The organism is Microbacterium karelineae, assembly GCF_009745985.1.
GTDB lineage: Bacteria > Actinomycetota > Actinomycetes > Actinomycetales > Microbacteriaceae > Microbacterium > Microbacterium karelineae.
The window spans coordinates 1-57,671 of the sequence record NZ_WFIX01000183.1; the positions used below are offsets into that span (position 1 = coordinate 1).

Annotated in this window: 41 protein-coding genes and 3 tRNA genes (1 of these 44 running past the window's edge); 27 read left to right on the forward strand and 17 right to left on the reverse strand. The window is 70.9% G+C overall.

All coding sequences use genetic code 11. The features are described from left to right. From GB932_RS10950 to GB932_RS10960, 3 genes are all read left to right on the forward strand, one after another. Positions 1 to 1,477: DEAD/DEAH box helicase (locus GB932_RS10950; RefSeq protein ID WP_156760742.1), on the forward strand; the 1,477-nt coding region annotated here is incomplete at its 5' end. A 141-nt stretch (positions 1,478 to 1,618) separates the two neighbouring features. Then, on the forward strand, positions 1,619 to 2,551 hold the full coding sequence (locus GB932_RS10955) for an aldose 1-epimerase family protein (RefSeq protein WP_156760743.1): 933 nt from the start codon (positions 1,619 to 1,621) through the stop codon (positions 2,549 to 2,551). Between the two features lie 44 nt (positions 2,552 to 2,595). Continuing rightward, positions 2,596 to 3,636 (forward strand): M15 family metallopeptidase, encoded by a 1,041-nt coding sequence (locus GB932_RS10960; RefSeq protein WP_156760744.1) that lies wholly within the window; start codon positions 2,596 to 2,598, stop codon positions 3,634 to 3,636. Between the two features lie 28 nt (positions 3,637 to 3,664). Here GB932_RS10960 and GB932_RS10965 read toward each other — a convergent pair whose 3' ends face one another. Beyond that, positions 3,665 to 4,651 carry a LacI family DNA-binding transcriptional regulator gene (locus tag GB932_RS10965; protein WP_156760745.1) on the reverse strand — a complete coding sequence of 329 codons (987 nt, stop codon included), beginning with the start codon at positions 4,649 to 4,651 and terminating at the stop codon, positions 3,665 to 3,667. A gap of 261 nt (positions 4,652 to 4,912) precedes the next feature. Between GB932_RS10965 and GB932_RS10970 the strand changes: the two genes are divergently transcribed. The 5 genes from GB932_RS10970 (at position 4,913) to GB932_RS10990 (ending at position 11,832) form a co-directional block, all read left to right on the forward strand. Next, a complete protein-coding gene (locus tag GB932_RS10970) occupies positions 4,913 to 6,112 on the forward strand; it encodes an ABC transporter substrate-binding protein (RefSeq protein WP_156760746.1) in 1,200 nt (399 codons plus the stop codon). 68 nt (positions 6,113 to 6,180) lie between these two features. Further along, positions 6,181 to 7,071, forward strand: coding sequence for a carbohydrate ABC transporter permease (locus GB932_RS10975; protein WP_156760747.1), 891 nt, complete (start codon positions 6,181 to 6,183; stop codon positions 7,069 to 7,071). Further along, positions 7,068 to 7,898: a carbohydrate ABC transporter permease gene (locus tag GB932_RS10980; protein WP_156760748.1), complete on the forward strand. Its 831-nt coding sequence runs from the start codon at positions 7,068 to 7,070 to the stop codon at positions 7,896 to 7,898. Before GB932_RS10975 ends, GB932_RS10980 begins: the two co-directional genes overlap by 4 nt. 23 nt (positions 7,899 to 7,921) lie before the next feature. Then, on the forward strand, positions 7,922 to 9,574 hold the full coding sequence (locus tag GB932_RS10985) for a glycoside hydrolase family 13 protein (protein WP_231916136.1): 1,653 nt from the start codon (positions 7,922 to 7,924) through the stop codon (positions 9,572 to 9,574). Further along, complete coding sequence (locus GB932_RS10990; protein ID WP_231916137.1) at positions 9,571 to 11,832, forward strand: glycoside hydrolase family 3 C-terminal domain-containing protein; 2,262 nt, start codon at positions 9,571 to 9,573, stop codon at positions 11,830 to 11,832. Before GB932_RS10985 ends, GB932_RS10990 begins: the two co-directional genes overlap by 4 nt. Before the next feature lie 84 nt (positions 11,833 to 11,916). Here the strand turns inward: GB932_RS10990 and GB932_RS10995 are convergent, their stop codons facing one another. Both GB932_RS10995 and GB932_RS11000 read right to left on the reverse strand, forming a co-directional pair. Further along, positions 11,917 to 14,142: an ATP-binding cassette domain-containing protein gene (locus GB932_RS10995; RefSeq protein WP_156760750.1), complete on the reverse strand. Its 2,226-nt coding sequence runs from the start codon at positions 14,140 to 14,142 to the stop codon at positions 11,917 to 11,919. Then, positions 14,139 to 14,696, reverse strand: a complete 558-nt coding sequence (locus GB932_RS11000) for an ECF transporter S component (RefSeq protein WP_156760751.1) — start codon at positions 14,694 to 14,696, stop codon at positions 14,139 to 14,141. Before GB932_RS11000 ends, GB932_RS10995 begins: the two co-directional genes overlap by 4 nt. A 301-nt stretch (positions 14,697 to 14,997) precedes the next feature. On the opposite strand from GB932_RS11000, the gene recQ reads away from it, so the two are divergent. From recQ to GB932_RS11050, 10 genes are all read left to right on the forward strand, one after another. Next, the gene (recQ, locus tag GB932_RS11005) at positions 14,998 to 16,992 is read left to right on the forward strand and encodes a DNA helicase RecQ (RefSeq protein WP_156760752.1); all 1,995 of its coding nucleotides are present in this window, start codon (positions 14,998 to 15,000) and stop codon (positions 16,990 to 16,992) included. 144 nt (positions 16,993 to 17,136) lie between these two features. Next, positions 17,137 to 19,212: an acyl-CoA dehydrogenase family protein gene (locus tag GB932_RS11010; RefSeq protein ID WP_156760753.1), complete on the forward strand. Its 2,076-nt coding sequence runs from the start codon at positions 17,137 to 17,139 to the stop codon at positions 19,210 to 19,212. 122 nt (positions 19,213 to 19,334) lie between these two features. Continuing rightward, a complete protein-coding gene (locus tag GB932_RS11015; RefSeq protein WP_156760754.1) occupies positions 19,335 to 25,601 on the forward strand; it encodes an Ig-like domain-containing protein in 6,267 nt (2,088 codons plus the stop codon). A 40-nt stretch (positions 25,602 to 25,641) separates the two neighbouring features. Further along, on the forward strand, positions 25,642 to 26,622 hold the full coding sequence (locus GB932_RS11020) for an AAA family ATPase (RefSeq protein WP_156760755.1): 981 nt from the start codon (positions 25,642 to 25,644) through the stop codon (positions 26,620 to 26,622). A 5-nt stretch (positions 26,623 to 26,627) separates the two neighbouring features. Beyond that, a complete protein-coding gene (locus GB932_RS11025; RefSeq protein ID WP_156760756.1) occupies positions 26,628 to 27,917 on the forward strand; it encodes a DUF58 domain-containing protein in 1,290 nt (429 codons plus the stop codon). Then, positions 27,914 to 30,343, forward strand: coding sequence for a transglutaminase TgpA family protein (locus GB932_RS11030; RefSeq protein ID WP_156760757.1), 2,430 nt, complete (start codon positions 27,914 to 27,916; stop codon positions 30,341 to 30,343). The genes GB932_RS11025 and GB932_RS11030 overlap by 4 nt, the downstream gene beginning before the upstream one ends. Before the next feature lie 7 nt (positions 30,344 to 30,350). Beyond that, on the forward strand, positions 30,351 to 31,925 hold the full coding sequence (locus GB932_RS19620; protein WP_306769951.1) for an RDD family protein: 1,575 nt from the start codon (positions 30,351 to 30,353) through the stop codon (positions 31,923 to 31,925). 1 nt (position 31,926) lies between these two features. After that, positions 31,927 to 32,757, forward strand: coding sequence for a PP2C family protein-serine/threonine phosphatase (locus GB932_RS11040; protein WP_156760759.1), 831 nt, complete (start codon positions 31,927 to 31,929; stop codon positions 32,755 to 32,757). Then, positions 32,706 to 33,566 (forward strand): FHA domain-containing protein, encoded by an 861-nt coding sequence (locus GB932_RS11045; RefSeq protein WP_231916138.1) that lies wholly within the window; start codon positions 32,706 to 32,708, stop codon positions 33,564 to 33,566. The genes GB932_RS11040 and GB932_RS11045 overlap by 52 nt, the downstream gene beginning before the upstream one ends. Beyond that, positions 33,563 to 35,560 (forward strand): serine/threonine-protein kinase, encoded by a 1,998-nt coding sequence (locus GB932_RS11050; RefSeq protein WP_156760760.1) that lies wholly within the window; start codon positions 33,563 to 33,565, stop codon positions 35,558 to 35,560. Before GB932_RS11045 ends, GB932_RS11050 begins: the two co-directional genes overlap by 4 nt. Positions 35,561 to 35,572: 12 nt before the next feature. Here the strand turns inward: GB932_RS11050 and GB932_RS11055 are convergent, their stop codons facing one another. After that, positions 35,573 to 35,938 carry a recombinase family protein gene (locus tag GB932_RS11055; protein WP_156760761.1) on the reverse strand — a complete coding sequence of 122 codons (366 nt, stop codon included), beginning with the start codon at positions 35,936 to 35,938 and terminating at the stop codon, positions 35,573 to 35,575. A 91-nt stretch (positions 35,939 to 36,029) separates the two neighbouring features. Further along, entirely contained in the window at positions 36,030 to 36,293 is a 264-nt protein-coding gene (locus GB932_RS11060; protein WP_156760762.1) for a glutaredoxin domain-containing protein, read from the reverse strand. 47 nt (positions 36,294 to 36,340) lie between these two features. On the opposite strand from GB932_RS11060, the gene GB932_RS11065 reads away from it, so the two are divergent. After that, positions 36,341 to 37,471 (forward strand): glycosyltransferase, encoded by a 1,131-nt coding sequence (locus tag GB932_RS11065; RefSeq protein ID WP_156760763.1) that lies wholly within the window; start codon positions 36,341 to 36,343, stop codon positions 37,469 to 37,471. A 6-nt stretch (positions 37,472 to 37,477) separates the two neighbouring features. Here the strand turns inward: GB932_RS11065 and trhO are convergent, their stop codons facing one another. Further along, a complete protein-coding gene (gene trhO, locus GB932_RS19460) occupies positions 37,478 to 38,374 on the reverse strand; it encodes an oxygen-dependent tRNA uridine(34) hydroxylase TrhO (protein ID WP_306769949.1) in 897 nt (298 codons plus the stop codon). Between the two features lie 107 nt (positions 38,375 to 38,481). Here trhO and GB932_RS11075 point away from each other — a divergent pair, with 107 nt between their 5' ends. Then, a complete protein-coding gene (locus GB932_RS11075; RefSeq protein WP_156760765.1) occupies positions 38,482 to 39,873 on the forward strand; it encodes a M23 family metallopeptidase in 1,392 nt (463 codons plus the stop codon). 365 nt (positions 39,874 to 40,238) lie between these two features. Then, positions 40,239 to 42,017, forward strand: coding sequence for a BCCT family transporter (locus GB932_RS11080; RefSeq protein WP_197517449.1), 1,779 nt, complete (start codon positions 40,239 to 40,241; stop codon positions 42,015 to 42,017). 72 nt (positions 42,018 to 42,089) lie between these two features. On the opposite strand, the gene GB932_RS11085 is transcribed toward GB932_RS11080, so the two are convergent. The 4 genes from GB932_RS11085 to GB932_RS11100 all read right to left on the reverse strand — a co-directional run bounded on the left by GB932_RS11085 (position 42,090) and on the right by GB932_RS11100 (position 47,869). Then, on the reverse strand, positions 42,090 to 44,189 hold the full coding sequence (locus GB932_RS11085) for a pectinesterase family protein (RefSeq protein ID WP_197517441.1): 2,100 nt from the start codon (positions 44,187 to 44,189) through the stop codon (positions 42,090 to 42,092). Positions 44,190 to 44,238: 49 nt separating this feature from the next. Continuing rightward, entirely contained in the window at positions 44,239 to 45,741 is a 1,503-nt protein-coding gene (locus GB932_RS11090; RefSeq protein WP_197517442.1) for a pectate lyase family protein, read from the reverse strand. Positions 45,742 to 45,957: 216 nt separating this feature from the next. Next, complete coding sequence (locus tag GB932_RS11095) at positions 45,958 to 47,211, reverse strand: alanine racemase (protein ID WP_197517443.1); 1,254 nt, start codon at positions 47,209 to 47,211, stop codon at positions 45,958 to 45,960. A gap of 73 nt (positions 47,212 to 47,284) precedes the next feature. Then, a complete protein-coding gene (locus tag GB932_RS11100; protein ID WP_156760770.1) occupies positions 47,285 to 47,869 on the reverse strand; it encodes a TetR/AcrR family transcriptional regulator in 585 nt (194 codons plus the stop codon). 86 nt (positions 47,870 to 47,955) lie between these two features. Here GB932_RS11100 and GB932_RS11105 point away from each other — a divergent pair, with 86 nt between their 5' ends. Then, positions 47,956 to 48,828 carry an alpha/beta hydrolase family protein gene (locus tag GB932_RS11105; RefSeq protein ID WP_156760771.1) on the forward strand — a complete coding sequence of 291 codons (873 nt, stop codon included), beginning with the start codon at positions 47,956 to 47,958 and terminating at the stop codon, positions 48,826 to 48,828. A gap of 70 nt (positions 48,829 to 48,898) precedes the next feature. Here the strand turns inward: GB932_RS11105 and GB932_RS11110 are convergent, their stop codons facing one another. From GB932_RS11110 to GB932_RS11135, 6 genes are all read right to left on the reverse strand, one after another. After that, positions 48,899 to 49,711 carry a MerR family transcriptional regulator gene (locus GB932_RS11110; protein WP_156760772.1) on the reverse strand — a complete coding sequence of 271 codons (813 nt, stop codon included), beginning with the start codon at positions 49,709 to 49,711 and terminating at the stop codon, positions 48,899 to 48,901. Between the two features lie 307 nt (positions 49,712 to 50,018). Continuing rightward, complete coding sequence (locus tag GB932_RS11115) at positions 50,019 to 51,299, reverse strand: toll/interleukin-1 receptor domain-containing protein (protein WP_156760773.1); 1,281 nt, start codon at positions 51,297 to 51,299, stop codon at positions 50,019 to 50,021. 156 nt (positions 51,300 to 51,455) lie between these two features. Continuing rightward, positions 51,456 to 51,818 (reverse strand): hypothetical protein, encoded by a 363-nt coding sequence (locus GB932_RS11120; RefSeq protein ID WP_231916140.1) that lies wholly within the window; start codon positions 51,816 to 51,818, stop codon positions 51,456 to 51,458. Between the two features lie 735 nt (positions 51,819 to 52,553). Beyond that, positions 52,554 to 52,626, reverse strand: a tRNA-Phe gene (locus GB932_RS11125). A 65-nt stretch (positions 52,627 to 52,691) separates the two neighbouring features. Beyond that, a tRNA-Asp gene (locus tag GB932_RS11130) sits at positions 52,692 to 52,765 on the reverse strand. 42 nt (positions 52,766 to 52,807) lie between these two features. Beyond that, positions 52,808 to 52,880, reverse strand: a tRNA-Glu gene (locus GB932_RS11135). Between the two features lie 199 nt (positions 52,881 to 53,079). Here GB932_RS11135 and GB932_RS11140 point away from each other — a divergent pair. Continuing rightward, a complete protein-coding gene (locus GB932_RS11140) occupies positions 53,080 to 54,558 on the forward strand; it encodes a M23 family metallopeptidase (protein ID WP_231916142.1) in 1,479 nt (492 codons plus the stop codon). 130 nt (positions 54,559 to 54,688) lie between these two features. On the opposite strand, the gene GB932_RS11145 is transcribed toward GB932_RS11140, so the two are convergent. Next, positions 54,689 to 55,180 (reverse strand): inorganic diphosphatase, encoded by a 492-nt coding sequence (locus GB932_RS11145; protein ID WP_156760776.1) that lies wholly within the window; start codon positions 55,178 to 55,180, stop codon positions 54,689 to 54,691. A 78-nt stretch (positions 55,181 to 55,258) separates the two neighbouring features. On the opposite strand from GB932_RS11145, the gene tilS reads away from it, so the two are divergent. The 4 genes from tilS to hpt form a co-directional block, all read left to right on the forward strand. After that, positions 55,259 to 56,245, forward strand: coding sequence for a tRNA lysidine(34) synthetase TilS (tilS, locus tag GB932_RS11150; RefSeq protein WP_231916144.1), 987 nt, complete (start codon positions 55,259 to 55,261; stop codon positions 56,243 to 56,245). Positions 56,246 to 56,353: 108 nt separating this feature from the next. Next, positions 56,354 to 56,617 carry a hypothetical protein gene (locus GB932_RS11155; RefSeq protein WP_156760777.1) on the forward strand — a complete coding sequence of 88 codons (264 nt, stop codon included), beginning with the start codon at positions 56,354 to 56,356 and terminating at the stop codon, positions 56,615 to 56,617. After that, a complete protein-coding gene (locus GB932_RS11160; protein WP_156760778.1) occupies positions 56,599 to 57,540 on the forward strand; it encodes a hypothetical protein in 942 nt (313 codons plus the stop codon). Before GB932_RS11155 ends, GB932_RS11160 begins: the two co-directional genes overlap by 19 nt. A 9-nt stretch (positions 57,541 to 57,549) precedes the next feature. Beyond that, positions 57,550 to 57,671: the beginning of a hypoxanthine phosphoribosyltransferase gene (gene hpt, locus GB932_RS11165; RefSeq protein ID WP_156760779.1), read on the forward strand. Its footprint extends 430 nt past the window's final position; 122 of the gene's 552 nt are visible here — the first part of the coding sequence; it begins with the start codon at positions 57,550 to 57,552; its stop codon lies beyond the right edge, outside the window.

Below are 57,671 nucleotides of genomic sequence, written 5' to 3' on the forward strand. Positions count from 1 at the left end.
GCGCGCTCCGCGCCGTGATGACCGTGGATCGGACCGTCGCTTCGACGGCGATCGCGCCCCGCGCCGCTTCGACCGGGACGACCGTGCGCCGCGCCGTGATGATCGCGGCGACCGCCGCTTCGACCGCGACGCCCGCCCGGCCCGCGAGAACCGCGACGAGCGCCCCGCCCGCGCGCAGCGCGACGGCGAGAAGGCCTGGCAGGACCGTCGCGAGGCCCCGCAGCGCACCGCGCAGCACGAGGAGCGCATCGACGTCGTCCACGAGCGCCTGACGGCCGAGGCCGTCGCCGCCGACGTGGTCGAGGGCCAGAGCTTCGGCGACCTCGGCCTCGGCGAGAACATCTGCCGCGTCCTCGGTGAGATGGGAGCGGCCAGCCCGTTCCCGATCCAGGCCGCGACGATCGGCCCGATCCTCGCGGGCAAGGACGTGCTCGGCCGCGGCCGCACGGGATCCGGCAAGACGATCGCGTTCGGCGCCCCGCTCGTCGAGAGCCTCCTGCGCGCCCGCGACGGCGGAGCCCGCGCATACGGCCGCTCGCCGCAGGCGCTGATCCTCGCCCCGACGCGCGAACTCGCGCTCCAGATCGACCGCACCGTGCAGCCGATCGCGCGCAGCGTCGGCCTGTTCACGACCCAGGTCTACGGCGGCGTGCCCCAGGCGAAGCAGGTCGGCGCGCTCCGGAAGGGCGTCGACATCGTCATCGGCACGCCAGGCCGCATCGAGGACCTGCACAAGCAGGGCAAGCTCGACCTCAGCCAGGTGCGCATCGCCGTCCTCGACGAGGCCGACCACATGTGCGACCTGGGCTTCCTCGAGCCCGTGCAGCGGATCCTCCGCCTCACGAAGGAGGACGGCCAGAAGCTGCTGTTCAGCGCGACTCTCGACCGCGAGGTGTCGGCGCTCGTCGACGAGTTCCTCAAGGACCCGCAGGTGTACGAGGTCTCGGGCGAGGACCAGGACTCGGGCACGATCGACCACCAGGTGCTCGTCGTCGACCAGCGCAGCAAGCGCGACGTCATCGAACAGCTCGCGGGCCGCGAGGGACGCACGATCATCTTCAGCCGCACCCGCGCGTTCGCCGACCAGCTCGTCGACCAGCTCGAGGAAGCGGACATCCGCGCGATCGCGCTGCACGGAGACCTCAACCAGGCCAAGCGCACACGCAACATCGAGCGCTTCTCGCAGGGCCGGATCCGCGTGCTCGTCGCGACCGACGTCGCCGCGCGCGGGATCCACGTCGACGACGTCGACCTCGTGGTGCAGGCCGACGCGCCCGACGAGTACAAGACGTACCTGCACCGCTCGGGCCGCACGGGCCGCGCGGGCCGAGCGGGTCGCGTCGTCACGCTGATCCCGCGCAATCGCCGCCGCCGCATGGCGGAGCTGCTGAGCCGCGCCGAGATCGACGCGCCGTTCCGCGACGCCCAGCCGGGCGACGTCGTGATCGACGAGATCGCGGGCGCTGCGGTCGCCTGACCCGGTCGCCGAACGAGGGGGCCTCGTGAGATGGGGATCCGCATCGCGGGTCCACCCTGTCCTGCGAGGCCTCCTCTTCTCGTTCCGGCGCCCGGCGACACGGTGCGAAACGCGCGCGAGGCGGTGCGCAACAATAGGGGAATGCCTCATACTCCCGTCGATCCGACAGGTCAGCAGATCCACCTCACCCGCGGGGACGTCACCGCGCACATCGCGCAGGTCGGCGCCGCGCTGCGCGGGCTCACGGTCGACGGCACCGCCGTCGTCACCCCGTACCCCGAGCACACGGCGACCCCGTTCGGCTCGGGATCGGTGCTCGTGCCGTGGCCGAATCGGATCCGCGACGGACGCTGGGCGCAGACCGACCCGCACGGCGCCGAGTACGACGAGCAGCTCGCCCTGACAGAGCCGAAGCTCGACAACGCGATCCACGGCCTCCTCCGCTACACGCCGTACGTGATCGAACAGGGCGAGGGATCCGCGACGCTGACGGCGACCGTCGTGCCGCAGAAGGGCTACCCGTTCGCGCTCGTCACGCAGGTCGTCTACGAGCTCACCGACGACGGGATCCGCGTGACGCACCGCCTCACGAACGTCGGCGCCGACGCGGCGCCCGCGGGCGTCGGCACGCACCCCTTCTTCTTCATCGAGGGCGTCGACCCGAAGGAGCTGCGCCTCACGCTCCCCGCGTCGACGTGGTTCGAGGTCGATGAGCGCCTGCTCCCGACGGGCGAGAAGCCCGTCCGCGACGAGACCGACCTGCGAGACGGCGCCCGCCTCGGCGACGTCGACCTCGACACCGCCTTCGGCACGCTCTCCCGTGACGCCGACGGCCTCGCCGGCACGACGCTCGAGTCGCCCGACGGGCAGAAGGTCACGATCTGGCAGGACGAGAGCTTCGACTACCTGCAGGTCTTCACGACCGACGGCTACCCCGGCCAGGAGTATGCGGTCGCGGTCGAGCCCATGACGATGCCGCCCGAGGCGTTCAACTCCGGCCAGGGTCTGCGTTGGATCGAGCCCGGCGACACGTGGGAGCTCAGCTGGGGCGTCGCCTACGGACGCGCCGAGTAGGCGGGACCACCGGTGCGGCGGCGTCGAGCGATGACAATGGTGGTGTGACGATCGCACAGCCCGAGTCCACGCGGCGCGCGGAGCGTCGGCGGCGCATCACGCGCCGCCGACGCCGAGCCGTCGCGACCGCCGCCGCGACGCTCTCCGCGTGCGCGATGCTCGTCGCCGGCGCGATCCTCACGTCCGGCGGCGACGACACGGCCGGCGGCGACCGCGCCCAGGCGCACGCGCCGCTCGGATCCCCCGCCCCGCTGGATCCGACGGCCGAGGCCGCGAGCGACGACGATGTCCGAGGGATCCCGCTCCGCGAGGAGGACCTCGACGACCCGACCGACGCCGACGAGACGGATGGGGTCGACGAGGCCGACGAGTTCTGCACCTCGGAGGTCACGGATGCGATCGCGACGGGCGATCCCGAGGCGGTCGTCGTGGCCGCGGGCGGCGGCGAGGCGTTCCGCGACGGCGTCGTCGCGGGCCGCGCGAGCAGATGCATTGCCCTGAACCACCCCGCATGGGACTGGGTCGTCGTCAACAAGCAGCGCCCCGTCGAGCCGATCGACTATGCGCCCGATGTGATCGCGCCCGCGACCTACAGCCCCATCGGCGCCCACCTGGATCCGGCCGCCGCTGCGGCCCTCGACGCGATGGTGGACGCCGCGCGCGACGCCGGCGCGGGCGACATCGGCCTCGAGAGCGGATACCGCTCCTACGACACGCAGACCGATTCGTACAACGCGCAGGTCGGCCTGCGCGGCAGCATCGCAGAGGCCGACCTCACCTCCGCGCGTCCCGGATACAGCGAGCACCAGCTCGGCCTCGCCGCCGATCTCGTCGCCTGCGACGGCGCCTCCTGCGGCACGATGTATGAGTTCGGCGCGTCGCCCCAGGGCGCCTGGGTCGCGGACAACGCCTGGCGCTACGGCTGGATCGTCCGCTACGAGGCCCACACGACAGGCACGACCGGCTATGAGGCCGAGCCGTGGCATCTGCGCTACGTCGGCGTCGAGCTCGCAACCGCGTACGCCGAGGGTGGTTACGACACCTACGAGGAGTTCTGGGAGCTCCCCGCGGCCCCGGAGTACTGAGCGGGGATCTCGGACGGACGCGGGCGCCTCACGGGCGTGTGGTCTGGGAAGGCGAGACCAATTGCGGGGCGACCAGATGCGAGACCGCACCGTTGCCCTCGAGCTGGTTGACAAGTGCATCGATCGAGGCCGCCGCGATGGTGTCGATCGGGTTGACGATCCGTGGGAACGGGCTGGCATCGTCGCCCTCGAGGCCAGAGCTTCCGAACTCGATGACATCGCTCCGTGGATCGGCGCCGAGAATCGAGCAGAACTGGCCGGGGAGGCCTTCGAGGCGATCCAGTCTGCTGGAGAACGCCAACCCAGTCACGCCTGTGTTCTCGATGAGCTCGGCGAGCGCTGACCGGTCGGTGGTCTGGTCATCGACCGGGTGGTACTCGGTGAGGGCGAGGTCGAGGGTGTCGGCGGCTTCGCGGAAGCCGCGGATGATCCGGTCGACATAGAGCTGTCCGGACTCCACCTCGACCGCACGCGGTCCGAGATGGAGGACCCGGGTGTGGCCGGAGTTCTTGAGATGGGTCAGGGCGATCACTGCCGCGCGACGGAAGTCATAGTCGACGAATGCCAGCGCGCCTTCTGTCGGCTCACCCAGCGCGACCGCCGGGAACTGCATCTGCTCGACGGCGGGGATCCGGGGGTCGCTCCGTATGACGGACATCAGCACGATCCCGTCCGCCCGCTGGGCGCGGGCGAGCTCGCGAACGGCGTCCGCCGAGCCGGATGATTCCACCGAGACCAGAAGGTCGTATCCCCGGCGGCGAGCCGAGAGGGTGAGCTGCATGAGGTAGAAGCCCACCCAGCTGTGACGGCTGGCTTCATGATCGAGGATCGACAGGGCGAGGATCCCGCTTCGTCCGGCGCGCAGCGCCTGCGCGGCAGCTCGCGGGGCATAGTCGAGCTCGCGAATCGCCGCATCGATCCGAGCCCGGACATCGTCGGAGATCGGGCGCGCGCCGCTCAGCGCGTAGGAGACGGTGCTCTGGGAGACCCCGGCGCGCATCGCGACATCGTTCATCGAAGGGGCCGGTCGCCGCCCACGGTGCCTCACGACGTTCTCCTCCTCACGTGACCTTCTCGGTCTCGGGCCGGTCGAAACGAATCGATTATGTCACCCAGAGCTTTCCGCTGTGTAACGGAACGCCGTGTCAGGTAAAACTCCTGTCTCACATGGGCTCTCGGCCACGCGGCAACACGCGGAGCGCCTAGATTATTCATCGATACGAATCGACGATCAGTCTCCGCCTCACGTCATCCGTCCCAAAGAGAGACCACCACCATGTACCGCAATCCCCTCCTTCGTCGCACCACCGTCGCGGGCATCGCTGTGCTGTCCGCCAGCGCACTGCTCGCCGCCTGCGGCGGATCCACGCCCGGCAGCGACGGCGCCCGCGACACCGTCACCGTCTGGACCGGACTGCCCTACGACACCTTCCAGGAGCCCAATGTCAGAGCCTTCGCCGCGTGTGAGGAGGAGACCGGCATCACCGCCGAGCTCGCCGACTTCCCGGCTGGGGAGCTGACCGCCCAAGCGCTCAGAGCCGCCACCTCAGGTGACCTCCCCGGCCTGCTCTACCTCGAGGGCACGGACCTGAGCCGCATCGTCGAGACCGGCCTCCTGACGCCGCTGTCCGACTACGGCATCACCGGTGGCGACTACTCCCAGACCGTCCAGGACATGGGCTCGATCGACGACGAGCTCTACGGCATCGCCCCTGGCGTCAACACCGTTGCGGTCCTCTACAACAAGGACCTCTTCGCCGCGAACGGCGTCGAGATCCCCACCACATACGCCGAGTTCCGCGCGGTGGCTCAGAGCGTCAGCGACGAGGAGACCACCGGCTTCTCTCTGGCCGCCGACACCGGAACGGGGCCCTACGTGTTCCTCCCGTACCTGCTCGGGGCGGGCGGCGATCCCGCCGACCTGGACACCCCGGAGGCGGCGACCGCCCTGCAGCTGTGGGTCGATCTCGTTGCGGACGGAAGCGCCCCGAAATCGGCCATCACGATGGGCTGGGACGCCCAGGACGCGTTCCGCGAGGGCAAGGCCGCCATGGTCATGGCCGGTTCCTGGATGTTCGCAGAGGACCTGCCCTTCGAGGTCGGCGCGTTCGCCGTCCCGACGCCCGATGGCACCGGAGACCCGGTGTCGCCGATCGGCGCCGAGCTGTGGACCATCCCCGCGACGGGGGAGGAGACGCAGCAGAACGCGGCGGCCCTGCTGAAGTGCCTCACCAACGACGAGAACTCGCTGGAGATGGCCCAGGCCTCACACCGCACGCCGTCGAAGACCACGATCACCCAGGCCTACCTCGACCAGTTCCCGGACGAGCAGACGCTGATCGACCTGATCGACCACGCCTACCTCCGCGACCCGGAGACGACGGGCGCCGAGTCCGAGGTGCTGGCCACCGCCATCCAGGACAGCCTCGCCAACGGAACGGCCCCGGCCGACGCGCTCGCGGCGGCATCCGAGTAGTCCCTCCCCGCAGGACCGGCTGGCCGCGGCGCAATCCGTCGCGGCCCGCCGATCCGGAAAGGCAGCGCATGCGCTCCCGACTCACCCTCGATCGACGCGATCGTCTCGGACACGCCCTCTTCGTGATCCCGGCGTTCGTCTACATTCTGATGTTCTTCGGCTACCCGCTCGCGAAGAACGTCTGGATGAGCTTCGTCGACTTCCGCACGGCCACGTTCGTCACCGGCGAGGCCCCCTGGGTCGGGCTGCAGAACTACCGTGAGGTCCTCGACCTCGCGGTCCTCCCGACCGCAACGGTCAACACGCTCCTGATCACCGCGGTCACGGTGGCGTCGCAGCTGGTCATCGGGCTCGCGCTGGCGACGTTCTTCACGCGGAGCTTTCCCGGAGCCAGGCTGCTGTCCGGCGTCATCCCGCTGCCCTGGCTCCTTCCGCTGGTCACCACGGCCGCCATCTGGCAGTGGCTGCTGCGCGACGACGGCCCCCTGGTCCGGCTGCTCGGACCGCTGACCGGCGCCGGGTCGCCGCTGGCTGACCCTGGACGCGCCCTCGCCGCTCTCATCGGCGTGAACATCTGGCTGGGCATACCGTTCTACGTCATCATCCTCACCGCCGCGCTGCAGAACGTGCCCGTCGACCAGCTGGAGGCCGCCGGTCTCGACGGCGCGGGACCGTGGCGTCGGTTCGTACACGTCACGATCCCGAGCATCCGTCCGCAGCTCGCGGTCTCGACCACACTCACCGTCATCTACACCCTCAAGGTCCTGGAGCTGCCGCTCATCCTCACCGGCGGCGGCCCGGCCAATGCCACCCAGACGCTGGGCACGGTGGCCTACAACCTCTCGTTCGAGAAGTTCGAGTTCGGCCAGGGCGCGGCGGTCGGCAATCTGCTGATGCTGGTCACCCTCGTCTTCGCCCTGCTGTACGTCGTCCAGGCAACGCGAGGGGAGCAGCGATGAGCACTTCGACAGGAATCACGCGCAGGCGAGGCGGACTCCTCGCGACGCTCGTCGGCATCGTGGTCGTGGCGGCGTTCCTCTACCCGATCTACTGGCTGGTCAGCGCCTCGCTGCAGCCGGGGACCTCGCCGTCTTCGGTCAGGGCGATCCCGCGGTCCATCGACCTCGCGTCGTACTCGATGGCCATGGCCGACCAGGGCGGCAACATCCTGACCAGCCTGATGGTCGCCATCGGGGCCGCGCTGCTCACGATCGCGATCGCGACTCCCGCCGCGTTCGGTCTGTCGCGCCTGCGCAGCCGGTTCGTCGACGTCGTCCTGATCACGATGTTCGTGGCCCAGATCGTGCCCCCGATCGTGCTCACCAACTCGATCTACACGATGTTCAACAGCGTGGGGCTGGTGAACACCCTGCCCGGCCTGATCCTCGCCAACGCCAGCGGCACCCTGCCGTTCGCGATCCTGCTGCTGCGGTCGTTCATGCTCGAGCTCGACCCCGAGGTGCTCGAGGCGGCACGGCTCGACGGTGCGGGGAAGCTGAGTTCGTTCGTCCTCATCGTGCTGCCGCTCTCACGCAACGCCATGGTCGCCGTGGGTGTCTTCGGCTTCCTGGCCGGCTGGGGCGACTTCCTCTTCGCGATCACTCTGACCACAGGCACGGAGCTGCGGACGATGACCGTCGGCATCTTCCAGTACCTCAGCTCGCCCAATGTGCCCTGGAGCGTCGTGATGGCCACCAGCGTCCTCGCGAGCCTCCCGGCCGTGCTCCTGCTCCTGCTGGCCCAGCGCTCCCTGCGCGCGGGCCTGGGCGCAGGGTCCGGCAAATGAGCCATCTCTCCCCGGAAGGATCCATGTCTCACTCCATCCCCGCCGCCGACACGTCTGAGTGGTGGCGCACCGCCGTCATCTACCAGGTCTACCCGCGCTCGTTCGCCGACTCCGACGGCGACGGCATCGGCGACCTTCCCGGCGTCACCGCCCGCCTCGACGCGCTGGCTGCGCTCGGGGTCGACGCGGTGTGGCTCTCGCCGTTCTATCCCTCGCCGCAGAACGACGCGGGGTACGACGTCGCCGACTACTGCGACATCGAGCCGGCATACGGCACGTTGGCCGACTTCGACGCACTCCTCGCACGCGCGCACGACCTCGGGATGAAGATCATCGTCGACCTCGTGCCCAATCACTCCTCGAGCGCGCATCGCTGGTTCCAGGAGGCGCTCGCGTCCGCGCCCGGGAGCCCCGAACGGGCGCGCTATCTCTTCCGCGCCGGGCGCGGTCCCGAGGGGGCGCAGGCGCCCAACAACTGGCAGTCGTGCTTCGGCGGACCCGCCTGGACCCGGGTCGTCGAGCCCGACGGGACACCTGGCGAGTGGTACCTCCACCTCTTCGACAGCTCCCAGCCGGACTTCGACTGGAGCAACACGTGGGTGCGCGAGCGGTTCCGCGAGATCCTCCGCTTCTGGCTCGACCGGGGTGTCGACGGCTTCCGGGTCGACGTCGCCCACGGTCTGATCAAGGAGGACGGCCTGCCGGACAACCCGGCCGGGCCGGATGACTTCTTCGCGCCGACGCCGTTCTGGGCGCAGGACGAGGTGCACGACGTCTACCGCGACTGGCGCGAGGTGCTCGAGGAGTACGACGGCGACCGGATGATGTGCGGCGAGGTCTGGGTCACCCCGCTGAGCAAGCTCGCGACCTGGGTGCGCCCGGACGAGATGCACCAGGCCTTCAACTTCGTCTATCTCTCGACTGCCTGGGACGCGGCCGCACTGCGGACCTCGATCGACGACTCGCTCGCGGCGTTTCACGAGGTCGGCGCGCCGAGCACGTGGGTCCTGTCCAACCACGACGTCGTGCGCCACGCGACCCGGCTGGGCTTCGCGCCCGATGCCTGGCTCTTCCACGGCATCGGCCCGGCCACCGACGGCCTGCCCGACCCGGCGCTGGCTCTGAAGAGGGCACGGGCGGCGATCCTGCTGATGCTCGCCCTGCCCGGCTCGGCCTACCTCTACCAGGGCGAGGAGCTCGGCCTTCCCGAGGCGGTCGACATCCCGGACGAGGCTCGGCAGGACCCCGCCTGGCACCGCACGGGCGGCGAGCGCTACGGCCGCGACGGATGCCGGGTGCCCATCCCGTGGGACGCCGACTCCCCGGCATACGGATTCAACGAGACCGGCGCCAGCTGGTTGCCGCAGCCCAGCGACTGGGCGGTGTACGCCCGCGACGTCCAGGAGCAGGACCCGGCGTCGACGCTGTCCCTCTATCGCGCGGCGCTCGCGCTGCGTCGCACCTACGTGCTCGGCTCTGGCACCCTGCGCTGGGCCGACGAATCAGACGAGGACGTGCTGATCTTCGGCAACGGGGAGGTGCGGGTGGTCGCCAACCTGAGCGCCGTCGGCGTGCCCCTTCCTGAGGGCTTCGAGGTGGTCGTCCGCTCCGGCGGCGTCGGCCCCGTTCTCGGGCCCGACGAAGCGGCCTGGCTGGTGTCTGCGGGGCGTTCGTGACCACGGGCCTGAGCGACCTCGATGCGTACATCGCTCGGCTGACACTCGCCGAGAAGGCCTCCCTGGCCAGCGGTGCGAGCTTCGACACCACCACGCCGCTGCCCCGGACCGGGCTGCCGTCGATCGTGCTGACGGACGGCCCCCACGGGGTGCGGATGCCGAGTGCTCAGGCAGACCATCTGGGCATCGGCGAGAGCGTCCAGGCCACCTGCTTCCCGCCGGCTGTCACGCTCGGCTCGACGTTCGACCCCGAACTGCTCGAGCGCGTCGGCGCGGCGCTCGGAGAGGAGGCACGCGCCGAGGGCGTGGGGGTGCTGCTCGGTCCGGGCATCAACATCAAGCGCTCGCCGCTGTGCGGACGCAACTTCGAGTACCTCTCCGAGGACCCACTGGTCTCAGGCGTGCTCGGCGCCGCTCTGGTCAGGGGACTCCAGTCTCAGGGCGTGGGGGCGTCGCTGAAGCACTTCGCCGCCAACAACCAGGAGACCGACCGGCTCCGGGTCTCGGTCGACATCGACCCGCGGCCGCTGCGCGAGATCTACCTGCGCGGTTTCCAGCGGGTGGTCGAGGAAGCCAGTCCGTGGACGGTGATGTGCTCCTACAACCGCATCAACGGGACCTACGCCAGCCAGGACCCGTGGCTGCTCACGACAGTGCTGCGCGACGAGTGGGGCTTCGACGGCCTCGTGGTCTCCGATTGGGGCGCGGTCGAGGACCGGGTCGCGGGGATCCGGGCCGGGCTCGACCTCGAGATGCCGGGCGGCGACGGCCGCAACGACGCTCGGATCCTCACGGCAGTCGAGTCGGGAGAGCTGGACGAGCGGGACCTCGACACGGCAGTGCGGCGCACCGTCCAGCTCGTGGAGCGGGTCACCCGTGGCGCCGATCCGGAGTCCGCCTACGACGTCGAGGCGCACCATGCCCTCGCCCGCGAGGCGGCGGCGCGCGGCGTCGTTCTTCTGCAGAACGAGGAGGATATCCTGCCGCTCGCCGACACGGACACTGTCGCAGTGCTCGGTGAGTTCGCCCGCACGCCGCGCTATCAGGGGGCGGGATCGTCGCTGATCAACCCGACCCGGCTCGACAGCGCGCTCGGCGAGATCGAGCGGATCGCCGGCGCCGGGCGGGTCACCTTCGCGCCGGCATTCACACTCGACGCCGACCTGGTGCGCGACGAGGTCCTCGCGTCTGAGGCGGTCGCCGTGGCAGCTGCTGCGCCGGTCGTGCTGCTCTTCCTCGGGCTCCCGGACCGCGACGAGTCGGAGGGGTATGACCGGGAGCATCTCTCGCTGCCGGCGAACCAGCTGGCGCTGCTCGATGCCGTGCGGACCGTGAATTCTCGGGTTGTCGTGGTGCTCTCCCACGGCGGCGTGGTCGAGCTGCCGTTTGCCGACGACGTGCCCGCGATCGTCGAGGGCTGGCTCGGCGGCCAGGCCGGCGGCGGAGCGATCGCCGACGTCCTCTATGGCAAGGTCAATCCGTCTGGGCGGCTCGCCGAGACGATTCCGATGCGGATCGAGGACACCCCCGCCTACCTCGACTTTCCCGGCGAGTTCGGCCATGTCCGCTACGGCGAGGGACTCTTCGTCGGTTACCGGTGGTACGACGCGCGATCCACCGCGGTGCGCTTCCCGTTCGGCCACGGACTGTCCTACACGACCTTCGCCTACTCGGAGCCGCGGGTGACCGTCGACTCGTTCGGAATCCAGGTGGTCGTCGCGGTCACCAATACCGGCGCCCGTGCAGGACGCGAGGTCGTCCAGCTCTATGTATCGAGGCCGGAATCCGGTGTCCGGCGTCCACCGCGCGAGCTGAAGGGCTTTGCCGTTGTCGATCTGGAGCCCGGGGAGAGCCGGGAGATCACCCTCACGGCCCGCCGCGCCGACCTCGCCCACTGGGACCTGCAGGTCGAGGACTGGGTCGTCGAGGACGGGCCCTATATCGTGGCGGTCGGCTCCTCGAGCCGCGACCTGCGTGCCACCGCCCTCGTCGACGTGGAGGGGGATCGCGTGCACCTGCCGCTGATGATGAGCTCGACGGTGGCCGAGCTGCTCGACAACCCCGTCACCGCGCCTGTCGTCGGCGAGGCGCTGCGCCAGATGGACAGCGCGATCATGGCCGACGAGGAGGGGCTGGTGAAGCTGATCGGATCCATGCCGATCAGCCGTTGGATCGCCTTCCCGGAGAGCCCCCTGGACCGCCATCAGATCGAGGGACTCATCTTCGAGGCGAACGCGTCGGGCGAGGAGAATCCGTGACCGTCGCCCACCGGACAGCGCTGAGACGGGCCGGCCGAGATTCGAGCGCCTCTTCTCCTCGGCCACGCGCCGTCAGGATCCGGCTCAGCGGAAAAGGGACATCCCCTGATCGGCGACCGCCGGTATGACGAAGCCCGCGGCGGTGAGGATCCACGCCCCGACGACGCAGGCCGTGTCGCGGGGGCGCCAGCGGATCACCCGCCGCTCGGTGCGGGTGGGGTGGGCGCCGAAGGCGCGCGCATCCATCGCGAGCGCGACGCGCTCGGCGTGCCGGATCCCGCTCGCCAGCAGCGGGACGAGGAGGCCCACTGCGGCGATCGGGCCGCGGGCCGCGGATCCGCGCACGCGGCGAGCCGAGCGGATCACGTCCAGCTCGTATCGGAATCGCGGCACGAAGCGCAGGGCCGCGAGCGCCGCGTATCCGATGCGGTAGGGGATCCGCAGCTGCGCCACGAAGGCGCGCACGGTGTCGACGCCATCGCTCGTCATGCCGGGTACGAGGGCGAGCGCGAGCAGTGCGGCGAGGCGGAGGGCGGTCGCGATGCCGGCCTCGAGCCCGCTCCACAGCCCGAATCCGGCGGCGAGGATCACGACGATCGCGGGCAGCGTCACGCCGAGCCACAACGCGATCCTCCGCGTGAGGCGGGTGCCGGCCAACAGTGCGACGTACGCGAGGGCGAGGAAGATCGCGGGCGTCAGCGCATCGCGTGTGAGCACCAGGCCGATCATCGCCGGGATCACCGCCGCGAACGTCGCGAGCGGGTTCAGCGCGTCGAGCGCGTACCGGCGCCGTCGCGGCATCGCGCCGGAACGGGATGCCATCGGAGCCGGCGCGCCTCCGGGGCCGCGGACGGTGGCGACCGACGCATCGGCGTCCGGATCCGGCGCCGCCATCTCGATCACGTGCGTGGCATGGCGCTCGACGAGGCGGCGGTCGTGTGTGACCACCACGATCGTCGTGCCCTCCTGGTGGAGGTCCTCGAGCATGGTGGTGAGCGCCTCGGCGCGGATCGCGTCCTGCCCGTAGAGCGGCTCGTCGAGCACGAGCACGCCGCCGGGAGGCATCGCGATGAGCGCGGTGCCGACGGAGAGCCGACGCTTCTGACCGCCGGAGAGCCGCGAGGGATGCTGCTCGGCGTAGGCGGTGAGGCCGATCCGGTCGAGCATGTGGCTGACGCGATCGTCGACCGCGGCGGCCGGCAGGCGCAGGGGGCGCAGGTCGTGCGCGAGCTCGTCGCGCACTGTGTGGGCGACGAACTGGTGTTCGGGATTCTGGAACACGAAGCGGACGTGCCGCCCGCGCCGCCGCGCCCGCCACGGATCCGCCCCATCGACGCGCACCTCGCCGCGCGAGACGGGGATCACCCCGGCGAGGGCCTGCGCGAGCGTCGTCTTGCCCGCGCCGTTCGGCCCGACGACGGCGGTGAAGGATCCGCGGGGGATGTCGACCGAGACGCCGCTCAGCACATCCCGCCCGCCGCGGGTGACGGCGATGTCGCGCGCCGTGACGATCGGATCCGCTCCGGGGCCGGCGTCGCGGCGCCCGCGCGACGCGAGCTCCGGAACCACGACGCCGAGGGCGCGCAGCGCATCGGAGCGATCGGGGAGGACCTCGTCCGGCGGGCCGTCGACGGCGAGGGATCCGTCGTGATCGAGGACGAGCACCCGCGTCGCGAGCGGGAGCGCCGCGGCGAGGTCGTGCTCGACGAGGAGGATCGAGCGCTCGCCGTCGGCGACGAGCTCACGCAGCGCGGTGTAGACCTCGGCGACGCCGTCCGGATCCAGGTTCGCGGTCGGCTCGTCGAGCACGATCAGGGCGGGGCGCATCGCCAGCGCGCAGGCGATCGCGAGCCGCTGCCGGCCGCCGCCGGACAGCGCGGACGGATCCTCGTCCCGCCGCTCCCACAGGCCGACCCGGCCCAGCGCCTCCTTCGCTCGGGACTCGATCTCGGCCACGGTCAGGCGCAGGTTCTCGAGGGCGAAGGCCACTTCATCGCGCACGGACCCCGTGACGACCTGCGCGTCGGGATCCTGGAACACCATCCCGACGTGGGCGCCGAGCCGCGCGGGCGGCTCGTCGGACGTCGCCATGCCGCCGACGGTCACGGATCCCGTCACCGCGGCGTCGACGGCGTGGGGGATCAGCCCGTTCGTCGCGAGCGCGAGCGTCGACTTGCCGGATCCGCTCGGTCCCGCGAGCAGCACCACCTCGCCCCGGGCGATCGTGAACGACACATCGCGGATCGCCGGACGATCCGCGCCGGCGTGCGTCACGCTCACGTGCGAGAGCGCGACGAGCGGATCCGTCACCGCCTGACGCGGCGCTGCGGCGCGGCGCCGGCCCGTTCGAGGGATCGGCCGACGGCGAGGCCGGCGAGAGTCCAGGCGACGGGCCCGAGGACCGACAGGGCGAGGTAGGCGATGCGCGCCCACGGGGGCAGCTGTGCGAGATCCGCGGCCATCCACACGACGACCGCGATGCCCGCTCCGATCACGACGGCGGACAGGGTGAAGCGCCACCAGCCCCACGCGCGGTACCGGAACGCGGCGGCGACGAGTTCCTGGACGCCGCCGAACAGCAGGGCCGTGCCGAGGAACTGCAGCGCGTAGACGGGCGCGATCGCGCTGCTCACGAGCGCCGCGAGCACATGCGCGAGGAGGGCGACCCACGGCCCGCGGAACAGCTCCTGGGCGATGATGCCGGGCAGCACGTGCACACCGAGCAGGAACCCGTAGAGGAAGGGGGCCGCCGCGAGGACGGGGACCGTGAGCCAGCCCTCGATGCCGCCGACGAGGCCGGTCGCGACGCCGATAGCGGCGCAGACGAGCAGCACGCGCGTCGAGAGGGCGGAGGGGTGGGGCACATCCCGAGCCTACGGCGCGCGGCCCACGGGGAGCGCTCCTGCATGCGGATCCGCCGAGAAAGTGAGGATCCCCTAACTTAGGGATGGTCCCCGGGTACCCCTGGTAACGAATTGCTCTCGACTTCCGCGGAATCGGGGCGCGGCGTACGTGATCGTCCCAGTCAGGTGGATAATCGAAGCGTGGGCAGCGCATCCCCATACTCGAGGCCGGCTCTCCGTCGTGAGAGCCGGCCTCCGTATGTGCGGGGCACTGTCCACAGGCTCGGAACGGCTGTCGGTCGTCGCTCGTAGGCTGGAGGGTATGACGCAGCCGCACGCACAGGATCCCGATGACGGCTGGATTCCTCCGGAGGAGCCGCCGGACGACCTCTACGTCGAGTACGCGGGCGGCGAGATCGAGTGGGCGGATCCGTTCGCGCCGAGCGGCGAGGAGCCGCCGCCCGATGCCGCACAGGCCGCGGCTTCGCAGCGTGCGGCTCGCCCGCCGCGCCATGCGACGGCGCTCGAAGCGCTGCAGACGGTCTACGGCTTCGAGGCTTTCCGCGGCGACCAGGCTGAGATCGTCGATCAGGTCGTGGGCGGAGGCGACGCGATCGTGCTCATGCCCACGGGCGGCGGCAAGAGCGTCTGCTATCAGGTTCCCGCGCTGGTGCGCGAGGGCACGGGCCTCGTCGTCTCGCCGCTCATCGCCCTCATGCACGACCAGGTCGAGGCGCTCCGCGCGAACGGCGTCGCGGCGGCGTACCTCAACTCGACGCAGTCGCCGCACGAGCGGGCGGACGTCGAGCGGGCCTATATCGCGGGCGAGCTCGACCTCATCTACGTCGCGCCCGAGCGGCTCAGCAGTCCGCAGACGCGCGCACTCCTCGCGCGCGGGACGCTCAGCGTCATCGCGATCGACGAGGCGCACTGCGTCAGTCAGTGGGGCCATGACTTCCGCCCCGACTACCTCGCGCTGGGCGAGCTCGGCGAACAGTTCCCCGGCGTCCCGCGCGTCGCGCTGACGGCCACGGCCACGCGCGAGACGCACCGCGAGATCACCGAGCGCCTGCACCTCGAAGGCGCGCGCCACTTCGTCGCGAGCTTCGACCGGCCGAACATCCAGTACCGGATCGAGCCGAAGGTCGAGGCGCGTCGTCAGCTGCTGCAGTTCATCCGCGCACAGCCCGAGCGGTCGGCGGGCATCGTCTACGCGCTGAGCCGCAAGTCCGTGGAGCAGACGGCGACGTATCTCGCGGGGCAGGGGATCGACGCGATCCCGTACCACGCGGGCCTGCCGGCCGAGACGCGCGCCGCGCACCAGGGGCGGTTCCTCCGGGAGGACGGCGTCGTCGTGGTCGCGACGATCGCGTTCGGCATGGGAATCGACAAGCCCGATGTCCGCTTCGTCGCGCACATCGACCTGCCGAAGTCGGTCGAGGGCTACTACCAGGAGACGGGCCGCGCGGGCCGCGACGGAGAGCCGAGCGTCGCATGGATGGCGTACGGGCTGGGTGACGTCGTGCAGCAGCGGCGCATGATCCAGCAGGGCGAGGGCGACCGCACACTCAAGATGCGCCAGCAGCAGCACCTCGACGCGATGCTCGCCCTGTGCGAGACCGTGGCGTGCCGGCGTCAGAACCTGCTCGCCTACTTCGGCCAGGAGTCGGCGCCGTGCGGAAACTGCGACACATGCCTCGAGCCGCCTGAGACATGGGATGGCCTCGTGGCCGCGCAGAAGCTGATGTCGACGATCGTGCGGCTCCAGCGCGAGCGGGGCCAGTCGTTCGGCGCGGGGCACCTCATCGACATCCTCCGCGGCAAGGAGAACGAGCGGATCACGCGCTTCCGGCACGACCAGCTCTCGACGTTCGGCATCGGCGACGACCTGTCCGAGCAGGACTGGCGCAGCGTGATCCGCCAGCTGCTCGCCCGCGCGCTCCTCGCCCCGCAGGGCGAATACAACACGCTCGCCGTCACGCCCGAGTCCGCCGGCGTCCTGCGCGGCGAGACGCCCGTGCCGCTGCGCCGCGACGTCATCGGACGCCGCACACGGACCGCGGCGAAGAAGTCGACGGCGGCGGATACGCTGGCGCCCGAGGACCGCGGGCTGTTCGAGGCGCTGCGCGAGTGGCGTGCCGCGCAGGCGCGCGAGCAGGGCGTGCCCGCCTACATCGTGTTCGGCGACGCCACGCTGCGCGCGCTGGCCGAGCATCGCCCAGCGAACCTCGGCGCGCTCGACGGCATCACGGGGATCGGCGCGAAGAAGCGCGACGCCTACGGGCAGCAGGTGCTGGAGGTCATCGCGGCGGCGTGATGACTGAGGGGCGCACCGATCGACAAACGGTGCGCCCCTCGCGTCCCCTCCTGATTGTCCGCGGGTGACAAACATGTCGATCGGAACGAGAGGATCTGCATAGATTCGTCGGAGCACCCACCTCGACGATCCGAGAGGACACCCGTGGCCGACACCGCCGTTCGCCCTGACCGCCCCGCACACAGCACCGCGCCCGACAATGCCGCCCCGACGTTCGACGCGAGCATCGACATCGACGCGCTCACTCCGCACCTGCTCGGGAAGTGGGGCGACATCCGCCTCGAGGCGCGCGAGATGATCACGGACGACGCCTTCTGGCAGATCCCAGGTCAGCACTACCTCGAGCACCGCGAGCGCGTCCTCGAGCAGTGCCGACTGCTCGCCCAGCGCGGGGCGGGCGGGCGCGCGTTCCCGACGGAGTACGGCGGGCTCGGCACGCAGGGCGGCAACCTCGCGGGCTTCGAGGAGCTCGTGCTCGCCGACCCGAGCCTGCAGATCAAGTCGGGCGTGCAGTGGGGCCTGTTCACGTCGGCGATCTATCAGCTCGGTACGAAGAAGCACTGGGACCGCTGGCTGCCCGACGCGATGTCGCTCGACCTGCCGGGCGCGTTCGCCATGACCGAGACGGGCCACGGTTCCGATGTGCAGTCGATCGCGACGACTGCGACGTACGACGTCGAGGCGCAGGAGTTCGTGATCCGCACACCGTTCCGCGGCGCGTACAAGGACTACCTCGGCAACGCGGCCACGCACGGGCGCGCGGCGACCGTGTTCGCGCAGCTCATCACAGGCGGCGTGAACTACGGCGTGCACTGCTTCTTCGTCCCGATCCGTGACGAGAACGGCGAGAACCTCCCCGGCATCACGAGCGAGGACGACGGCCCGAAGGGCGGCCTCAACGGCATCGACAACGGTCGCCTCGCCTTCGACGATGTGCGCGTGCCGCGCGAGAACCTCCTCAACCGCTACGGCGACGTCGCCGCGGACGGCACCTACTCGAGCCCCATTCAGAGCCCGGGGCGCCGGTTCTTCACGATGCTCGGCGCCCTCGTGCAGGGCCGGGTGTCGCTCGACGGCGCCGCGACCTGGGCTGCGGCCCTGTCGCTGAAGATCGCCGTGACCTACGGCAACCAGCGCCGGCAGTTCGACGACGGCACGGGCGAGGAGACGGTGCTCCTCGACTACGGCAAGCACCGTCGCCGGCTCATCCCGCGGATCGCGACGGCCTACGCGCAGGCATTCGCCCACGAGGAGCTGCTGCAGAAGTTCGACGGCGTGTTCAGCGGCGAGACCGATACCGACGAGAACCGCCAGGATCTCGAGACGCTCGCGGCCGCGCTGAAGCCGCTGTCGACGTGGAACGCGCTCGACACGATCCAGGAGGCGCGGGAGGCATGCGGCGGGCAGGGGTACCTCGCCGAGAACCGCCTCGTCGGCCTGCACCAGGATCTCGACGTCTACGCGACCTTCGAGGGCGACAACAATGTGCTCCTCCAGCTCGTCGGCAAGCGCCTGCTCGGCGACTTCGCCGCCCAGTTCTCCGGCAAGGACACGAAGCACCTCGCCGCGTACGCCGCGCGCCAGAGCGCCTCGAAGCTGTTCCACGGCGCGGGGCTGCGCCAGCTCGGCCAGACGGTCGCCGACCTGGGGTCCACCGCGCGGTCCGTCGAGCTCGGCCTGCGCGCCGAGGATCAGCACCAGCTCCTCGCCGACCGCGTGCAGCAGATGGTCGCGGACGTCGGCACGCGGCTCAACGCCGCGCGGAAGCTGCCCCCGGCCGAGGCGCAGGAGGTCTTCAACGAGAACCAGGTCGAACTGCTCGAGGCGGCGCGCGCGCATGGCGAGCTGCTCCAGTGGGAGGCGTTCAGCGACGCGATCGACCGCATCGACGACGAGGGCACGCGTTCCGTCCTCACCTGGGTGCGCGACCTGTTCGGCCTCTCGATCGTCGAGAAGCACCTCACGTGGCACCTCCTCAACGGGCGCCTGTCGACCCAGCGTGCGGCCGCGGTCACGCGGTACATCGATCGGCTGTGCACGCGTCTGCGTCCCCACGCGCAGGACCTCGTCGACGCGTTCGGCTTCGCGCCCGAGCATGTGCGGGCGCCCATCGCGTCGGGGGTGGAGCAGCGGCGGCAGGACGAGGCCCGCGCGCACTACGCGGATCTGCGGGCGAGCGGGGCCGCGCCGACGCCCGAGAAGAGGGCTCGCGAGCGGTAGGGGAGCGCGCGGCGCGGCATCGGCGTGTCGTCCCCGCTAAAGTAGTCGGGTTGGGTATGCGAGCGGTCCGCATGCCCTGACCCGGACTCCGACCGCACGAACTGCTTGGGGGAGCAGCGCCGATGAACGCCGTGAGCTGGCTGCGTGCACGATCCAGCACCCTTGCCGGGGTCGCCATCGTCGTCGCGGGCGCCGTCACGCTCACGGGGTTCGCCATCGCCTACGAGGGCAACCCCACGGCGGAGGTGGAGCTCGACTCCGGCAGCGTGTGGGTGACGAAGACCTCGAGCGAGGTGATGGGCCACCTCAACACCTCGTCGGCCCTCCTCGATGGGCAGCTGCGCGGCGTCACGACTGATCGCGTCGAGGTGATGCAGGAGCGCGACGAGGTCCTCGTCTTCGACAGCGGCGACAGCACGCTTTCGCGCATCGACGGCGCCAGCATGGTCCTCGGCGATCGAGTGCAGGTGCCCGCCGGCTCGCTCGTGCAGCGCGGCGGGAGCACGGTCGCGCTGCTGACCCCCGACGACGGCGCGCTCTACGTCCTGCCGATCGCGGAGGTCGGCGCATTCACGGTCGACGACGTCGAGCCCGTCGCCGCGCTCGGCGCCGACGCCGCGCTGACGGTCGCGCGCGACGGGACGGTGCATGCCTTCTCGGCCGCCACTCGCACGCTCACGACGATCGAGACCGGATCCGACGGTGCCGTCGCGGGCGAACCGGCGCAGCAGACCCTGGAGAACGTCGCGGGCGGCGACGTGCAGATCACGACCGTCGGACGGACCCCGGTGGTCCTCGACGCGACCGAGGGGATGGTCGTGTCGCCGGACGGGCTCGCCACGTCGATCGGCGGGGCGGAGTCCGCTCGGATCGCGGCCGACGTGGTCGACGGGACGAGCGTGCGCGTCGCGACGGAATCCGGCGTCGTCACCGTGCCGCTCGACGGGGCCGAGACGACGCGCGCGCCGAGCGGCGGCGAGGCAGGGAAGCCCCTCGAGCCGGTCGTCGTGGACGATTGCGTCTACGCGGCGTGGCAGGCGGTCGACCGGTTCCTGCGCGACTGCGGCGGCACGGAGAGCGACCTTGCTCAGGCGATCGACGACGTGCCGAGCGACGACGGCCTCGTGTTTCGAACGAACGGCGATGATGTCGTCCTGAACGACGCATCCGCCGGAACCTCATGGCTCGCCTCGGAGGAGATGCAGCGGGTCGACAACTGGGACGATCTCACGCCGCCCGAGGGCGACGGGCAGGACTCCGACGAGGTGGAGCAGACCGACGAGGCCGAGATCCAGCCGCCCGATCGCACGGAGGAGAACCGGTCTCCGACAGCTGAGGACGATCGGTATGGCGTCCGCCCCGGTCGCTCGGCGGTGCTCCCCGTCCTCGACAACGACTCGGATCCGGACGGCGACGTCCTGACGATCACGATCGACGAGCAGCCGGGCATCGGCATGGTGCAGACGATCCAGGACGGGCAGGCGCTCCAGATCACCTTGCCCGAGAACGCGGCCGAGGGGGCGACGGAGTCGTTCCGGTACACGGTCGACGACGGCCGCGGCGCGAGCGACTCCGCCACGGTCGAGATCACCGCGCGCGGCGCCGACGAGAACGCGGCGCCCGAGCAGAAGAAGCTGCGCCCGACCGTCGCGGTCGAGACCGGAGGATCGGTCACCTACAACGTCCTGCCCGACTGGATCGACCCCGATGGCGACGACGTCTTCCTTGCGAACGTCGTGGCGGCGGAGGGCGACGAGGTCGACTTCACGGCCGACGGCCAGATCACCTACCGCGCGCTGGCGGCATACGAGGGCCCCCTTGACATCGACGTCACCGTGTCGGACGGTGAGACCTCTGCGACGGGCGAGCTGAGCCTCGACGTTCAGCCCGTGGGCACCGTGCGCCCGATCACGAACGCCGACCACGTCACGCTCTATCGCGGCGACACCGCGACAGTCGAGCCTCTCGTCAACGACATCAATGCGGCGAGCGAGCAGCTCACGCTCTCGCAGCTGTCGGAGGAGCCGGGGCTCACGACCACGATCGATGCGCAGGGAGGAACGTTCTCCGTCACGGGCGAGACGACGGACACGTTCTACGTCGACTACACGGCATCGGCCGGCGCGCAGTCGGCCGCGGGCCTCGTGCGGGTCGATGTCCTCGATCCCGAAGACGGCCGGGACGATCCGCCTGTCGCTGTGCGGGATACGGCCTACCTGCCGGGCGGCGGCGAGGCGCTCATCGACGTCCTGCAGAACGACCACGACCCCGCGGGCGGCGTGCTCGTCGTGCAGTCCGTGGAGACGCCATCGGGATCCGGGGTGTCCGCGGCAGTGCTCGGGCAGTCGACTGTGCGCCTCACCGACCGCGCCATGCTCGCCGAGCAGGTCGTCGTCACCTATCGGATCCATAACGGCGCGCATGCGGCGACCGGTGAGATCGTCGTGATCCCCGTGCCGGCGACCGACAAGGTGCGTCCACCGATCGCCGCCGACGACACCGCGAGGGTGCGCGCGGGCGACATCGTCACGATCCCCGTGACGGAGAACGACTCGCATCCGAACGGCGACGCGTTCACGGTGGTGCCCGAATTCGTCGAGCGACCCGATCCCGAGGTCGGTGACATCTTCGTCTCACAGGACGAGGTGCGGTTCCGCGCCGCCTCCGACGCGGACGGACAGGTCTCGGTCGTCTACAGCATCGTCGACAGCGTGGGGCAGAAGGACTCCGCGTCGGTCACCATCGACATCGTCCCGTGGAACGAGGACGGGAACTCCGCGCCGATCCCCGAAGCCGTGACCGGCCGGGCGATCTCGGGCGCGCAGACACGCATCGACATCCCGCTCGAGAGGATCGATCCCGACGGCGACTCCGTCGATCTCGTCGGCATCTCGTCGGCGCCGTCGAAGGGGCGCGTCACCGAGACCGGAGCCGATTTCCTGACGTATGCGGCCGACCGCGGTGCCTCGGGAGTCGACTCGTTCCAGTACCGCGTCGTGGATACGTTCGGCGAGGAGTCGATCGGCACGATCCGCGTCGGCATCGCGCCGCCGCCGGGGGTCAACCAGGCGCCGACCGCGATGAGCGATGAGGTCGTCATGCGCCCGGGACGCACGGTGTCGATTCCCGTCCTCGCGAACGACTCCGACCCCGAGGGCGACCAGATCGGCCTCGTCCCCGACTCGATCGAGCCCCTCGGGGACGACGACATCTCGGCCGAGACGACGAACGACCGCGTCCTGCTGACGGCTCCGCGCACGGAGGGGACGAGCCAGTTCCAATACACGATCGAGGATGAGAAGGGCAACTCCGCCCGCGGCGTCGTGCACGTCACGGTCGCCGACGACGTGCCGCTCGAGGTGCCGATCGCCCGCGACGACCGCGTGCTCATCGACGACGTCACGGGCGAGTTCACGGCCGACATCGACCTGCTCGCGAACGACGAGGATCCGGACGGCACGATCGACGACCTCGCCCTCGACATCGAGGGCGTCGAGCTGCTTGCGGGGGAGGGCCCTGGCGTCGTGCGCGTCGCGGTCGAGGACCGCCGCCGCGCGATCCTGTACACCGTGACGGACGCCGACGGCGGCACCGCCTCCGCATTCCTCGTCGTGCCGGCGAAGGACGACCTGAGGCCGGTGCTCCTCGAGGGCGCGCAGATCGTGATCCAGAGCGACACGGTCGTCGAGATCCCGCTGGCGGAGTACGTTCAGGTCGCGGAGGGGCGTGAGGCGCGGATCACCTCGGCTGAGGCCGTGTCGACCAAGCACGGCAACGGCGATGCGCTCGTGGTCGACCCGCAGACGCTCCAGTACCGCTCTGTCTATCGATACGAGGGGACCGACGACATCACGTTCGAAGTGACTGACGGCGACGGCCCCGACGATCCGAACGGGCGCACGTCGGTGCTCACGATCCCGATCACGGTGACGGAGCCGCGCAACGAGGCACCGGAGTTCACCGACACGGCGACGACGGTCGGCGCGGGCGACGGACCCGTCACGCTCGACCTCGCCCAGCGCACCTTCGACATCGACGAGGACGAGCTGAGCTACTCGCTGGCGGATCCCGGATCCCTCCCCGACGGTGTGGACGCCGAGCTCGACGGCACCTCCCTGACGGTCGAGGCGACGCCCGAAGCGCGCGGGCGCGACGCCGCCGTCGGCGTGCTCGTCGACGACGGCGAGGCCGACCCGGTCACGGGGCTGGTCCACGTGACGGTGGCGGCGTCGGGCCGCCCGCTGCCGGCCGCGAACGACGACGTCCTCGGCGAGGTGCATCAGGGCGAGGAGCTCGCGGTGCCCGTCCTCGAGAATGACTCGAACCCGTTCGAGGGCGAGGGGGAGCTGCGCATCGTCGATGCCGAGGTCGAGAAGGGGGATGCGTCGATCGAGTTCACCGACGCGGGCGTGACGCTCACGCCCGGCGCCGACTGGCACGGATACGTGACTGCGCAATACACGATCGCCGACATCACGGACGACCCCGACCGGTACGTGCAGGCGCGCATCACGGCGACCGTGCTCGGCGTCGCGGAGAAGCCGGGCACGCCCGCGGCCTCGAAGATCGGCAACCGCGCGGCGACCCTCACCTGGACCGCCCCGTCGGACAACGGCGCGGAGATCACGGAGTACCTCGTCGAGGACTACCTCGGCGGCGGCTACGAGAAGACCTGCAAGGCGACGGTCTGCACGCTCGACGACCTCGTCAACAACCGCGAGTACCAGTTCCAGGTGACGGCGATCAACGAGGTCGGCCCGTCGCCCTCCTCCGAGATCAGCCAGGTCGTGCGCCCCGATGTGAAGCCCGAGGCGCCGAACGCCCCGCGGTTCACGCTCGACGCGGGTGACAGGGACCAGCGGCTCGGCATCGCCTGGAACGCGCCCGACAGCGCGGGGTCACCCGTCACCGGATACCTCGTGCGGATCGACGACGGCCGCACGGTGAGGCTGCGCGAGTTCGACGGATCCACCCTCACCTCGCGCGTGTTCGAGAACCTCGACAACGGCACGCGGTATCGGTTCCAGGTCGCCGCGACGAACAGGGCGGACATCCGCAGCGTCGGCGGCTGGTCGTGGAGCCCGTGGTCGGCCTACGAGAAGCCGGCGACCGTTCCGGACGCCCCTGGCACGCCGAACGTCGAGCGCACCGATCAACCGTACGGCGAGAACGAGTTCCGGCTCACCTGGGCGAATCCCGGGACCAATGGCGGGGACGGGGTCTCGGCGTGGACGATTCGCGTGCACCACGGCGGCGAGGTCGTGCAGACGATCGACGCTCCGAATGACGATCGCGTGCACGTCGTGGTCCTCGCCAACTCGGCGACCGACTACGAGTTCTCGGTCGCCGCGGGCAATCGCGAAGGCCGCGGCGGGTTCAGCGCGAAGAGCGCGCCGATCCGCTCGTACAGTCGCCCGGGCCCCGTCACGAACGTGCAGGCGAAGCCGCTCGACAGCGCGGTCAGCGTGCAGTGGGGCGCCGCCGATCCGAACGGCGTGCGCCAGGACCAGGTGGGGTACGAGTACAGCGTCAACGGCGGATCCTGGGCGGGCTTCCCCGACGGGGTGCGCGCGGAGGGCGACACGCTCCGCGCGACCGTACCGGCGAACAACGGCGACGACACCGTCGTGTCCGTGCGCGCCGTCACCTCCGTCGATGGCGAGGGCTCGCGCACGGGCGAGCCCGGGCGGGCCGAGGCGGTGAAGCCGTACGGCGAACCGTACGCGCCGCAGCTGTTCCGCAGCGCTGACACGGCGCACGCCGCGAACATGGGCGTCGAGGTCACGACCGCGAACAACGGCCGCAACATCCGCAAGATCCTCCTCGAGATCGAGGCAGCCGACGGCGAACGATACGAGCACATCTGGGAGCGGGGCGAGAGCGGGGAGAGCGCACCATCGACCTCGATGAGGATCGACGAGCTCCTGCCCCCGGCGAGCAGCATCCGCGTCACCGCCACGATCTGGGACACCGAGGGGCAGAAGGCGTCGGCGCAGGCCGAATACTGGGTCCCGAAGCCCGAGCTCACCCTCTCGCATCCCGAGGGCGAGCCCACCACCGACTCGGAGACGCCGTTCACGCTGTCATGGACGAGGCTCGCGCCGCCGCCGGAGGGCCGCGGCGGATACAACTGGAGCTGTCAGTACTGGGACACGGAGGACAGGCGATGGAGGGAGGCCGCCGACGGGTGGGTGAACTACTGGGAGGCCGGCGGCAGCTCGGGGTCCGTCGAGGTCGACTGCCGTCGATCGTTCGGGCCGTTCGCCGACGAGCTGGCCGCGGCGAACTACCGCGTGCAGATCAGCTCCGACTACCCGCAGATCCCCCACGGCGCCCAGTTCACGAACGCCGTGGCCGTGACGCAGGCGCCGACGGACGGCACCAATTGACCCGCGAAGAACGATCCGCCATCGAAAGCGAGAATCACTCATGACCATGACACCGCAGCAGGCCGGCTGGTTCGAGGGAACGTTCAATCGGCTCGTCGACAACGTCGATCGCGCCCTGATGGGCAAGCGCGATGTCGTGAGCCTCGTGCTCGCGGCGATGCTCGCCGAGGGGCACGTCCTGCTCGAGGACGCACCCGGAACCGGCAAGACGAGCCTCGCGAAGTCGCTCGCCGCGACCGTGCAGGGCACGTCGAACCGCATCCAGTTCACACCCGACCTCCTCCCGAGCGACGTCACCGGCGTGACGATCTACGACCAGCAGAACCACTCGTTCGAGTTCCACAAGGGCCCCGTCTTCACCTCGATCCTGCTGGCAGACGAGATCAACCGCGCATCGCCGAAGACCCAGTCGGCGCTGCTCGAGGTGATGGAGGAGGCGCGCGTCACGGTCGACGGCGTCACGCACGAGGTCGGCCGCCCGTTCCTCGTCATCGCGACGCAGAACCCGATCGAGACCGCGGGAACCTACAAGCTGCCCGAGGCGCAGCTCGACCGCTTTCTCATCAAGGCATCGATCGGCTACCCGACCGTCGAGGTGACCGAGCGGATCCTCGCCGGCTCGGCCGAGCGCAACCCGTCGAGCCGGCTGACGCCGCTCATCACGACCGAGGCCATCGCCGACATGGCGGATCTGGCGGCGAGCGTCCACGTCGACGGGGCGGTGCTTCGATACGCGGCCGAACTCGCTGAGGCGACGCGCGCGGACCAGGACACCCGGCTCGGTGTGTCGGTGCGCGGGGCGATCGCGATGATCCGGCTCGCGAAGGTGTGGGCGGCGGCGCAGGGCCGTCACTACGTGATCCCCGACGATGTGAAGGTGCTCGCGCAGCCCGCGTGGGCGCACCGCCTCGTGATGGACCCGGAAGCCGAGTTCTCAGGCGTCGTGCAGAGCACCGTCGTCCAGCGCGCCCTCGCCGACGTCCCCGCACCGCAGACGCGCGCGCAGACCGCGACCGCCTGAGCCACGTGACCGCTCCCGTGCCCGGCACCCCGCGCGCCGCCTCCGAGGAGGCGGCGCCCGTCGGAGCGCCCGCGCGGGCGACCCGCGTGACGGGGGCCCAGATCGGGCGGTACCTCGCGACGAGCGCGTGGCGCGGCATTCGGGCGGCGGCCGGTGTGGTCCGTCCGATCGGCTGGACGGCGATCGCCGGGGCGGCCGCGCTGTGGATCATCGGCCCGATGTACGGCTGGCGCGAGATGACGACGGGCGCGATCGCCCTCACGGTCGTCGTCCTCGCGTCCGCGCTGTTCCTTCTCGGGCGCACGGCGTACGACGTCGAGCTCGACCTCACCCGCGATCGCGTCGTGGTCGGCGAGCGCGCGCAGGGCGGCCTCATCCTCACGAACGGCACGAACCGCCCGATCGCGTCGGCGAGGGTCGTGCTCCCGGTCGGGCAGGGACGCGGCGTCTTCGCCGTGCGGCGCCTCGCGACCGGCGAGAGCGTGACGGAGCTGTTCGAGATCCCGACCCATCGTCGCGGTGTGCTGCCGGTCGGCCCCGTGAGCGTCCTCCGCGGTGATCCTCTCGGACTGTTCGAGCGCGTCGAGCGGCGGGCCGACCAGACGGACCTGTTCGTGCACCCGCGATCGATCGCCTTCGAGGGCCAGTCGCTCGGGTTCGTGCGCGACCTCGAGGGCCTCCCCACGAGCGATCTCGCGCGCGACGACATCGCGTTCCACGCACTCACGGAGTATCAGCCCGGCGACGACCTGCGGCACGTGCACTGGCGGTCGACGGCCCGCACGGGGACCACGATGATGCGCACCTACGAGCAGACGCGGCGCTCGCACTTCGTCATCGCGATCTCCGCGGCGCGGCACGAGTACCGCACTGAGGCCGAGTTCGAGCTCGCCGTGTCGATCGCGGCATCGATCGGGCGCCGCGGCCTGCGCGACGCGTTCGACGTCGATCTGCGGACGCAGGCGCGCGGCCTGCGCGGCGACAGCGAGCGTCGCCTGCTCGATTCGCTGGCGGCGCTCGAGACGATCTCGACCCGGGAGGGCGTCGACGAGCTCGGCGCGTTCGTCGGGGCGGGGATCCCCTCGGCGAGCTTCGTCGTTCTCGTCACGGGGCGGGGCGCGACCGCGAGCGATCTCCGCGCCGCTGTCGCGCGCATTCCGGTCGGCGCGCGCACGCTCGTGTGCGTCGCAGACGAGGGCGCGGATCCGAGCCTCCGTCGCATCGCCGACGCGCGCGTCGTCGCCCTCGGCGCGCTCGACCAGCTGCCCCTCGCGCTGCGGAGGTCCCTCGCATGAGCGCGCCCGAGAGTCGCGAGGCGCTCTCCGGCCGGCGCTGGATCCTCGACATCGTCGCGATGATCGCTCTGTTCACCGTGCCGATCCTCGTGTTCTGGCCGCTCTTCGGGGGTGCCCGTTTCTTCCTCGGCGCCTATGGCGGCCTCGTCATCGGCCTCACGATCGCCGCGGCGGGCGCGCTGTGGCGGTGGCACATCCTCGTCCTCACGCCCGTGACGATCGTCGTGTACTTCCTCTTCGGAGGGGCGTTCGCCCTGCCGGCCACGACCATCGCGGGGGTCGTGCCGTCGCTCGAGACGCTGCGCCAGCTCGCGGCGGGGTCGGTCACGATGTGGAAGTCGTTCCTCACGACCGTCACGCCGATGGCCGTCGAGGACGGTCACCTTCTCGTGCCCTTCGCGACGCTGCTCGTGGCAGCCGTCGTCGGTGGGAGCCTGGCGCTGCGCGTGGCCCCGGCTGCGTGGGCGATGCTGCCCATCCTCGCGAGCGTCGTGCTCGCGATCGTCCTCGGCTCGCCCTCGCCGCCGGCGTGGCTCCCGTACGCGCTGGGCGCGGCGTTCATCGCCGTGGCGATCGCGTGGCTCGCGATCCGGGAGGCGTGGTCGCCGCGCTTCGCCGCGGTGTCGATCGCGGGACTCGCGGGGCGCGGGGCCACGGGCGGCGCCGGGACGCGCTTCGCCGCGGGGATCGCGATCGTCGCGGTGGCGGCCGGCGCCGGATTCGCGTCGCAGGCCGTCGCGCCGCAGAACGAGGTGCGCGAGGTCGCCCGCGACACGATCATCCCGCCCTTCCGACTCCACGACTACGCGAGCCCGCTGCAGTCGTGGCGCTCGATCGTGCGCGACCATCCCACGTCCGACGAGCCGCTGTTCTCCGTCGCCGGGCTGCCGGAGGGCGCGCGGGTGCGGCTCGCCGTGCTCGACGGATACGACGGCCTCGTCTACAACGTGGCCGACAGCGGCGACGGCCAGTCGAGCGACTTCCTGCCGCTGCGCAGCGGCATGGCGGAAGGCGCGGAGGGCACGCCTGTCTCGGTCGAGATCTCGATCGAGCAGTACTCCGGACCGTGGCTCCCCGACCTGGGCGTCGTCGACGTCATCGCATTCGCCGGGGCGGGCGAACGCGTCGATGAACTGCGGCGCGGCACGTTCGTCAACGAGGAGACGGGGACGGCCCTCGTCACCGGCGGTCTGCGCCAGGGCGACCGGTTCACGGTGTCCGCCGTGCTCCCCGACGTGCCGACAGCGGACGAGGTCGGCGACGCGCCCTTCGCGAAGGTGCCGCTGCCCACGATCCAGTCGCCCCCGGGCGATGCGGCATCCGTCGCGGCCGACATCATCGACGAGGCCGACGACGCCGTCGAGGGCGCCCTGCAGCCGTATGCGCGGGCGAAGGCCCTTGAGGAGTGGCTGCAGAACAGCTACTTCAGCCACGGCCTCTCGAAGGAGGACACGGGGCGCTCCGAGGACGACCCGCAGTCGCGCGCGGGTCACGGCGCGCAGCGCATCGGCCAGCTGCTCAGCTCGGATCAGCGCGTCGGCGACGACGAGCAGTACGCCGTCGCGATGGCGATCATGGCGCGCGCCCTCGGCATGCCGGCACGTGTCGTCATGGGATTCCACGCGGACGAGAACGACCCCGATGTGGATCCCTTCATCGCGTCGGGAGCGACAGTGCACGCATGGGTCGAGGTCGCGTTCGATGGCCACGGCTGGGTGGCGTTCGATCCGACTCCGGCGGAGGACAACGTCCCCGAGGAGATCTCAGAGAGCCCGCGGCAGGAGCCGCGCCCGCAGGTGCTGCAGCCGCCGCCCCCGCCGCAGGAGCCGGCCGACGAGCCGCCGCTGGTGCCGAACGAACGCGAGCAGGACGAGGAGGAGGAGCCGCTTCTCTCGCCGATCGCCTGGCAGGTGATCGTCGTCGGAGGCATCAGCCTTCTCGCCGTCGCCCTCCTGCTGGCGCCGTTCCTGATCGTGGCGGCGATCAAGCTGGCGCAGCGCCGCCGGCGTCTCCGTGCGGTCGACCCGAGCGACCGGATCGCGGGCGGCTGGCACGAGCTCGTCGACCGAGCCGCCGACCTCGGCGCCTACCGCGGCACCGCCCTCCCCGAGGGAGCCACGCGGCACGAAGAGGCCTCGACGGTCGCGTCCCGATTCCACGAGCCGCGCGTGGCGGCGCTCGCCGCCGAGGCTGATGCGCGCGTGTTCGCGCCCGTCGATCCGACCGACGAGGAGGTGTCGGCGTACTGGCACGATGTCGACGAGGTCGTCGGCAGCATGCGGCAGAAGTCGACGGCGTGGGGACGATTCCGCGCCCGCCTCAGCCTGCGTTCGATCGCCAAGAACTCCCCGATCCGTCGCGGACTGAGGCGCCTTCGTGAGAAGGTCGCAGATACCCGAGAAGCAGTGAGCGAGAAGGAGGCCTGACGTGAGCATGTCGACAGGTCAGTCTGGCTATGCGAGCGAGCCACCTCATGGGGCGCCGCCGCAGGTCCCGCAGTACGCACAGCCCCAGCCACCGGCGCCGCAGCCCGCGCCGCGGGGGGTGCGTCCGCCGGCATCGCTCGGCACGCGCGTGCTCGTGTACCTCATCGACATGGCGCTCATCGGCGCCGCCGCGGGACTGATCGGCGGTCCGCTCACGATGCTCGTCGGCGCGGGCGTCGCGCCCCAGCTGGTGCAGGGGGACCCGCTCGGATACCTGTTGCTCGTCCTCGTGCCGACGCTCGTCGGCGTCGCCCTCGTCGCCGCGTACGTCGCGATGCAGGGCGCGGGCGGCTCGTTCGCGCAGCGGTGGCTCAAGGTGCGACTCGTGCGTGACGACACGGGCGAGCGGCTCGGGTTCGGGCGCGCCCTCGTGCGGCACATCATCTGGGCGCTCGCCGCGACGATCGTCGTCGGGTACTTCTCGGTGTTCTTCGACCGCTCCGGTCGCCGGCAGGGCTGGCACGACAGGGTCGCGAAGGCGCTCGTCGTCGACGTGTCGGCCGAGCACCGTGCGCCGTCCGGGACGGCGCCGGCGGCTCCGCCGAGCTGGCAGCCGGATCCGCGCCTGACGGGCGCGACGCCGCCTCCCGTTCCGCCGCAGCCGGGCGCGCCGTTCGCCGCGCCGCCTGCGCCCCAGGATCCGTTTGCGGCGCACCGGCCCTCCGCCGCCGCGTCGCCTGACGCGCCGCGGGATCCGTTCGCGGCGTCCCCGCAGGCGCAGGCGTCCCCGGGCGGGCCGTACGACGCCTTCGCCGCGCCCGCTTTGGCGCCCATCCCGCCGCGCCCCGCCGCGCCTCCGGCTCCGGTCGGGGCGCCTCCGGCAGGTGCGCAACCGCAGCCGCCCGAGTCCGCATCGATGCCCGAGCCGATCGATCCCTTCGCGGGGCCGGCACCCGCCGCGCCACCCGCGGAGGCCGCGCCGCGCGTGGCCGATGAGGGACCGATCGCGTTCGTCCCCGGCGTGACGGGGGAGCCGCCTGCCGGGCGTCCCGCCCCCGCGCCGGCCGACATGCCGCCGGCGCCCGCGCCGGCCGCCGTTCCGGAGCCCGTCGCCGAGCCCGAGCCGATCGCCGATATGCCTCCTGCCCCGACGGCCGCCGATGTGCCCGGGCCCGCGCCGGTCGCGCCCGCCGACGAGTTCCCCGACGACACGATCGTGATCGATCGCGCCGCGCCGCCCGCGCCCAGCGCGCCGCCCTCCGTCGTGCTCGTGTGGGACGACGGGCGCCGCACGACGGCGACGTCGCGGACGATCTTCGGCCGCAATCCCGTCGGCGAGCCAGGAGCCGAGCACATCGCGATCGTCGATGACACGCTGTCCCTGTCGAAGACGCACTTCGAGGTCTCGTTCGACGGCGAGCAGGTCGTCGTCGTCGACCGGCATTCGACCAACGGGGTCGTGCTCGAACGCGACGGCGCGACGACCGATCTCGCACCGGGTGTCCCGACGCCGCTGACAGTCGGCGATGTGCTCGCGATCGGCGATCGCCGGGCGACGGTCGAGCGGGCGGGGCGCGCCTGACATGGGTGCCGCCATCACGACGGCGAGTGGCGTCGCGACCGATGCGGGACGCCGCCGCGCCCTCAACGAGGACGCCGCGCTCGCATCCTGGCCCTGCTTCCTCGTCGCCGACGGCATGGGCGGGCATGACGCGGGCGATGTCGCGGCGGCCACCGCGCTCGCCGCGTTCCAGCGCTTCGCGTCGCGCGAGTGGGTGTCGGTCGACGACGCACGCGGCGCGGTCGACGCGGCGCGCTCCTGCCTGGCGAGCTTCTCCCGGGCGCAGAAGGCCGGTGCGGGCACGACGCTGTCCGGCGTCATCGTGACCGAGGTCGACGGCGCCGGCTACTGGCTGGCGCTCAACGTCGGCGACTCCCGCACCTATCGGCTGCAGGCTGAAACCCTCACGCAGCTCACGGTCGACCACTCGCTCGTCCAGGAGCTCATCGACGCCGGCGCGCTGTCCGAGGAGGCGGCGCGCGCAGACCGCCGCCGCAACGTCGTCACCCGCGCCCTGGGCGCAGGGGGAGCGGGCGAGACGGATGTCTGGATGCTGCCGGCCGCGCGCGGCGACCGCATCCTCGTCTGCACCGACGGCCTCACCGAGGAGCTGACTGCCGAGCGAATCGCGACCGTGCTGAACGCCGAGCCGGATCCCCGGGCGGCGGCCGCGCGGCTCGTGCGCGAGGCCGTGCAGCAGGGGGGCCGCGACAACATCACCGTGGTGGTCGTCGACGCGCTCGACGTGGCGAGGGGTGGGCTCCCAGACGACGTCGACGCCGACACGGTCGACCGCGGCGCGTGGGAGCACGCGACCGCGCCGCGGACCGGCATCGCGGGGTCGTCGTCATGAGCGGGGCGGAGACGCTCGTCGTCGCCGCGGGGCGCGTCGCGCTGGTGCCGGCCGAGGTCGACGCGGCGCTGCTGCGCGATGCGCTCGAGGAGTCCGTCGAGGCCGCGTTGGGCGCGGCCGCGGACGCCGCGTGGTGCGTCATCGTCGACGGCCGAGGAGATGACACCCGGGTGCTCCGGCGGGGCGCGGTGCCCGTCTCGATCGTCGGGGAGCCGGAGGCGGATCCCGTGTCGGAGTACGTCGAGGAGGCTCCGCACGACACGCTGCTCGAGGTGTCCGATGACGACAGGACCGGCCCCGACCCCGAGGAGGCGCCCGCGGGGGACCACGACGGCGCCACGATCACGCTGGCCGAGCTGCGCGCGCGGCGCGCGGCGCAGGTCGATCCGATCCCCGAGGGCGACCATGACGGCGCGACCCTGTCGATCGATCAGCTGCGGGCGCGCCGCGCGGCGGCGCCGGCCGTCCGACTCGGGCGGATCCGTCTCTCGACCGGCGAGTCGTTCGATGTCGACCGGCCGATCGTGATCGGCCGCAGCCCTCGGGCGACGCGCGTCGCGCTCGACGATGCGCCGCAGCTGGTGCCCGTCCCCAGCCCGCAGCTCGACATCTCGCGCAACCACCTCGAGATCCGACCCGACGCCGATGCGGTGGTCGTGACCGACCTGCGCACGACGAACGGCACCATGCTCCTGCGCGAGGGGGCGGATCCCGTCCGCCTGCGCGGCGGCGAGCGCACGGTCGTCGTCACGGGCGACGTGCTCGACCTCGGCGACGGCGTCACCGTCGAGTTCGAGGATGTGACGTGACGCGGCGCGCGCCGTCCGATCCGCCCGAGCTCCCCGGGTTCACCTACCTGCAGCTGCTCGGATCCGGCGGGTTCGCCGACGTGTTCCTCTATGAGCAGAAGATGCCGCGTCGGCGGGTGGCGATCAAGGTTCTGCTGTCCGACCGCATCTCGACCTCGGCCGCGCAGTTCACGGCCGAGGCGAACGTGATGGCGATGCTTTCGACGCACCCCGCGATCGTCGCCGTGTACCAGGCGGGGGTCGCCGACGACGGCCGACCGTATCTCGTCATGGAGTACTGCCCGCGGCCGAACCTGCAGGTGCGGTATCGCCGCGAGCCGTTCTCGGTCGAGGAGGCGCTGCACACGGGGATCCCGGTGGCCGCCGCAGTCGAGACCGCGCACCGCGCGAACGTGCTGCACCGCGACATCAAACCGGCCAACATCCTCGTGACGGAGTACAACCGGCCGGCGCTCACCGACTTCGGCATCGCCTCGTCGACGGCGCAGCCGGGCGAGTCGCAGGGTGTGTCCGTCCCGTGGTCGCCGCCTGAGGCCTTCCTCGATCCGCCACGCAGCGATGTGCGCAGCGACGTGTACCAGCTGGGCGCCACCATCTACACGCTCCTCTCGGGGCGCTCGCCGTTCGAGGTGGCCGGCGGGGACAACGGCAGCGCGACGCTGATCGAGCGCATCTCGAGCCTGCCGCTGCCGGATCTGCAGCGGCGTGACGTGCCGCGCTCGCTGTCGGTCGTGCTCGAGCGCGCGATGGCGAAGGACGCGCGGGACCGCTTCGGAACCGCGGCCGCATTCGCCCGCGCGCTGCAGAAGGTGCAGATCGAGCTGGGGCATCAGGTCACCCAGATCGACATCCTCGACGACGGCGACGAGCCGCATGATGAGGCGAGCGATGACGACGGCATCGGGGTCACACGGATCCGGCGCCTGAGCGGCACCACCACCGTGATGCCGGACGATCCGGCGGAGGCGATCGCGTCGCCCGAGTCCGCGCCGTTCGCGCCGCTGCCACCGGCTCCCGACGACCCGTTTGTGATCCCGGCCGCCGGGGCGACGGGGGACCACGCCGAGTTCGCGCCGCCCGCGCCCGCGGGAGACGACGGCGCGGTGCCGGCGTGGGCCGCGGATCCGGCCCCGGCGCCGTCGACGTCGGACAGCTCGAACGCGCGGGATGATGCGGATGGGGCCGACCCCGCCGGGAACGCGGCGCCGTCGCGGACGCGCCGCACTGCGGCGGAGCAACCGGCAGCGGACGACGGGCCTCCCGTCATCGACGACGCCACGGTCGTGCGCCCGCCGGCCGCGGGGCCGGTCGACGACACGACCATCGCGGCGCCGCCCGTCGCGGCTCCGGTCGACGACGCGACGGTAGTGCGCCCTCCGGCCGCTGCTCCTGTCGACGACGCGACGGCGCCGCGCCGATCGCGCCGGGCGGATCCCGGCCCCGCCGACTACGAGTTCGTGTCGCGGGTCGAGATCCGGCGCGGGAGCGTGCCGACCGCGGACACGTCGACGTTCCGCGTGGCAAGCCGGGTGATCCCGCTGCCCGGCGAGACACGCGACATCACCCGCACGCACCGGACGGCGTCCGAGCGCCGCTCGCGCCGCGGGCTCGTGATCGGCGGGATCATCGCGGGCGCGGCGCTCCTCGCGGGCATCGCGGCGCTGCTCGTCTTCCTCATCACGCAGACGGCGGACGATCCCGATGAGAGCGGGATCCCCGATCGCGACGTCCCGGCGGTGACGCAGCTGCGCGGCGCCGCCGACGGCGACGAGGTCACGTTCTCGTGGAGCAATCCGGATCCGCGCGCGGGCGACGCGTACCGGTGGGGGATCTACGAGGACGACCGGCTGACCTCGCTCGAGAGCGAGACGAGCGAGACGAGCATCACCCTGGACACGGAGCCGGGGGAGACCACGTGCATCGAGGTGCTCCTCGAGCGGGACGACGGCGCGCGGTCGACGACGGAGGTCGCCTGCGTCGACGCCGCCGGCTGATGCGGCGCGGCGTCAGGCGACGGGCGCCTCGTGCGCCAGCACCTTGATCATGATGCCCCGGCGGCCGAGCTCGGCGATCGTCTGCGTCTCCTCCGCGGCGTCGCGGCCGAACACGCGGACGCTCGTCACGACGACGACGTCACCGCGCTCGAGTCGCCCGAACAGGCGGGTGAGACGTTCCTCCCACGTCTCAGCGACGTTCGGCGCGGGGTGGCGGAAGCCCTCGATGGGGACTCCGAAGTTCGTGAGCTGCCGGCGCTGCTCGACGACGGACGGCATCCCGTCTCGGACGACGACGATGCCGACGAGGTGGGCGTCGGCCGGACGCGCGCGCCAGATCTCGTCGCGCGTGGTGACCTCTTCGACGTGCTCGCTCACACACCCATTCTGCCGTACGTGAGCCCGGATCCCCAGGCGCGCGACACCGGCGCGGCGCGTCAGAGACGCACCGCGCGCGGGGGCGGATCGGTCAGATGAGGCTGAGCTCGCGCAGCTTGGCCTCGACGTCGGCGTTCGACGGCTCGACCTGGTGGCTCGCGTCGGGGTAGACGACGACGGGGATGTTGGTGCGGCCGGAGATGTCCTTCGCGACGTCTGCGGCGGCGGGCTCCGCCTCGAGGTCGATGTACGTGTACTCGAGGCCCAGGCCGTCGAGCTGCGCCTTGGTGCGTCGGCAGTCGCGGCACCATTCGGCGCCGAACATCGTGATGGTGTCGTTCGCAGGGGTCGTCATCCCTCCAGGATAATTCCGCTCGGGCCGGGCGGATCCGTCTCGCGGAGATGGCGCGGGGCCGCGCGTGCGACGATGGAGGGGTGCTGACCGTCATCATCCCGACCTTCGACGAGGTCGGCAACGTGGCGGAGATCGTGCGACGCGTCGAGGCCGCCGTGGGTGGGATCGACGCCGAGATCCTCTTCGTCGACGACTCGAGCGACGGCACCGACGCCGAGGTGCGCCGTGTGGCGGCGACGTCGGCGGTGCCCGTGCGGGTCGTGCACCGCGACCGGCCGACGGGCGGCCTCGGGGGAGCGGTGATCGAGGGCTTCCGCCAGGCGCGCTCGAGCGTCTGCGTCGTGATGGACGGCGACCTCCAGCACCCACCCGAGGAGATCCCCGCGCTCGTCGAGCGCCTCCGCGCGGGCGATGCCGACATCGTGAGCGCGTCGCGCTATGTCGGCGCGGGCACGGCGACGGGCCTCGCGGACGCGACCCGGCGCCTCGTCTCGCGGGGGGCGACGGCGATCACGCGCGCGATGTTCCCCGTGCGGCTGCGGAGCGTGACGGATCCCATGACGGGCTTCTTCGCGATCGACACGTCCCGCCTCGACCTCGGCGCGCTGCGCCCGCGCGGGTTCAAGATCCTGCTCGAGATCGTCGTGCGCACGACGCTGCGCATCACGGAGGTCCCGTTCGACTTCGCCGACCGCTATGCGGGCGACTCGAAGGCGTCGCTGCGCCAGGGGGCGCGTTTCCTGCACCAGCTGGCGCTGCTGCGATTCGGCAAGATGAGCGCCTTCGCACTGATCGGCGCGTTCGGCGCCGTGGCGAACGTCGCGATCGTGTGGGCGCTCACCGAGCTCGCGGTCGGCTACGTGGCGGCCGCGATCGTCGCCGCCGAGGTCACCATCATCGGCAACTTCCTGCTCGCCGAGCGGTTCGTGTTCCGCGATCTGAAGGGGCAGGCCCGCGGCTTCTGGCGCCGCTTCGCGTCGTCGTTCGTCTTCAACAACGTCGAGTCGGCCGTGCGGATCCCGGTCATGGCGCTCATGGTGTCCGGCTGGGGCATGGCGAGCCCCGTCGCGACGGCGATCACGCTCGCCGTCGCCTTCCTCATCCGCTTCACGTTCCACTCGCTCGTCGTCTACCGGCCGCGCGCCGAGGCGCGCGACCGGTCGGTCGCGCGCACCTGAGCGGGGCTACGCGGCGGCCGCGTGCGCGCGGCAGACGGCGCGCTCGCCGCAGGCGTCGCACAGCACCGTGCGGCGCCGGCAGTCGTCATCGGCGCAGTTCACCATGCGGTCGCTGGGTGCTCCGCAGGATCCGCATCGGCCGATGACCGCCGCATCGTCTCCGAACGTCGTCGCCTCGCGACCGTCGAAGACGTAGAGCGATCCCTCCCACAGACCCGTGTTGCCGAACGTCTCGCCGTAGCGGACGATGCCGCCGTCGAGCTGATACACCTCGCGGAAGCCGCGAGAGACCATGAGGCTCGACAGCACCTCGCACCGGATCCCGCCCGTGCAGTATGTGACGACGGGCGTGTCCTTGAGGTGGTCGTATCTTCCCGAGTCGAGCTCGTCGACGAAGTCGCGTGTCGTCTCGACCGCCGGCACGATCGCGTCTTTGAAGCGGCCGATCTCGGCTTCGAAGTCGTTGCGCCCGTCGAAGAAGGTCACCTCGTCGCCGCGCTCGGCGACGAGCCGGTGCAGCTCACCCGGCCCGAGGTGGACGCCACCGCCGACCACGCCGTTCTCGTCGACGCGCAGCTCGTCGGGGGCGCCGAACGAGACGATCTCGTCGCGCACCTTGACGGTGAGGCGCGGGAAGTCCACGCTCCGGCCGTCGTCGTCGAGGCCCGTGCCGGGCGACCACTTGACGTCGATCTTCGCGAACGGCGCGTACTGCTTCGTCTTGCGGACGTACCGCTTGAGCGCGTCGATGTCGCCGCCGAGGGTGCCGTTGATGCCGTGCTCCGAGATGAGGATCCGCCCGCGCAGGCCGAGCAGCTCACTGAGGTCGCGCTGCCACATCCGGATCGCGTGCGGGTCGGCGAGGGGCGTGAAGACGTAGAAGAGCAGGATCTTGGCGAGCACGGCCACCAGGATAGGCGCGTGCGCCGGGAAACCGGTGGGTCGGATCCGCGGGAGGGTCTTGTCACATACCGCACGAGTGGTCAAGATGAGTGCGGGGAGGGTCACGGATGACGGCACCACGTGGGAGGAAGCACGCGCGACGCATGCGCGCGATCCGCGCCGTCGGCGCCATCGGCCTGCTCGCCGCAGTATGCGGCGCGGCCACACTGACGGCCACCTCGACCGAGATCTCGCAGCCCACCGCGGCCGCCACGGTCGACCGCGCGACGCTCGAACCGGCGGCACCGGTCGCGCGATACGCCGCGTCGCCGGCGGAGGTCGACCGACATGCCCATGGCGGCGTCGGCGAGGACGACGCGGCCGCCAGCATCGCGGAGCTCGCCCACAGCACCTACGCGGCATCGACGAAGGAGGAGCTCGAGGAGCTCCGCCGCGAGGCGCGCGAGAAGCTCGTCGCCGAGGCGATCGCGGCCGGTCTTCCTGTCGATCCCGAGCTGCTGGCCGACGGCGACCTCGGCCCTGTCGGGCGGCTCGCCTGGCCGCTCGCGAACTACTGGATCAGCGACCACTTCGGCACGCGCGGCGGCCGCCACATGGGCATCGACCTCGCGGCGGGGGCCGGCGAGCCGATCGGCGCGGCCGCCCCCGGAGTCGTGGTGGTGTCGAGCGAGGGACACTACGGCTACGGCGTCGCCGTCATCATCCAGCACGTCGACGGGATGCAGACCGTGTACGGCCACCTGAGCTACGGGAGCCGCACCGTCGAGGTCGGCGACTGGGTCGAGACGGGCGACCACATCGGCGGCGTCGGCAACACGGGCCACAGCTTCGGCAACCACCTGCACTTCGAGGTGCGCCAGGACGGCTTGCCGGTCGACCCGTACCCGCTGCTGACCGGCGGGTCCGCCGCTCCCGAAGAGCTGCGCCCGGGGATCCCTGCACCCGTGCCCGAGCCGGCACCCGCCCCGGCGCCGGATCCCGAGCCGACGCCCACGCCGGATCCGCAGCCCACACCGACCCCCGATCCGAAGCCGACGCCCACGCCGAGCCCTGATCCGAAGCCGACGCCCACGCCGACGCCGACGCCGACGCCCACGCCGACGCCGACGCCCACTCCCACGCCGGATCCGACGCCCACTCCCGCTCCCACGCCGGCGCCGGATCAGACGCCGACGCCGAGCCCGGATCCGACACCGGCGCCGACGCCGAGTCCGGATCCGACACCCACGGAGGACCCGCAGCCGGAGCCGTCGCCGACGCCCGCGCCGACTCCGAGCGAGGATCCGACGCCGACACCGACGCAGGAACCAGAACCGGAGCCGACGCAGGAACCGGAGCCGGAGCAGGAACTGGAGCCGACGCAGGAACCGGAGCCGGAGCAGGAACCGGAGCCGGAGCAGGAACCGGAGCCGGAGCCGACGCAGGAACCGGATCCGACGCCGGATCCGACGCAGGAACCGGATCCGACGCCGGATCCGACGCTCGAAGCGATGGTGTGATTCGCGCTTGAGGCGAATATGCGGCCGACCGACGACGGAACGCGGTTCGCTCCGGTGCGGCACGCGCCGCATCGCCTGTGCGGTGGTCTCGCTCCACGCGGGAATCGGGCGTCGATCCGCGTCGCGGTTTCGCGCTCCGTCGGCATGGCCCCTGGCATCGCGATCGGATCTGCGAAACGATGCGAGCAGCGCCATGCCTGACGAATGAAGGAGTGTTTCCGGTGACTTCGACGACAGGGGATCCCGGTACGCCGGTCGAGCCCGAAGACGACAGCAGGACCGACGCCCACCCGCCCACGCTGCAGAACCCGATCAGCGGCGAGACGCTCGAGCTCGACCCGGCCATCTCGGCCGTGCCGACGCGGATGCACATCGCCGAGGACGACAGCGACGCCCAGATCACCGAGAAGCTGCGCCGTCAGGGGGTGCGCATCGGCAAGGGCATGATCGCGCCCCGCGTGTTCTGGCCCGCGTTCATCGTGATCGCGCTCGTCACGGTGCTGTCGCTCGTGTTCCCCGATGCGATGGGCACGGCGTTCAACACGGGCAAGTCGTGGATCGCCGACACGCTCGGCTGGTACTACATGCTCATCATCGGAGTCTTCGTCGTCTTCGTCGTGGTGATCGCGTTCTCGAAGCTCGGCACGATCAAGCTCGGGCGAGAGGGCGACAAACCCGAGTTCAGCATCATGGCGTGGTTCGCGATGCTGTTCTCGGCCGGTATGGGCATCGGCCTCATCTTCTACGGCGTCGGCGAGCCCGTGACCTACGCCACGATCGGCGGCAACCCGAGCTGGGAGGGGACGGAGAGCGAGCTCGCGGGCCTCGCGATGGCGCAGACCTTCGTGCACTGGGGGCTGCACCCCTGGGCGATCTACGCGGTCATCGGCCTCGCCCTCGCCTACGCCATCCACCGCCGCGGTCGCCCCGTCTCGATCCGCTGGGCGCTCGAGCCGCTGTTCGGCGACCGAGTCAAGGGGTGGGTCGGCGACGTCATCGACATCCTCGCCATCTTCGGCACCGTGTTCGGCGTCGCGACATCGCTCGGCCTCGGCGTGCAGCAGATCGCCTCGGGCATGCAGGCGATCGGCGTCGTCGGCTCGACCGACACCTGGCTGCTCGTGACGTTGATCGCGGTCATCACCCTGCTCGCGACGATCTCCGTCGTCAGCGGCCTGGGTGCAGGCATCAAGTGGCTGTCGAACATCAACCTCTCGCTCGCCGGCGTGCTGCTCGTCTCGATGCTGCTGCTCGGGCCGACGCTGTTCCTGCTGCGCACCTTCGTCGAGTCGCTCGGCGTGTACTTCGCCAACGTCTTCCACATGACGCTCGATGTGGGGGCCTTCGCCAGCGAGGACACACACGCGTGGCTGTCCGGCTGGACCCTGTTCTACTGGGGCTGGTGGATCGCCTGGGCGCCGTTCGTCGGCGTCTTCATCGCGCGCATCTCGCGCGGCCGCACCGTGCGCCAGTTCATCGCCGGCGTGCTGCTCGTACCGACGATCGTCGGCTTCTTCTGGTTCTCGGTCATGGGCGGCTCGGGCATCTTCCGTCAGATGTTCGGCGAGGGCGACCTCGTGCAGACGGCGGAGGATGGGACGCAGTCCGTGTCCGCCGAGGGGTCGCTGTTCACCGTCCTCGGCGACCTGCCGCTCGGGAACATCCTGTCGATCCTGGCGATCATCGTCGTCGCGATCTTCTTCATCACCTCGTCCGACTCGGGATCGCTCGTCGTCGACATGCTCGCCTCCGGCGGGCACCCGAACCCGCCCGTCTGGTCGCGCGTGCTGTGGGCCGTCCTCGAGGGCGTCCTCGCGCTCGGCCTCCTGCTCGCGGGCGGATCCGACGCGCTCAGCGCCCTGCAGGCGGGATCCCTGCTGACGGCCCTGCCGTTCAGCGTGATCATGATCCTCATGGCGATCGCGCTCGTGAAGGCCCTGAGGTACGAGCATCGACAGATCGAGCACGAGCAGACAGTGCAGCGGCTCGAACGGCTCACGGAGTTCGTCACCGACGAGATGACGCACAGCCTCTCCGAGAACCCCGAGCTGCAGGACTACGTCGACGACCGCATCGACTATCGCATCTCGCGCACGCGCGGCCTGCGGCGCCCGGGAACCCGCGGCCCCCGCGGATCCGAGTAGCCCCGCCCTTCGAATGCCGCAAACGGCTCCAAGATCCAGGTCTTGGAGCCGTTTGCGCCATTCGAGCCGGCGTCAGCTCCAGGGAGCCCAGCCGTCGTCGCCCGAGAGGTAGGTCTCGCGCGTGCGGTCGGCGGCCTCGTCGTCCGACAGCTGCGGGCGTCCGTCGACCTCGGCGCCGGGATCGATCGCGCCCGGGCCGACGTTGCCGTACTCGTTCAGATCGTCCTCGCGCCACGGCCAGCCGCTCATATCCGACCAGGCCGGCGTCTTGATGTGCGCGCCGAGCCACGAGTCGCGCACGAGCATCGACGGCGAGACGTTCGGGTTGCTGCTCGGGTGCCAGGGGCGCCCGAGGTGCACCGATTCGGCCGCCGCGTCCGACGTGAACCGGCTGTTCACGAACAGGAAGCCGTGCGAGCCGGGAACCGTCGCGGGCGCGCCGACATAGCCGTTGTTCGAGTCGGATCCGCGATCGAGCGAGCGGATCTCGGAGTCGTCGACGACGAGTGTGCCGCCGCCGTAGATGAAGTCGACGTCGCCCTCGACGTACGAGCCGGTCGCGTACACGCGCGACAGCGTGGCGCCGCCGTGGTCGGCGAGGAACGTGTCCTGATTGCCGAGCAGGCGCACGCCGTCGAGCACGACGCGGTCGCCGACCGTGCGCAGGGCGAGTGCCTGGCTCGGGCCGTTCGCCGCCTCGTCGTAGGCGTTCTCGATCGTCAGGTCCTGTAGGGTCACGTCATCGGCGAGCACCGACAGCGTCGGGGATCCCGTGTGCCCGAAGTTCCCGTCGCCGTAGAACTTCTTCTGGCCGGCTGCGAGGTCATAGGTGATGACGACGTCCTCGGCTTCACCGGTCGCTCCGCGCAGCGTCACGTCGTCGATTCCGGGCCAGATGCGCACGACCTCGCGGTAGACGCCGGGCTCGATCACGATGTCGACGGGATGGTCGACGCGCCATGCCGCGCCGAGGGCCGCGCCGACCGACGCGAAGTCGCCGGATCCATCGAGTGCGACCGTGACGGTGCGCGGGATGTTCTCCGGCGGCCCGACGGGGCCGGCGTGCGTCTTGACGATGTCCTCGACGTCGCGGGTCGCCTCGAGCGCGTAGTCGTAGAAGTCGCTCGCCTCGAAGGTCGGGCCCGTGTTCTGCTTCAGCCCGCGGATGTCCGTGAAGCTGTTGCCCCGCGAGTGCACCCGCGACTCCGGATCCTTCGCCACGATGGCGTCCTCGCCGTGCGCGTACGAGCTGTTCTCGATGAGCAGCTGCGCGGCGCCACGCGACATCGTGCCGTACTGCCCGATGCCCTCGATGTGGTTGTTGTAGAGGTGGCCGTAGGCGACGTTGTCGATGCTCGCGTTGCGCTGGTAGCTGTTCGAGATGAGGTTGTGGTGCATCGTCAGCGTCGTCACGACGTCGTCGGTCCAGCCGACCCCGACGGCCTTGTTGTGGTCGCGGTACGTGTTCCACGACAGCGTGAGCGCGGTCGAGTCCTTGCGCAGATCGGTCTCGCCGTCGCCGATGCGGGTGAAGTCGTTGTGGTCGATCCACACGTGGCTCGAGGTGTCGACGCGGATGCCGTCGTTGTCGTTGTCGTCGAACTTCCCGTCCCAGTCACCAGGGACATACGAGTCGCGGAACGTCAGGTTGCGGATGATCACGTTGCTCGCGTGGTCGACGAACAGGCCGCCGTCGACGAGGGCGGCTTTGGCGCCGGATCCCGCGATCGTCTTGTCGCTGGCGACGCGGATCATGTCGCCGTCGCCGATCTCGATGTCGCCCTTGACGATGATCGTGAGCGGATCCTCGGACGCCGCATGCTCGGCGAGCGACTCGGCGTCGCGGACCATGACGATGTCGCCTCCGGCGCCGCCCGTCGTGCCGTGCGGCAGCTCGTCCGTCGGCGTCGCGGCGAAGCCGGTCGCGACGGGCGACCAGATCGGGCCGTCGGCCGTCGCCCCGTCGGGGGCGCCGATCCGGTCGAGCAGGGCGGCGCCCGCCGCGGCGGGGTCGCCCGGCGCCGCGGCGGCGTGGGCCGCGGGGGCGAGCAGCGTCAGGGCGAGCACGGGCGCGGCGATCGCGGCGATCGCCGCTCTCGCGCGCGGCGCGGTTCGTCGTGGCGAGACATGTCGTGTCGTGGAGAGCCGAGTGGACGGGCGGAGAGACGTCATCGTGTCACCTTTCGTGGGGGTCGTGCGGGGGTCATCGGGGGAGCGACGCTCAGTCGGCATCGTGGGTCCCGCGAAGGACGACGTCGACGAGCGCGGTGTCGTCGACGACGGTGCGCAGTGCGGCCGAGCCGGCGTCGCGGGTGTTCTCGAGCGTGAGGTGGGCGAGGGTGACGCCATCGGCGTGGACGGTGAGCGTCGGCGGCCACGTGTAGGTGATGACGACGTCGTCCGGATCGCCGGTGGCGCCGCGGATCGTCAGGTTCTCGGCCCCGGGCCAGACGGACACGACTTCCGTGTAGGTGCCGGGTTCGACGACGATCTCGACGGCGTGATCCGCGCGAGAGGCGGCGCCGACGGCCGCGTCGATCGACAGGAAGTCTCCGGTGCCGTCCAGCGCGACGCTGACCTGCTCCGCGATCCTCTCCGTGCTCGGCGTCTTCGTGGTGCCGGCGTGCCGCGTGAGCAGTCGGGTGACGTCTTCGGCGTCGTCGGCGGTGTAGTCGTAGAACTCCGACGCCTCGAAGGTGGGGCCTGTCTCGGCGGGATCTCCGCCCCAGGTGTTGCGGAAGATGTTGCCGCGCCCGTGCACGGTGGAGCCCTCGTCGGCGATCAGCGGGCGCTGCGCGTGCTCGAACACGCTGTTCTCGACGAGCATCGTCGAGCCGCCACGCGAGTTCATCCCATACGAGCTGACACCGGACATCCAGTTGTTGTAGACGTGGCCGTATGCGACCTTGTCGATGCTGCCGTTGCGCTGGTGGACGTTCGAGAAGCGGTTGTGGTGGAGCGTCAGCGTGGTGACGAGGTTGTCGGTCCAGCCGACGCCGAGGGTCTTGTTGTGGTCGTGGAAGTAGTTCCACGAGGCGGTCACGGCGGTGGAGTCCTTGCGGATGTCGAGCTGGCCGTCGCCGAGGCGGGCGAACTCGTTGTGGTCGATCCAGACGTGGTCGGAGGTGTCGATGCGGATGCCGTCGTTGTCGTTGTCGTCGAACTTGCCGTCCCAGTCGCCGGCGACGTACGAGTCGCGGAAGGTGAGGTTGCGGACGATGACGTTCTCGACCTCGTCGATGTAGAGGCCGCCGTCGACGATCTCGCCGCCGGCCGCGGTGCCGGCGATGGTCTTGTCGCTCGCGACGCGGATCATGTCGCCGTCGCCGATCGTGATCTCGCCGGCGACGAGGATCGTCAGGGGATCCTCGGCGGCGGCGTGCGCGGCGAGGGCGTCGGCGTCGCGGACGACGACGGTGTCGCCGCCGGCGCCTCCGGTGGTGCCGTCGGGGAGCTCGTCGGTGGGCACGGACGCGAAGCCGGTGGCGGTGGGCGACCAGACGGGCCCATCCGCGGTCGTCATGCGCGGCGCACCCATCCGGGCGAGGAGGGGAGCGCCGGTGCCGGCTGGTGCGGCGGACTCGCTGATCGGCAGGGCGGACGCCGGGGCCGGCGGCGCCGCGATCGCGGGAGCGGCCGGAACGGCGAGCGCCAGCGCGAGTGCCGGAAGGCACAGCGCGGCGCGGCGCGATCGGGAGAATCGGTGGGCGGAGCTGTCAGGCATCTCGGACCTCTCGTGAGGCTTCGGACACGGCTCTGCACGCGGACGGAAGCGTCGTCCGGGCAGGCGTCGGCGACCCGACCTCGGTGTCGGGCGCGCGACCGGATCCGTCGCGGTCTGCGACCGGTTCGCCTCTAGAAACCGGTTTCTAGAAAAGTAGCGGCCGCCAACAATCATGTCAATGGGGTGAGGTGGATCTCGGGCGCGGAGGCGGCGCTCTCAGCCGAAGATCAGACGGATCAGGTCGCGCACGCGGTGATCGTCGTCGACGAGCGGGACGAGCGACCATCGGTCGAGCGTCGTGCAGGGGTGGGAGACGCCCAGCTCGACGAGGTCCCCGACGCGCGGCTCGTCGCCCACGGCGTACCGGGCGGGGTCGAACTCGAGGAACGCGTGCTGGTCGGCGAGCTGCGTGACACGGCCCGTGAACGGTCGTTCACGTGATCCGTCTCGCGACCGGACGCCCTTGATCGCGGGCAGGCCGCCGTCGGATCCCACGTCGCGGCGGCCGCAGAGCGCGATCGCGAGGCCGGGCTCCGGGATGCTCAGCACGGGCGCCCACACGCTGATCGCGGGGCGGAACGAGGGGGCGCCGCCGTCGCCGCGCGCACGGGGGTCGGACCGGGCGTACTGCCCGTCGTCGTGCGCGAGATAGGCGCCGCTGCGCAGCACGATCCGGCCGGGAGCGATGCCCCGCGCCGTGAGGCCGTCGAGGGCCGCGTCGAAGTAGGCGCTGCCGCCGATGGTGACGAGGCAGTCCCGAGGCACGAGGCCGTCGGTCTCGAGCGCGAGAGTCACCTCGGCGAGCGAGCGGGCGAACTCCGCCACGCGCCCGGCGCTCTCCGCCGGCGAGGATCTGCCGAGCGTGCCCTCGTACGCGGCGATGCCCGCGACGCGGATCCCCGGCGCCCGCGCGGCGCGCTCGGCGACGGCCCTCAGGGCGGATTCGTCGCGCGCGCCCGTGCGCCCGCCCGCGTGGCCGACCTCGAGCAGCACGTCGAGGGAGCGCCCTCCCCTGTCGTCGGCGAGGAGATCCACGCCGTCTGTCGAGTCGACGTAGACGAGGCACTCGAAGCGCGGATCCCGCGCGAGCTCGTCGCGCAGCCACGCGGCCGCGCCCGGCTCGACGAGCTGGTTGGCGAGCAGCAGGCGCCGCACCCCGGCGCCGCGGTAGACCCGCAGCTGCGCGGGCGTCGCCGCCGTGATCGCCCAGGCGCCCGCGTCGATCTGCATCTGCGCCAGCTGCGGCGACATCGCGGTCTTCCCGTGCGGCGCGAGCGCGACGCCGCGGGCCCGCACGTACGCCATCATCTCGGCGATGTTGTGCGCGATCGCGCCGGCGCTGAGGCTCAGCTGGGGGAAGTCGCGATCGAGCGCGAAGAGCGAGGTGCCGACGAGCTCTCGCGAATCGGCCGCCGCGAGCGACGGGCCGAGGCCCCGCGTCAGGGCGAGATCGGGCGAGCTCGTCGTCATGGGGTGGACCTTCCGTCGGCCGGGTGGACGCGGGTGCATCGTGGCATGCGCGCGGGCGTCGTGCAACGAGGGGTCATCGCCCGCCTGCCCGCTCCGTCACGAGCGCGTGGAGCACCTCGAAGCCGCGGTCGACGCGGTCGCGGTCGCCTGTGACGATGAGGTCGGCGACGAGGCCGCGCATGCTCGCGAGCGTGAAGGTCGCGAGGGCGGCGGCCCTGCTCTCGGGGCAGCCGGATCGCACGAGGCCGTCACGCAGGATCCGCTCGCGTGCCGCGATCGACGCGGAGACCGCCGTGCGGAGGTCATCCGCGCCGCGCGCGGCCGAGGCGGCGATCTCGAGGAAGGTCGCCGCCAGGCGCATCCCGCGGGGCGCCGTCGCGAGCCGCCAGAGGGTGCGCAGCGGATCCGGGTCGTCGTCGGCGATGTCGGGGGACGCGAGCGCGGCGCCGACGATCGACTCGACGACTTCGGCGACGAGTCGCTCCTTGGATCCGAAGTGATGCAGGAGCGCCGCGTGGCTGACCCCGACGTGCTCGCCGAGGCGGCGGAGGGAGAGATCGGCGAGGCCGTGCTCGATCACGTGATCGGTGGCGGCCTGGAGCACCTCGCCGCGCCGGTGCTCGAAGCGTCGCCTGCGTCCGTCGTCGTCAGCGGTCATGGAATCAGGCTAGACACCCTCACCGTCCCGCGACTACATTGATCTACCAGTTGGTAAGTCAACTTCGATCGGAGGCAGGGAAGACGATGGTTCTTCAGACAGCGGGGCGCGTGCGCGCGCTTCTCGCGGCGGCGCTCGTGGCCGCCATGCTGCTCGTCGCGGCGCCCGCGCAGGCGGCCGTGCGGACGGTGGAGATCGGACCGGATCCGACGCAGCAGAGCATCGAGGCCGCGCGCGGGCCGTTCTCGGTCTCCGAGGATCGCGTCTCGAACTACTCCGTCCGCGGCTTCGGCGGCGGGACGATCTACTACCCGTCGGGACAGCAGGGCACCGAGTTCGGTGCCGTCGCCGTGGCCCCGGGATACACGGCCTCGCAGAGCAGCATGGCGTGGCTCGGGCCGCGCATCGCCTCGCAGGGCTTCGTCGTCTTCACGATCGACACGAACAGCCGCTACGACCAGCCCTCCTCGCGGGGCGACCAGCTGCTCGCCGCGCTCGACTACCTGACGGACCGCAGCGACGTCGCGGGCATCGTGGATCCCGACCGCCTCTCGGTCATGGGGCACTCGATGGGTGGCGGTGGCACGTTCGCGGCCGCGAAGGACGACACATCGCTCAAGGCGGCCGTCGCCCTCACGCCGTGGAACACCGACAAGCGGTTCCCCGAGGTCTCGACGCCGACGCTCGTGATCGGCGCGGAGAGCGACACGGTCGCATCCCCGACCCGTCACGCCGTCCCGCTGTACGAGGGGCTGCCGGACGCGACCCCGAAGGCGTACCTCGAGCTGCGCGGCGCGTCGCACTTCGCGCCGAACCGCTCGAACACGACGATCGCGGCGCAGTCGATCGCGTGGCTGAAGCGCTACGTGGACGACGATGTGCGCTACGACCGGTTCATCTGCCCCGGCCCGTCGACGGGCATCGCGCTGAGCGACGCGCGGACGAACTGCGCCGCCTGATCCCGGCGCTTCGCGGGTGCCGCGTGGTCGTTCTCCGCGTCGAGAACGACCATGCCGCACCCGCGGCGCCTCACTCCCAGGTCGCGGTATCGGGATCGATGCCGTGAGCGCGCGCCGAAGCGTCGACGATCGCGCGGAACCAGCGCGACAGCCCCGCGCGGACGCCCTCGTAGTGCGCGGCGAAGCCCGGATCCGACTCGAACATGCGCGCGAGGCAGACCTGCATCCGGCGGGTGATCGGGAAGAAGTTCGAGAACAGCTCGCGGTGCCGCTCGGCGAGGGCATCGGCCTCGGCGTCGCCGGGCGCGACGCCCCGATCCATCGCGTCGCCGAGGGCGCGCTGCAGGGCGTGCATCGCGTCGGACAGCTCCTGCCATTCGGCGCGGCTGCGAGATGCGGAGCGCTCGGCGAACTGCGCCCACTGCGCGGATCCGCCCCACGCGTACCGCGCGGCGCGCGCCTGCTCCGGATCCCAGTCGTCGCCGAACGCCTCGCGCTGCTCCTCATCGCTGAGGAGGATCCCGCGCTCGTGCGCGGCGGTCAGCCGCGCGAGGCGCCCGTCGAGCTGCCGCAGCTCGCGCATGCGCTCGGCCACCAGCGCGCGCTGGGCGCGGAGGGTGCTCGCGATCTCGGTCGCCGCATCGTCGAGCACGGCGCGGATCGCGTCGAGGCTCAGCCCGCCGTCACGGTAGGCGACGACCCGCTCGAGCCGGTCGAGATCGGCGGAGGTGTACTGGCGATAGCCTGCCCGGGTGCGCTCGGACGGCGACGCGAGCCCGATCTCGTCCCAGTGGTGCAGGGTGCGGACCGTGACGCCGAGGAGCTCGGCGGCCGCGCCGACCGTGAGCCCCTCGGTGCGCGGATCGTCGACCGTGATCGCCATTGTCGTCTCCTTCGGGCGCGGATGGGCGGATGCCCCGCTCATCCTGCGCCCTCCCGCCGCGTGAGGGTCAAGACCGCCCGCTTCCCGAGTGCCGTTCGGACGTCCATTCGCCGCCGAAGGGCGCGAACGCACTCGGGGAGCGGCACCGGCCCCCGGGCACGAAGAAACCCCCACGATGTAGAAGCTACGCGGGGGTTTCAGTGGCTCCGACCGGCGTCGATCCGGTGACCTTTCGATTTTCAGTTGGCTTCGGCGGCGTGGTGGGTGCTCGTTGGTCGCCGTTTGCCGCGTGATTCCGCGGGTGCTGTCATGGTTGATCGTGGCTGGTTGAGGGGGGTTTCAGCGGATCTACCGGCACGGAACCGGCACGCCGAGCGTGATCATTTTCGTCGATCGACTCCCACTCTTCGATAATGGCAAATCCATCGACCATGTTGCGTACGGCGGTTTCGTAACGTCGAAGAACGGGACGAAGGTCGCGACTGAGCTTCGTATTTTTCCGTGCGGCATCGGCGGCTCCTTCCAGCTTGCTCATGGCCTGGCGTGAGTTCTGCACGATAGTGCTCAGATTCTCCTTTAGCGAGGCCTTCGCAGCTTTGGTGTCATCTCCGTCTGAAAGATCAGCAAGCTCAAAGACGGCGCGAAATGTCGAATCGATGCGCAGTAGGCCAGACGAATACTCCCTGGAGAGGCGCTCTAGCTCAGACAGCTCTGGTTCCACGTCTGCGGCAAGCTCACGCGCCGCTAGTATCTTGCGGGCGAATGCATCAGCGCGGTTGTTCGCATGGTTCATCTTCTTCGTTGCATTTTGAAACTTTGAGTTGAAACGCTCGATCACAGGCCCGAGACTTGTCAAGGTAGCAGTCCAGGACTCCATCGCGGGCTGCGCATCAGCGACGAGATCTAGCAACCCGGGCGAGTCGTCCTCTTCATTAGCGTGCAACGGGACGACCCCCACCTCCCTGCCGCGTATTAGCGGAGTTGCAGAGGAAGTCGAAGGCGGTACGGACTCTCGCGTCTCTGTCTGAGGCGGTGCTCCCCGAGAGCTGAGCGCGCCGGACGGCGAGGTGGGCCCGGAATCCGACTCAAGATTTGCTGTCAGTGCAACAAGTCTCGCAGCGAGTCGGTTAACGGCGACGCGATGTTCGGCTGATTGCTCGTTGATCAACCTCATCCCGTCCCACAGCTCGTACTGCATTTGAGCAGCTACAGCTTTGAGCTCATCCGTGCTCTGCTCGCTAAGATCTACAACCGGTATGTATCGGATGGATAGGAGGAGCTGTTGTAGTCCTAGAGCATTCGCTGATCGAACAAACTGGGACATCTCCTTGCGACACTCCTCACGGAGAAAATAGGTCGGGGTGAGGATCGGAATGAAAAACGCAGTCTCCTGGAGCGCTTGATCGAGCTTCTGGCGAAAATCATCGCCCCAGGCGATCTTCGAACGATCGGTGAAGATCTCGATCGTCGTGCCCGTGAGTAGTTCATACTCGGCGCGCACGAGATCTGCCAAGCGCAGGACGCGGTCGTTCTCGCGCTCATTGTCGGCATGCGCGTAACTCCAGAAGGCTTTGGCCGTCGTCTCCATGCGCTCACCATACCCGCCTACGCATGCCGAAGGTGTCGGCCAGACACGCCCAGGACGCCGCCGAGGAGCGCCCGGACCGCAGCGGAGCGAGGACCGGACGCACCGCAGGTGGCGGCGCCGGCCGCCAGGCCGGCCTTGAACGAGTAGAGAAAGTTCTCACAGCTCTGGCCTCGCGCGTGCGATGTCTGCGACTGCTGGCCATGGTTTGAACTTCGGATCGGCCTGCGCGGCGCTCATGGCGGAGTCAAGCGCGTCCGAGAGTCCCCACAGGTCGTCGAACCCGGGCGCCCGCACACCTCGTCGGATGGCGTCGAGATCAGGTGATGGAGAGAGCAGCGCCTCGATCGCCTCGATGGTCTTCGGTGTGTAGCGCTTGGCGAACGACTGTGTGATCGTCCCCTGCATCGCTGCAAGCTCCCCGATAGGGGGCTTTGGCTGATGGAACTTGTGGGTGTAGGCGTTGAACACGCTGCGGTAGTCGCGCGTAGCTCGGTCCGCGGCCTCCGCGGCGGCGGACATCGTTCGGAACGCTGCGTCGTGGTTCTGAGGCGTCGGTGCATCCACTGGACCCGTATCCATGGCTGACGCCGCGGCGGACGCCTTCTCCTTGAGACGCTGCAGCACGCCAATGACAGGTGCGGGCACTGTTCTGCGGTGAATCAGTGACCTTCCGGATCATCCGACGTCGCGCGAACCTAGGAACCGAGAGGCTCAGCCGTGACGAACGGCACGAGATCGACGTAGTCGTCATCGCTCAAGCTGAGCATCGTCGTTGCCACTCCGGGAACGCCGCTGCTGAGCTCTCGGGTGAAGACCCCGGATCGATCCCTGGCGCGCGCCACATCGCCGGGGTTTCGTTCCGTCTGCGGGGAACAGCAGCACGCGCGCGTCGAGCACTCGGCTGGCGCGCTGAGCAACGGCGCCGAGCTCCTTGAGGCCGATGAAGTCGGCATGCCGCCGGGAGGCTGCTGATGTCGTCATGCCGACACGATCGCACGGACCTCTGACACGCGACCCGCCTGCTTAAACACGTGAGCCTGGCTCGTCACACCGTCCGGAGGACTGCCAGGCTCCGAGGGCTACTGCCCGCCGTGGCTCGAGCGTAGCGGCGTCGACGGCCCAAGGCGAGAGCCCGCCGCTTCGCGGGTGCCGCGTGGTCGTTCTCCGCGTCGAGAACGACAACGCCGCACCCGCGAACGCCCCCCCCGGGCACGAAGAAACCCCCGCGATGTAGAAGCTACGCGGGGGTTTCAGTGGCTCCGACCGGCGTCGATCCGGTGACCTTTCGATTTTCAGTCGAACGCTCTACCAACTGAGCTACAGAGCCGTGCTACAGGTGACCTGTCGCATTCTAGACGAAAGGCCTCCTCGAGAGGAGGCCCACCGTTAGAGCGACCCTGACGGGACTTGAACCCGCGACCTCCGCCGTGACAGGGCGGCACGCTAACCAACTGCGCTACAGGGCCAGATTGTGCTTGACGCACGATTTTCAATTGTATCAGCTTGCGTGACCCCAACGGGATTCGAACCCGTGCTACCGGCGTGAAAGGCCGGCGTCCTAGGCCGCTAAACGATGGGGCCGTGGGGCGAACCCGGGGGCTCACGTGCCAACTGTTCAATCTTACGCATGCCCCATCCCGATTCGCAAAATCGTGGCGCGTCCTCCCGTTCTCGGGCGTGTCGACTGGGCACGATGGGGCCGACGTGCGCACGCGCGCACGGGGATCCTCAGCGGATCCACCCTGGTGAGATTGTGGCGGGTGTTGTTAGTGTGACTCGTGTGAAGAAGCTCCCCCCTGTGTTCTCGCGCGCCCAGAACGCGCCCGAGGCGTGCGACTGCGCGCCGACGGCCGACGAGCGTCGCGGCTTCTGGGGGCCGGTCACGCGGCGCAGCGCTCTCGCGGTCGGGGCTCTCGGCGTCGTCGCTCTCGGGGCCTTCGGCGCGGTGCGCGGATCCTCGTCCGCGTACGCGATCACCTACAACCCCGACGACTATCCCTCGTGGGACGACGTCGAGCGCGCGAAGCAGAGCGAGTCGGCGAAGGCCGCCGAGGTCTCGCGGATCGAAGCGCACATCGCCGAGCTGAAGGCAGCCGTCGCCGCCGCGCAGGAGGCCGCCGAGAAGGCCGCCGACGACTACTACGCGGCTCAGCAGGAGTACTACGAGGCCGCCTATCGCGCCGATGAGCTGCAGGCGCAGGCCGATGAAGAGGCCGAGCGCGCCGCGGCCGCCGCGGCCGCCGCGGCCAAGGTCGCGTCGCAGCTCTCGCGCTCGAGCGGCGAGAGCACGCCGTACGAGCTGCTGTTCGCCGAGTCGGCGGGAGACGCCGACGAGCTGCTGTCGAAGCTCGGACAGCTCGACAAGCTCGCACAGCGCAACGAGTCGATCTACGCCGACGCCGTCGCGGCCCGCGACTCGGCGCAGCACCTCACGAACCAGGCGGAGGAGGCGCGCAAGGAGCGCGACCGCCTCCAGAAGATCGCCGAGGAGAAGATGGTCGCCGCGCAAGAGGCGCAGGCGATCGCAGAGCAGACCCTCGCGGATCAGCAGGATCACCTCATCACCCTCGAGCAGCAGCTCGCCGCCCTCCAGGACGACACCGACAAGACGATCGCCGACTATCAGGAGGGCGAGAAGCAGCGGAAGGCCTGGGAGGAAGAGCAGCGCCGCCTTGAGGAAGAGCGTCGTCGCAAGGAGGAGGAGCGCCGCCGCCAGGAGGAAGAGGAGCGCCGCCGCCAGGAAGAGGAAGATCGCCGCCGCCGCGAAGAGGAAGAGAACAACAACGGCGGGGGAGGGGCCCCCGCCGCACCGCCGCCCGCCCCCGCGCCGTCCGCTCCGGCGAGCGGCTGGGTGCGCCCGAGCAGCGGCGTGCAGACCTCGGGCTACGGCTGGCGCGTCTCGCAGTGCGGCGCGTCGTACTGCTCGAGCTCGTTCCACGCGGGCGTCGACCTCGCGGCTGGTTGCGGCGCGGGGATCTACGCCGCCTATTCCGGCACCGTCAGCTGGGCCGGCTACAACGGCGGCTACGGCAACCACGTGCGCATCGAGCACGGCGGCGGCATCGCCACGAGCTACTCGCACATCGTCGACGGCGGCATCGTCGTCGGCAACGGCCAGTACGTCAACGCCGGCGACCTCATCGCCTACGAGGGCAACACCGGCAACTCGTTCGGCTGCCACCTGCACTTCGAGGTCTACGTAGGCGGCCCCACGGTCAACCCGATCGACTTCATGGCCGGCAAGGGCATCTCGGTCTAGTCGAGTCAACAAGTCTTCATCGAGTCCGGTGCGAATCGCAGCGGACTCGATGAAGACCTGTCGACGTGCGGGCGCAGACGCGGCGGCCCCGGATCCATGTGGATCCGGGGCCGCCTGTCGTTCCGAGAGCTCAGTGTCCCTCGGCCTCGAAGCGCTCCTGCGCCTCCTTCACGAGGCGCTCGGCCTCGGCGGCGTCGGCCCACTCGTCGACCTTGACCCACTTGTTCGGCTCGAGGTCCTTGTAGTGCTCGAAGAAGTGCGCGATCTCCTTGCGCTGGAACTCGCCGAGGTCCGAGACGTCCTGGATGTGCTCCCAGCGCGGGTCCTTCGCGAGGACGGCCACGACCTTGTCGTCGCCGCCGGCCTCGTCGCTCATCTTGAGCACGCCGACGGGGCGCACCTTCGCGCCGACGCCGGGGAGGACCGAGTGGTCCATGACGACGAGCACGTCGAGCGGGTCGCCGTCCTCGCCGAGCGTGTTCTCGAAGAACCCGTAGTCGGTCGGGTAGCCGAAGGTCGTGTAGAGCACACGGTCGAGGAAGACACGACCGGTCTCGTGGTCGACCTCGTACTTCACGCGGCTTCCGCGGGGGATCTCGATGACTGCGTCGTACGCGCCCATGCCTGTTTCGCTCCTTGTAGACGGGGAGGGGACGCCGACAACACTAACCCGCCGGGCCGACACGACTACCGTGGGATCGTGCTCGATCCCGCCATCGCCGCCGTGCGGCGCGCCGCCCGCGCCGCCCTCTCGCCGTTCGCCGACTCGGGAGCGCGCGTGCTGGTCGCCCTCTCGGGGGGCGCCGATTCGCTCGCGCTCGCCTCCGCGGTCGCATTCGAGGCGCCGCGCGCCGGTGTCGAGGCCGTCGCCGTGACGGTGGATCACGACCTGCAGCCCGGATCCGCCGAGGTCGCGTCGCGCGCGGCGGAGCACGCGCGCGATCTGGGGATCCGCGAGGCGCGCGTCGTGCGCGTCGCAGTCGGCGACGAAGGCGGCCCCGAGGCGGCGGCGCGCGCGGCGCGGGTCGAGGCGCTCCGCGGCGTCGCCGCCGAGACGGGCGCCGCCGCCGTGCTCCTCGGCCACACCCTCGACGACCAGGCCGAGACGGTGCTCCTCGGGCTCGCGCGCGGATCCGGCGCCGGCAGCCTCCAGGGCATGTCGCCGCACCTCATCGACGATCGCGGCCTCGCGTGGATCCGCCCCCTCCTCGGGCTGCGCCGCGGCGAGACGCGCGCGTTCTGCGCCGCGTCCGGACTCGAGGCGTGGGCGGATCCGCACAACGAGGACGAGCGATTCGCGCGCGTGCGCGTGCGGGGATCCGTTCTCCCCGTCCTGGAGCGCGAACTCGGCCCCGGGGTCGCGGAGGCCCTCGCCCGGACGGCGGAGCAGCTGCGCGAGGACAACGACGCGTTCGCCGACATGATCGACGAGATCATCGAGGACATCGTCGAGCACGCGGAGGCGGGCATCGCCGTCTCCGCGGCCGCGCTCGCGGCGAACCCGCCCGCGCTGCGCGGGCGCATCATCCGCCACGTCGTGCAGAGCGAGTTCGGTTCGTCCCTCACCCGCACCCAGACCCTCGAGGTCGCCCGACTCGCGACCGACTGGCACGGCCAGGGCCCCATCGACCTCCCGGGATGCGCCGCCGCGCGCACCGGCGGCCGGATCGTGTTCACGGCAGGCTGACGCCGCCCGCGCCACGTCCGCGGGTGCCAGGTGGTCGTCGTCGGCTCGGAAGACGACCACACGGCACCCGCGAAGCGCCGAGCACGCGACTCGCCCTAGGATCGCGACATGGCAGCCGACATCGTCCCGCTGCGCCCGACCGGGCCGCTCGCCCTCGTCCGCGCCCTCGCCGTCGTCACCTGGGGCGGCCTCGTGTCCGCGATCGTGATGCTCGTGGTGCTGATCCTCGTCGGGATCGTCGACGAGGAGGGCCTCATCCCCTTCCCGAGCACCGTGGACGCGGCGCTGCGCGCGCCGCCGCGAGCCTGCTGCTGTTCGGGATCGGCGGCCCACTCCTCGAGGTGCCGCGCCGGATGGTCGACGCGGCGCTGACGGCTCGGGCCGCCGCCGACCGCCGGAACCCCGGAGCCCCGCGCCTCCCGCGGCTGGACCACGCGCACCTCAAGGACGGGCCGGGCGCGGGGCTGCTCATCCTCGGCCTCTTCCTCGTCGTGCTCGGCCCCTGCGTCGCGCTGGTCGATGTGGTGTCCGGCCTCGACTACGACGGAATCGCCCTCATCGTCGGCATCGGCCTGACGGGCCTCGGCGCCCTCGCGTTCGTCCTGCGCGGGAGCCTGGACGCCGCGCATTCGCGACGGATCGAGGGGATCCCAGGGCCCGTGCGCGGCCAGCAGATCCCCGCCGCCCGCGAGCGGCATCCGCGCGTGTGGCTCTTCGCCGCCGGCGTCGTGCTGCAGCTCGGCCTCGGCGTCTTCTACCTCGGCGTGCTGCTGCGCCAACCCTGTCGCGACTGCGACCAGCGCTCCTACGGTGACAGCTGGATCGAGGACGCGATCGACCTCTTCGTCGGCCTGGGAGCCGTGGCGATCGCCCTGCCGCTCCTGCTCCTCGTCGCCACATCCCTCCCCGCTGTCATCGGCTCGCTGCGGAGCGAGCACGAGACGCGCCGCCGCGCGCAGAACGGCACGCTCACCTGGACCCACGACGCGGCCGCGCAGCTGAAGTCGACCGGCACATGGCTCGCGGTCGCGCAGGTGGTCGCGGTCGTCGGCTTCGTCGTGCTCGGCGCGGGGCTGATCCCGATCCTCGGATCCGACAGCGTCATGGACGACGAGGAGCGCGCGATCCTCACGCCCTTCACGAACGCGATCGTGCCCGGGATCGCGCTCATCGTCGTCGGGGTCGCCGTCGCGATCTTCGCCCAGTTCGAGTCGGCGTCGCGTCGCGCGGCCATCCACCGCGCACTGCCCGGTCACGACGTCCGCGCCAAGGCGAAGGACAGCGGCGACGCATAGGCTGGAGCCATGCGCGCCGCAGACATCCCGAACGACCTCGACCGTGTGCTCGTGACCGACGAGCAGATCCAAGCGAAGCTGGCGGAGCTCGCGGCCCGCGTCGACGCCGACTACGCGGGCAAGGACATCCT

Bases quoted from the DNA above. Each gene is read 5' to 3' on its own strand.
- GB932_RS10955 (WP_156760743.1), top strand. From the start codon at position 1,619: ATGCCTCATACTCCCGTCGATCCGACAGGTCAGCAGATCCACCTCACC.
- GB932_RS10965 (WP_156760745.1), bottom strand. From the start codon at position 4,651: ATGAACGATGTCGCGATGCGCGCCGGGGTCTCCCAGAGCACCGTCTCC.
- GB932_RS10970 (WP_156760746.1), top strand. From the start codon at position 4,913: ATGTACCGCAATCCCCTCCTTCGTCGCACCACCGTCGCGGGCATCGCT.
- GB932_RS10975 (WP_156760747.1), top strand. From the start codon at position 6,181: ATGCGCTCCCGACTCACCCTCGATCGACGCGATCGTCTCGGACACGCC.
- GB932_RS10980 (WP_156760748.1), top strand. From the start codon at position 7,068: ATGAGCACTTCGACAGGAATCACGCGCAGGCGAGGCGGACTCCTCGCG.
- GB932_RS10985 (WP_231916136.1), top strand. From the start codon at position 7,922: ATGTCTCACTCCATCCCCGCCGCCGACACGTCTGAGTGGTGGCGCACC.
- recQ (WP_156760752.1), top strand. From the start codon at position 14,998: ATGACGCAGCCGCACGCACAGGATCCCGATGACGGCTGGATTCCTCCG.
- GB932_RS11015 (WP_156760754.1), top strand. From the start codon at position 19,335: ATGAACGCCGTGAGCTGGCTGCGTGCACGATCCAGCACCCTTGCCGGG.
- GB932_RS11020 (WP_156760755.1), top strand. From the start codon at position 25,642: ATGACCATGACACCGCAGCAGGCCGGCTGGTTCGAGGGAACGTTCAAT.
- GB932_RS11030 (WP_156760757.1), top strand. From the start codon at position 27,914: ATGAGCGCGCCCGAGAGTCGCGAGGCGCTCTCCGGCCGGCGCTGGATC.
- GB932_RS19620 (WP_306769951.1), top strand. From the start codon at position 30,351: ATGTCGACAGGTCAGTCTGGCTATGCGAGCGAGCCACCTCATGGGGCG.
- GB932_RS11040 (WP_156760759.1), top strand. From the start codon at position 31,927: ATGGGTGCCGCCATCACGACGGCGAGTGGCGTCGCGACCGATGCGGGA.
- GB932_RS11060 (WP_156760762.1), bottom strand. From the start codon at position 36,293: ATGACGACCCCTGCGAACGACACCATCACGATGTTCGGCGCCGAATGG.
- GB932_RS11065 (WP_156760763.1), top strand. From the start codon at position 36,341: ATGGCGCGGGGCCGCGCGTGCGACGATGGAGGGGTGCTGACCGTCATC.
- GB932_RS11075 (WP_156760765.1), top strand. From the start codon at position 38,482: ATGACGGCACCACGTGGGAGGAAGCACGCGCGACGCATGCGCGCGATC.
- GB932_RS11080 (WP_197517449.1), top strand. From the start codon at position 40,239: ATGCACATCGCCGAGGACGACAGCGACGCCCAGATCACCGAGAAGCTG.
- GB932_RS11085 (WP_197517441.1), bottom strand. From the start codon at position 44,189: ATGACGTCTCTCCGCCCGTCCACTCGGCTCTCCACGACACGACATGTC.
- GB932_RS11090 (WP_197517442.1), bottom strand. From the start codon at position 45,741: ATGCCTGACAGCTCCGCCCACCGATTCTCCCGATCGCGCCGCGCCGCG.
- GB932_RS11095 (WP_197517443.1), bottom strand. From the start codon at position 47,211: ATGACGACGAGCTCGCCCGATCTCGCCCTGACGCGGGGCCTCGGCCCG.
- GB932_RS11100 (WP_156760770.1), bottom strand. From the start codon at position 47,869: ATGACCGCTGACGACGACGGACGCAGGCGACGCTTCGAGCACCGGCGC.
- GB932_RS11105 (WP_156760771.1), top strand. From the start codon at position 47,956: ATGGTTCTTCAGACAGCGGGGCGCGTGCGCGCGCTTCTCGCGGCGGCG.
- GB932_RS11110 (WP_156760772.1), bottom strand. From the start codon at position 49,711: ATGGCGATCACGGTCGACGATCCGCGCACCGAGGGGCTCACGGTCGGC.
- GB932_RS11115 (WP_156760773.1), bottom strand. From the start codon at position 51,299: ATGGAGACGACGGCCAAAGCCTTCTGGAGTTACGCGCATGCCGACAAT.
- GB932_RS11120 (WP_231916140.1), bottom strand. From the start codon at position 51,818: ATGTCCGCCGCCGCGGAGGCCGCGGACCGAGCTACGCGCGACTACCGC.
- GB932_RS11145 (WP_156760776.1), bottom strand. From the start codon at position 55,180: ATGGGCGCGTACGACGCAGTCATCGAGATCCCCCGCGGAAGCCGCGTG.
- GB932_RS11155 (WP_156760777.1), top strand. From the start codon at position 56,354: ATGGCAGCCGACATCGTCCCGCTGCGCCCGACCGGGCCGCTCGCCCTC.
- GB932_RS11160 (WP_156760778.1), top strand. From the start codon at position 56,599: ATGGTCGACGCGGCGCTGACGGCTCGGGCCGCCGCCGACCGCCGGAAC.